Origin of the sequence: Citrobacter sp. JGM124, assembly GCF_018257795.1 — a bacterium.
GTDB lineage: Bacteria > Pseudomonadota > Gammaproteobacteria > Enterobacterales > Enterobacteriaceae > JGM124.
The window spans coordinates 230,687-288,357 of sequence record NZ_JAERJD010000006.1 but is presented as its reverse complement, the minus strand read 5'-3'; the positions used below and the strand labels follow the sequence as shown (position 1 = coordinate 288,357).

The following is a 57,671-nucleotide window of genomic DNA, read 5'->3' as shown; positions in this document are numbered from 1 at the left end:
TACGGTTCCTCACTGGTATCGCATGATTAATCGTCTGTTATGGATTTGGCGAGGTGTCGATCCCCGGGATATTTTGGATGTTCAGGCACGTATAGCTTGCGCTGATACGGAACGCACCAATGATGATCTACTGGATACTGTGATTGGTTACCGGGGGGGGAACTGGATCTATGAGTGGTCAAAGCAAGCGATGCTCTGGCAACAAAGAGCCAATAATGCACAGGATGAGGGAAGCATGGGCCAGTACTGGCTGAATGCTGCCAATCTTTACAGCATTGCCGCCTATCCTCATTTGAAAGGTGATGTTTTAGCGGAACAGGCTCAGGTTCTGGCTAGCAGGGCCTATGAAGAGGCCGCCCCGCGCCTGTCTGGTGGTTTGCGCCAGCTCTCATTTCCTGTTGCTGATGGGGGCAGTGTAACCGGTTTTCTGCACATTCCCCAGCAAGGGGATGGTCCTTTCCCAACGGTACTCATGTGTGGGGGACTGGATACCTTACAAAGCGATTACTACAATTTTTTTGCACATTATTTGGCTCCGCAAGGTATTGCCATGCTGACACTGGACATGCCATCGGTCGGATTTTCGGCTAAATGGAAATTAACCCAGGATTCCAGTCAGCTGCATCAGCAGGTGCTTAATGCCCTGCCTGATATTCCGTGGATTGACCATACCCGTGTGGCAGCATTTGGCTTCCGCTTTGGCGCCAATGTGGCAGTACGACTTGCCTATCTTGAGTCACAACGCCTTAAAGCCGTGGCTTGTCTCGGCCCAATTGTGCATACCTTGCTGACTGATCCCCAGTGCCAGGCACGGGTACCGGATATGCTGATCGACGTTTTTGCCAGTCGATTAGGGATGAACAACGTATCCGATGCGAACCTTGGTATTGAACTTAATCGTTACTCCTTAAAGACCCAAGGACTGCTAGGCCGTCGTTGTCCTACCCCGATGCTTTCGGGATATTGGGCAAATGATTTTTTCAGCCCGGAAGAAGAGTCACGCTTAATTACTTCCTCGTCTGTTGACGGTAAACTATTGGCAATACCTGCCAGCCCGGTATATAAAAATTTCGATAAGACATTACTGAATATCGTCGAGTGGTTAAAAAATCGACTGTGAAAATAAGCGCAATTCCAGGTTAAAACGAAACCGTTGCAGCATAACAGGAGAGTGTAATGACATTAGTGAGCGGGCATACGAGAAGCAAGTTAATCAAAAAGTTTATCGGTCTAGGTCCGTACATTCGAGAATCCCAGTGTGAAGGCGATAGCTTTTTCTTTGACTGCCTTGCTGTCTGCGTTAATGCTAAACCTGCCCCCGAAAAACGTGAGTTTTGGGGATGGTGGTTGACACTGGATACACAAGACGATCAGTTGATTTACGCTTACCAATTTGGACTATTTGACAAGGAAGGGCAATGGCAGGTGACCCCTTTATGTGATCCAGAGACGGATGCAAAGGTACAAAAAACACTGCATGATTTTCACAAGCGCCTGAAAGATCTCCTTGCCAGTTTAGAGGTAGCATTAGTGCCCTCTGAAGCGTTATCGGAAGAGATAAAAGTTCTGACTGTTTAGTTGAGCTGCTCTGACAGATTGTTGTTGGTACTGCGATAACCGTGGCAGGAAGGAGAGAGAACGTTCTGTAGCCTCCCTTGCGCAAAAATAAAAAGGGCTCAGTATGAGCCCTTTTTTTATGGTTCGCGACTGAAAGTCGATGAATTGCGCTTTCAGACTTTGGAAACTTAGAACTGATAAACCAGACCCAGGGCAACGATGTTGTCGTTGTTGATACCCAGCTTGTTGTCGCTTTTCAGTCTGTTAATTTTGTAATCAACATAGGTCGACATATTTTTGTTGAAATAATAAGTAGCAGCAACATCAATATATTTAACCAAGTCAACGTCGCCTAACCCATTAATATCTTTGCCTTTTGACTGGATATATGCCAGGGATGGACGCAGGCCGAAGTCAAACTGATATTGAGCAACAAGTTCAACAACCTGGTTTTTATTCGCAGAACCTTCAACTTTGGTTGCCACGTTATTAATGTTCAACGTCGTTGATACTGGGGTCATGTGACGCGCTTCAGCATACAAGGCAGCCAGATAGATATTATTCTGGTTGTATTTCAGGCCGGTTGTCCAGGCCTCTGCTTTACCATCACCCTGGCCAAAGTAGGCTTTTTTCTGCCCAGCAGTACGGTTGGAGTTGGCGTAAGCGAAAGCAGCAGTGAAGCCACTGTCACCGAAGTCATAGGACAGTGAAGTACCAAAACCGTCGCCATTTTGTTTACCAATCGCAGAACGGTTGTCGGTATCATTTTTGCCCTGGTATTGCAGGCCAAAGTTCAGGCCATCAACCAGACCGAAGAAATTGTTATTACGGTAAGTGGCGACACCTGTAGTACGGCCAGTCATGAAGTTGTCAGTTTTAACCAAACCATCACCGCCAAACTCTGGCAGTACGTCGGTATAGCCAGCAACGTTATACAGGATACCGTAGTTACGACCATAATCGAATGAGCCGTAATCTCCCGCTTTTAAACCAGCAAATGCCAGACGGGTTTTCGCTGTGTCAGTATCACCTTCAACTTTGTTGGCGGCTATTTGGTATTCCCATTGGCCAAAACCAGTAAGCTGATCGTTGATCTGCGTTTCACCTTTAAAGCCAAGACGAGCGTAAGATTTATCGCCGTCTTCTTTCTTATTATCGGTGATGTAACGTAACGCTTTCACGCGTCCATAGAGGTCAAGTTTGTTGCCATTTTTATTGTAAACTTCTGCTGCCTGAGAAGCTTGTGATGCAACTAAACCCAGTACCAGAATTGCCAGTGTGCTTTTTTTCATTTTGTATCCCAAGATGGTTAAAACCTACAATTGAACTTAAATTGAGGTGTGCCAGTAAAATGCATGGGAGTTTTAGCCTGCTGAGATTAAAGATTTATGACAAGTTACAATAAAATCGGAAATGGTAAGTTTTTTTTCAAAAAACATAAAAATGTCATAAAAAAAGCACAGTATTGCTGATCTTCTTCTTTTTCTTTCTCTTTTATCTTCCCGCCTGTTGGCAAGTTATGCCAGTCCTGTTAAAACGTGGGAGAGTTTTTAACTATTCCTATTTTGTTGAGACGGCAGAGAATCATGAGTGACAGCCAGACGCTAGTGGTTAAACTGGGCACTAGTGTATTAACCGGTGGCTCGCGCCGCCTGAATCGAGCACATATTGTTGAGCTAGTACGCCAGTGTGCGCAATTACATGCCAACGGGCATCGCATTGTTATAGTGACCTCGGGCGCGATTGCTGCCGGACGGGAGCATCTGAATTACCCCGAGCTCCCTGCAACGATTGCCTCAAAGCAACTACTGGCGGCGGTGGGACAAAGCCGGCTGATTCAGCTCTGGGAGCAGCTATTTTCGATTTACGGAATCCATGTGGGGCAAATGTTATTGACTCGTGCGGATATGGAAGATCGTGAACGTTTTCTCAATGCACAAGATACCCTGCATGCCCTGCTGAATAACAGTATCGTCCCGGTCATTAATGAGAATGATGCTGTTGCCACGACAGAAATAAAAGTAGGTGATAACGATAACCTTTCTGCGCTGGTGGCGATTCTGGCGGACGCAGATAAACTCCTTCTACTGACTGACCAGCAAGGGCTGTATACCGCCGATCCCCGTAGCAATCCTGATGCTGAACTGATAACCGATGTGCATGTTATTGATGATGCGTTACGGGCCATTGCGGGTGACAGCGTCTCTGGACTGGGTACTGGCGGTATGGGCACTAAGTTACAGGCAGCCAATGTTGCTTGCCGTGCCGGGATTGATGTCGTTATTGCCGCAGGTTCAAAGCCTGGTGTTATTAGTGATGTTGCCCAGGGTATCCCTGTTGGTACATGTTTCCATGCTGAATCTTCACCGCTGGAAAATCGTAAACGCTGGATTTTTGGAGCACCTCCTGCGGGAGAAATTACGATTGATGACGGCGCGCTCATCGCGCTCCTTGAGCGAGGCAGTTCACTGTTGCCGAAAGGGATCAAAACTATCGAAGGGGACTTTTCCCGTGGTGAAGTCATTCGGATCCGTAGCCTGCGGGGGGATGATATTGCACATGGGGTAAGTCGCTATAACAGTGATGCACTGCGACGTATCGCCGGGCAGCATTCCCAACACATTGCTGACATTCTTGGCTATGAATATGGCCCGGTTGCTGTTCATCGCGATGACATGATTGTTAAATAAGGAGCAGATTATGCTGGAAGAAATGGGCAAAGCGGCGAAAGAGGCTTCCTACCAGTTAGCCTTACTCTCCACACGAGAAAAAAATCGTGTGCTGGAAAAAATTGCCGATGCGCTTGAGGCTCAGAGCGATGCTATTTTGGCAGCGAATCAACTGGATGTAGATGAAGCGCGGAAAAACGGGCTGAGTGAAGCATTACTTGATCGTCTGCAACTTACCCCAGCTCGTTTAAAAAATATTGCTGACGACGTGCGTCAGGTTTGTAATCTGGCTGATCCTATCGGTCAGGTTATAGATGGCGGGGTGCTTGATAGTGGTTTGCGTATTGAACGGCGTCGTGTGCCATTGGGCGTGATTGGGGTGATTTACGAAGCACGTCCGAATGTTACCCTGGATGTGGCTTCTCTGTGCCTTAAAACCGGTAACGCGGCGATTTTGCGTGGGGGTAAAGAGACATGGCGTACCAATAACGCGACGGTCAGCGTGATCCAGCAGGCATTAGAGGCCTGCGGTTTACCAAAAGCCGCGATTCAGGCGATTGAAAATCCTGACCGCCAGCTTGTCTCGGAGATGCTACGCCTTGACCGCTATATTGATATGTTGATCCCCCGTGGCGGCGCTGGCCTCCATAAACTGTGTCGCGAACAGTCGACAATTCCCGTTATCACGGGGGGGATTGGTGTCTGTCATATCGTGGTTGACGAGAGTGCCGAATTTGAGCCTGCGCTGGATATCATCGTTAACGCTAAAACACAGCGTCCCAGCACGTGTAATACCGTTGAGACTCTGCTGGTGCTTGAAAAGATAGCAGATCGTTTTTTGCCGCTATTAAGCCAGCGTATGGCAACCTGTGGTGTAACCTTACACGGGGATGAAAAATCGCTCCCGGTGCTCCAAAAGGGACCTGCACAAGCTGAGGCGGTGAAAGAGGCTGATTATCACGATGAGTGGCTGTCACTGCATCTGAATGTAAAAGTGGTTGCCAATCTGGATGAGGCTATCCGCCATATTCGTGACTATGGAACCCAGCATTCTGACGCGATCTTGACTCGCTCCCTGCACAATGCCAACCGGTTTGTGAATGAGGTCGACTCTTCTGCCGTTTACGTCAATGCCTCCACACGTTTTACCGATGGTGCTCAGTTTGGCCTTGGTGCGGAAGTTGCTGTCAGTACACAAAAATTGCATGCCCGTGGCCCAATGGGGCTGGAAGCACTGACAACCTACAAGTGGATTGGTTTTGGTGACGATACTGTACGCCAGTAACTGATGCCCAGCGACGTAGCCACAGTCACGTTAACACTGTGGTTGCGCCATTGGTGAATCTCTTAAATTTATTCTTATCTATTAATATTAAATTTATTGTCCTCAAGCGTATCACTATGGGGATAATATTCAATAAGTTATGGCTGCAGAACATCAGGCAATACTACTTTATTGCGTCAGGCAGGTAATACGGTGATCAAGGATGATATATATTAAAAAAATCATATTCAGCCTGATTATTATCTGGCCAGAGTCTTCAGCGATTTTTTCTGATCCTCGCTCGGAATTGCTTCATGTTTCGCTCAATTAATTGAAGTGCATATAATTACTGCTTCAGTGTGACGGGGCTTTAACGTATAACATTATGACCCATCATGGTTTATATGTTACATCTTATATGAATAATATATTGAGTGTTGAACAGCTTCATCGCCGTCGCGCAGGTGAGCATTTAATACTGTTACAGCAGCGACAGATTAGCCAGAAATTATATCAAAAACATTGTGATAATATTTCCTCCAGGCCAGGAAGACATAGCGGGAATATAAACAGACAGGATATATCATATGCAGCACTGTCATTACTGACGATGCTAACATTAGTCAGGAATAACAATGCTACAATAACGAAAAATACTGAACTGCTGAAATTTGATGGATATATTTATGCTGCTAATGGATTTTATCGTAAAAATATCTCAGATTTCGTTGCATTACCATCAAAAGAAAATCTGACACCCGTGCAGGCCGGTACCAAAACCCGAAAAATTATGTCGATGGTCCATTCTGTTTCCAAAGGAACCTATGATAATAACCATAGAGTAAATACAGTGAAGAGTACCATGATGATGGCTGAACCATCCGATACTCTTATGACAACCGATTTACCGACCACAGAAAAAAAAGATCAGGCAATAGACCGGGCTCTCCGTCATGTGCATCAATCAATAAAAAGAACAACACCAGTCCCGGTAATTGATAATGTAACAGTTATCCGATTGTATGATTTCTCTTGCATAAATAGTGATGACAAAGATAACTTTGCAAATATCCTGAGGAAAATAAGCTTGTCTTTAAGTAAGCCAGTCACGCAATTAACAATAGAATCTATGAATGTTGATAGCTGGCGTAAGGGGCATGGTTGTCCTGATGAAAATGATATTAAGAAAGTTTCAAAAATCACTGAGATAATTGATGAGATTATCTCACAAATAATTGGTATTCTACCTTATGGCAAGTCGCTGGTTGTCACTCAGGAAATTATTGCTCCTTTACTGGAAAGAGCTTCAGATGATTTACAGCAACGTGCTGTCTTACCTGAAAAAGAGCTCAGTTTACTGCAGGAAATTATTCAACAAGCAAGGGTAAGCATTGTAAGTACTGGTTATATATCACAATATGATCTTGGCCCTAAGTCTACCCATCAGGGGAAAAAACCTCAATTAACACTGCCTGATTTTCATATTAAAAATGGAATTAATCATATAGATATAGAAAGTAAAGGGCATGCACATCGTGTACCCGTCCTCTATGAGAAAGGCAATATTTATGTCACCATGCCGAAAGGTTATAAAGGTGCGACACAGCGCTATCAAGTCTATTTTAACTATTTGTCTCATAAGTGGAAAATGACAGGTAATGGGCGATTTAATCGCTTCAGTAAAAAAGAACGGCAATTGGTTTATCGTTTTTCGATCAGCCCTTATTATTCCACTCCGTTGCAGGGCAGGCATAATACAGGAATATACAGTGTGGATAATCCATACACGGCTCACCCCGGGAAATTAACGGCCGTTGAAATGTTCGGGCAGTTTGTGCCATTTACCCATCACCCGGGAACGAATCAATTCGTTATCTATGATGCGGCACGGGGGCGTGCTTCACATCATGAAATTATCCTGGCCCGTAATGAATGGCATCTGAAACTACCTGCAGATAAAAAAGTTAAATTTTCCATGCTATATAGCCCTGAATATAGCAGAACGTTGAAGGTTGACATGATTCGTGAAAGAAAAGGGAAAAAAATGTATGCCCAAATTAATACAGAAGCAGGTTTTCTATGGGGTGAGATTTTTTTTCTTAATCAGCATGGTCATCTTGAATTATTAAATCCAAAAGGTATTTCTGACAGATATTATAAAAATACCATTGGTAACTCATTATTCTCAGGGGGACGTAAAACCACCAAAAATGGGAAGCAACATGACAATGATGATTTCATTTATTATCAGCGTGAAAGTGGATGTTTTAGAATAAAAAGAGGGTCTTCACACAGTCATATGTGCAAGGGTGGGGATAGAAAGGGAAATATAGATCTCAGTAAATACCCAATTATTGCTGAAGGCAGCATAGGTGTTATTTATGATTATCAGCATGACAGGGTTATCAAAAGATACAAAGGAAAGTTTGATGAGCGACACAAATCTCGTCTTCTGTCAGCAAAAAACAATGCTAAGGGGTTTAATCGATTATATGGTGCTGAATCAGCAAGTATTTATATTAACACCAATAAAGATGGGTCAGGGGCTGTTTTTGTAAAATTAAAAAAAATCAAAGGCAATTCGTTGGACAGCATCGGAACGATCAGTGATAAAGACAGCCTTCATCACTTGATGGATGTGATTGATAATACTAATCCTGCAGATCTTCTTTCAGCAAAACTGCAGCGACTTGGTATTATTCATAATGATATTAATAAAGGGAATATTATTTATGATGTGGAGACTGGATTCAATATCATAGATTTTGATTCGGCAAATTATCTTCCAGATGGAGACGTTGTCAGCGCTTCAAAAACGGATTCTATGCGGAATAAATTTGCCTATGTTTTTAATGAGGTACGCAGGGATATCGTACATCATCTTGATAAACTCAATCAGTCATCCTGAGATACAGGCTACTCAGTGATGGTTATCGACAGTGTTATCCTGCTAATACATGAAATAATTTTTAACTCAGTAATTTTAATTTACGCGCCTGATTAACTGCCTGGGTACGGTTATTTGCCTGCAGCTTTTCATACAAATGCTTCAAGTGCCATTTTACTGTTTCGGTCGAAATCCCCAGAGAACGGGCAATACTTTTATTCGGATGGCCTTCTGCTATCAGATGTAACGTCTGGTGTTCACGTTCTGTTAATTTTAATTGTGGGGCTTCAATAGGCTTTGGCGGGATATTCATTTCAGTTGCAGCAAGCAGCGACCTGATCTGATGAATGACATAAGTAAACGTATCTTGTGGTGTTTGCTGATCGTGCAGATGATTGAGCAGTAAAAAGAGTTCTGGGCCCATATCAAGCAGGCTGCGTAACAAGTTTTGCTGTACTGCCCATTGCAGTGCTGGCTTGCAGACTGACGCTGCCAGATCTTTCTGATCAGCACGCCACAGCGCAATGGACAGCAAAAGTCTTGAATAGACGGCTGAGAGCCATTCACCACAATGTTCCTGCGCATTGACCAGGGGATAAAGTCGTTCAGCGGCGGCAAAGTCGTCGTGCATGGCCAGCATAAAACGGCTTTGACTTAAGACCCAATAGCCATCAATGAAGCTGTTTTGGTCGGCATGACTCTGTTGGGCGAGTTGTTGCAACTGGTGTAGTAAATTCTCGGCTCGACTCTTGTTGCCTGTCTTAAGAGCCAGAGTCAGACGTTCAGCGAGCAGAGGTGCCAAAGCCCGTGTCCATCCGCGCTGTGCTGCTAATTGTTCGGCATGAATTAACAATGACTCTGAATCATCGTATTCACCCCTGAGCAGTGCTTGCCTGGCAAGAACTATATAGCAACGGCTTAACCCCTCAGGTGGTGAAAAATCGTCAATCATCTTAAGGCGAGGTCTGAGTAGATCATCTATACGTTCGACTTCTCCATGCTCCCACGCAATAGCCGCTAAGATGGGAGCCAGCGTCGCACCACTGCTGGTATTCGCATCACTATAAGGTTCGGCATAATGCAGTGTCTGGCTTGTCAGATACTGGGCTTCTTGTAAATTTCCCTGCCGGAGATGCCCCTGTGCCAGGACAAAAGCACGGTAGACGTTGACGAACATATTGCGGCTTTCTTCATGGTTTCCCGCAACATATAGCTGAACGTCCAACGCCTGTTGAGGGCGTAATGCCGCCAGATGGCAGAAACTGAGGATATTACACACCAGCCCATCTACCCAAACATCTCCACAGGGGATCTCTTGTAGTAGAGGCTCAACGATCTTGATACTGCCAGATATATTGTCAGCAAAGGCTTCGCAAATCCCCCGCACTACGCGTAACTTAACCCATGTACTGTGGGGGAGCGGTTTGTCATTTTTAGTCACCCAGACTTCAATGGTATCCAGCAGCTGATGCGCATCATTAAAACGAAAACGGTGTGCCAGCGCCCATGCAAGATTGAGTTGTAATTCAATTTGTGACGTCCCCAAATGTACAGGAAAATGGTGGCGCCAGCGCACCATGGTTTCTATATCACCTTCTTCTGCAAGATACTGGGCACTGACTTCAGCATGGTGGGCTATGGGTTTACCCGCCGCCAGAGCATGGCGCACTGCCTCTGGCCATTGTTGTTCTGCAGCAAACCAGTGACTTGCTCTTTCATGTAGCTGGTTAATATAAAGCCGGGGACTCTGTTGCAGACGGCTGAACAGGGCGTCACGGATTAAGGGATGATAACGGAACCAAAAATTACTCTCATCCACGGCGGTGATAAACAGGTTATTCCGCGCTATCCAGCCCAGCATTTCTGCACCATTATTCTGTCCGGTGACCGCGTTACACAGGCCGGGTGTCAGACGATTCAGTATCGACGTTTGCATCAGAAATGAGAAAACTTCCGCAGGGAGTGGCGAGAACACGACCTCTTCCAGATAGCGGGTGAGCGTCTGAGAGCGCACATTTAATTCTTTGGCAAGGTATTGAGTATCGGGACGGCGCTCTGTTGCTAAGGCTGCTATTTTCATCCCTGCAATCCAGCCTTCAGTCATTGTGACAAGGTGCTGAATATCCCATTTATGCACAGGTATTGTCATGGCATGGGTAATATAGTTCTGGGCTTCTGCAAGACTGAAGCGTAGTTCGCCATCACCAATCTCGATTAACTGCTCCTGCATCTGCAAACGGCTCAATTCAAATTTCGGGCGACAACGACTACCGATAATGATGTGCAGGGAAGGGGGGGCATGGTTTAACAAATAGCTCATGCCATTATTAATCTCAGAATGGTAGATATTCTGATAGTCATCAATCACAAGGTATATCGGGTGCGGGCAGTAATGTAGCTGATTGATTAATTCAATCAGAAACAAGGACAGGGCATCGGGCTGTTCACGGATGTCAGCGTCGGAAAAGGTTGAACTCCAGCCCTGATATAACGGACGTAATACGTCAAGGAGATAATAAGCAAATAACCGGGGGGCATTGTCACTTTTTTCCAGACTCAGCCAGCCAATGGCATCACCTTGTTGCTGGCGTTGCTGGTACCACTGCGTTAAAAGTGTGGTTTTACCAAAACCAGCGGCTGCACAGATCAGGGTCAGGCTTGCTGTTTCGGCACGGTTCAGGCACTGCAATAGCCGACCGCGTTCGTACAACACTTCAGGTAAACGAGGTGGGATGCCTTTACTTAGCAGAAGCTGTGAACCTGGTGTCATGCTTGCACGTTCGTCCTGCACGTGGGTGACAGAAGAACCCTTTATCATCGGCAAAGAAAACATCCCGCTACTCCTTTCAATACTACTGGTTTTTGGAGCAGTCAAAATCAATAAAGTGACAGCCTGTTTTACCCAATTCGTGCTCTACCAGACAGTATACCCCCCATAAGGGGGGTAGGCTATCTGGAGCGACACTTATAGAGTAATACCCATATAAAGCCGAAGCTTAATACCAAATATTTAATCAGAATGAGGTGAATACAGATTATGGCTATCGAAAATAAAGTTGCTTTAGTTACAGGTGCCGGGCAGGGAATCGGACGCGGTATTGCATTACGTCTGGCTAAAGACGGTGCCTCTCTGATGCTGGTTGATATGAATGCGGAAGCACTGGAATCTGTGGCACAAGAAGTCAGGGCTCTGGGACGCAAGGCGGCGACTTTTGTTGCTAATATCGCAGATCGGGCACAAGTTTATGAGGCCATCGAACAGGCTGAAAAACAGTTAGGTGGGTTTGATATCATCGTTAATAACGCCGGTATTGCTCAGGTTAATGCTCTGGCTGATGTAACCCCTGAAGAAGTGGATCGCATTATGCGTATCAACGTTCAGGGTACGCTTTGGGGTATTCAGGCAGCGGCAAAAAAATTCATCGAACGGGAACAAAAAGGCAAAATTATCAATGCCTGTTCCATCGCCGGACACGATGGTTTCGCGATGCTGGGTATCTACTCAGCCACTAAATTTGCAGTACGTGCCCTGACACAAGCCGCCGCAAAAGAGTACGCGAGCCGTGGCATTACCGTGAATGCTTATTGTCCAGGTATCGTCGGTACCGGTATGTGGACTGAAATTGACAAACGATTCTCCGAAGTTACTGGTGCACCAATCGGTGAAACCTATAAGAAATTTGTTGAAGGTATTGCACTGGGCCGTCCTGAAACACCTGACGATGTGGCTGGTCTGGTCTCTTATCTGGCAGGCCCGGATTCAGACTATGTTACCGGCCAGGCGATCCTGATTGATGGTGGTCTGGTGTATCGTTAATCGATTACTGGATCTGTTCCACAGGTAACATGTGTTTTGAGCCGCCCTGATATAAGGCGGCTTATTTCTTTCAGCTGTTTTGCTTTTTCTGTATTAATTCCCTTTCTTTTTTACGATGGTATAACTGAACGTTCTGCTGACGGGGTTATCCATTCACATCTTGTTTGGGGAACATTGATCCGTCATGCTTCAAGGAAGCATCACCCTGAACGGGTTATTGGCGGCAGGGAAAATACCAACATTTAAACAACTGGATGATAAGAAGGCGATATCTATGAGTGAGCAGCAGTCTGTTTTACCCTTTGGTTATTCTGACCTTGCCCCTGGTTTTATCGCCACCGTCGTCACGCATCTTGAGATGTATGATAAGCCCACGACAGAACCAGTCAAATTCCCGGAAGGGATAACCATTGAACCCTTAACTTCCCCAACACCGGCTGATTATCGAAAATTGTACCGTGCGGTGGGTGCTGAATGGTTATGGTCTTCACGGCTCCTGATGCCAGACACTGAGCTACTCACCATTCTTAACCGAAAGAGTGTCGATATTTACGTGGTATGTGACAAAGGGGAGGATATTGGTTTACTGGAACTTGATTTTAGTGAGTCAGAAGAGTGTGAACTGGTATATTTTGGGCTGGTGGGTAGAGCGACGGGCAAAGGATTAGGCAAAGCGCTGATGTCTGAGGCCATTGAACGGGCCTGGGCGCGGCCCATCAAACGTTTTTGGGTTCATACCTGTACTTTTGATAGCCCGGGTGCATTACGATTTTATATTCGTACGGGGTTTAAACCCTATGCTTTTCAGGTTGAGGTTCAGGCTGATCCACGATTGGCTGGTATTTTACCTGCAGATGTTGCCCCTCATGTTCCCTTAATAAACGCTTCCAGATAGGCAAGTCTTTACATTCCCCCCCTGAAATCATGGTGGAAGGGCTGATGCGAGCACCTCTGAAACCCATATTTATAGTCAGGCAACCGCATGACTATCTGGGGAATCATATTAGCCATCTAATAAATAAAAGTTGTCACCAGTTACCTGTGCGAGGAGTAGGTAACTGGTCGTATAAGACTATATCTAATAGAGATTATTGAGATCATAAAAACCAGAAGGTTAATACCTCGGCAATAACCTCTTTAGTTAAGGTCTTAGTCAGCTAAATACTCATTAATAACTTCACCATTATAAAGTAGCTGTACTTTTATTAATTTTGAGAATACAGCAGTCAATGGGATTCTGTTACTTACACCATCGTTCCCTACATAATTAGAACTATTGGCTTCCATGAAGTATTTTACACTTAATTTCTTACTTTCCTTATCATCGGAAACATATTTCGAGATTTTTCTGGCGATTGACTCATCTGTGACAGGCATGAAAATCAGGCTTTCATAACCACCCGGAATACCTACCTCACAGTTACTTGTCTCACCGTATCCATTTCTTGAATCGAAAGAATATCTTTTATATTCACCGGAGCCACCACTCGGGGAGAATAGTAAGATCTGAAAGCCGGGTTTCCCTTCATTTTTTGCACTGCCGCGAGAAACATGCGGCTCATTTGCGTCAATGTATTGGGTGAGCATAACGTGGGTAAGTTTTCTATCGTCATTAGGAATGGTGACACTGAAGAGTTTATTAACCTTTTCCGATGACTGGAGATTAGCAATTTCGCCGCTTAAACTCTTTATATAATCAGCACGTTCAAAATGATCTTTTTTCTGGGAAAGCTCTTGAGGTTTTATCAAGAAGGCATAGCTTTCATCCGGAGATTTTTCTGCAACTTCCGTATATAAGTTCAGGCATTTTAACCCACTATCAAGCTGTGTAAAATCTGAATCTTTGTACGTGCGAGGCGCGACTTCAGCTGCTTTTTTTGTTACTTCAGCCTGAGAGGCCTGATCGTTTTTTGCACTGCTGGCGTTGTTGTTGCTATCATTATTATCACAACCAGACATAATTAATGATGCCGTTACTACTGCAATTAACGAGAGCTTTTTATTTTTCAAAATGAATACCTTTCCATATAGATTGCATTGCGATGCATCATTAATAATACGTGGTTTTCATTTGATACGGAAGGTATGAAGCGTTATAACCTCCTGATACGAAATTATTATTGGTATTAACCTCTGGAATCGGTCTACTCAAGATGAAAAATATCGATTTTGCCCGAGATGATGGTGATCTTTATCCATTATTACTGCAAGCCACAGAAGAAGAAAAAGCCTTTCTGGCGGAAATACTCTCGGGTAAACATTCCTCCTCTATTCGTTGCACTGAACGCTGCCCGTTAAAGTTAACTATGGAACTCCAGAGTATGGGGGGAGACAGTGTCATGAACCTGTTACGCAGGCGTGGTGTTCGGTATCGACAAATTGTCACCGATGTCGCCAATAAAGTGGCGGTAAAATATACTCCAGACGATCTTTTGATGAAAACGGAAGAGAAAATCGCCGAAAAGGTCATTGCCGATTATAAAAATAAGCTCTCTGAGACTGAACGTAGTGAATTTGAAAAAATTCTTCGGGAGACTCTGGCTGACCAAAAACGTCGTATGGGGGTTAATCATGTGGCAGCGCGAGGTGTGGGTGGCATGGCCCCGGCCTTGTTGGCTGTTGGCGGTTTTATTCTTCAGAGAGGGGCTATTGCAGCTATTCCTGTGGTAGGGCAATTTTTAGGGGTATTGGCGGGGGTTATTGGCATCATTTTCGCTTTTACTGGAACAGCCTATAGCGTTACGGTACCCGCGGTTCTGGTGGTTGGCAGTATTCGCGCCCGATTGATGGCAGAACAATTTTCTTCGGAGATCAATTTATGAGCCTCTCTCCATTACTGGAACGAGCATTACCCCTTGATCCTGAAATTATTGATGGTATTGCATCTGGGGCATTACGCATTTTTGGCGGAACACTGCGCGATGCCGGGGGGCGTATTGTCAAACATCTGGTCTTTCCTGGTAATGGGGGCGTGGGGATGTCAGAAGTGATTAAGCAGGAGCTCAGTCGTTCCGTTAACCAGGTGCAACAAGATGTGATAGGGCAGTTAGCCCAGCAGGCGATGTTACTCTCGGCTGTGAATCTTCTCTCGACACGGCAGACGAATGACACGCTTGGGAAGCAGCTTGAGGCATTAGGAGGGCAAATCGATACCCTTGACCAAAAAACGACGTCTATTTTGGAAGCCGTAAGATTCAGTCAGTTAATGCAGTTCAGTGACATCAAGAGCAAAGCGTTGGCCAGTATTGAAGAGGCCATCTATGCTTGCCAGCAGCAAACCGACCCTCGTTTTATTCGCCTGCATATTGTCCCTCTACGGCGGGTTGTCAGTGATCTGGATACATTGTTAACCAGCTTGCTATCAGACCTCAGTAATAGACAGCTTATTGAGAATATTCACTTCACGATGCTGACGGCTGACTTGAAAAATAAGGCTGTTTTTGTTCTTGGACAAACCCATATTCGCCTGGCTGAGGATGATATCGCCAGGGGGTATTTTGTTCGTAACGAGGCTTCTAACGCACGGCTGCGTCAGCGACTGGTGACGCTGAAAACAACCGGGGCATTTAGTCCGCATATTCTGAGCCGGGAGTCGCTGGAGCGGCTGAAAGCGGACGTGGAAAATTTTAAACAGCTGGAGTCCCAGTCCGGGTTACTGATGACACAGAATCAGCTGGCGATGGTGCTAAACATGCCAAGTCGCTCTTTACTGGATAACGAATTATTGCAGATAAAAATGCTTGAACCCGTCCCGGGTTATACCGATGACTGAAATGGCTCTGGCCTTGATGAAAGATCAATAGCCACGGGGCCAGCGTCTGCCCACTAATGGCTATCAGGCGGAATGTTAAAAACCCAATGCTTGCCCATCCCGGCGACTGTCGCTGGCGGCAATATAGCCATGATTGGTATTGTCTGAAAGCCGCCAGATAAATTGCCCGGCACCAAAGTCCATATAGGGATCATTGACTGTTTTCAGCTGGTGCCCACGCTGTTGTAGCTGGTGGGCGACTTCCGGGCTAAAGCGGCTTTCCAGATCGAGAGTAAAATCACGGTTAACCTTCCAGCGTGGGGCATCGCAAGCGGCTTGTGGCTGCTGATGAAAATCGAGCATGCGCACCAGTGTTTGAACATGCCCCTGGGGCTGCATATCTCCTCCCATTACCCCAAAACTCATTTGTGGCTGACCTCCTTTCGTCAGGAAGGCAGGAATAATGGTATGGAAAGGACGCTTGCCAGGGGAAACAACATTGGCAGATTTGGGATCACCAGAGAAACCCGCCCCACGGTTTTGTAAACTGATACCATAGCCAGGTACCACGATACCGGAGCCGAATCCCATGTAGTTAGACTGGATAAACGACACCATCATGCCATGTTCATCAGCCGTGGTGAGATAAACTGTCCCACCACTACGGGGCATGCCTGCACTGGGCAGACGAGCCCGGGTAAAATCAATTTTTGCTGCTCGCTGTTGTAAATAGTGTTTATCCAGCATCTGTTCTGGGGTGATGTCCATGGCGCCCGGGTCAGCCACATATTGATAAACATCAGCAAAAGCCAGTTTCATGGCTTCAATTTGCAAGTGCTGAACATCAATTCCGTCCAGCGCCATACTGGCAACATCAAACTGCTCCAGAATACCCAAGGCAATGAGTGCCGCAATGCCCTGGCCGTTAGGTGGGATTTCATGTACCTCATAACCACGGTATTGCTGGCTAATAGGCTTCACCCATTCAGGCCGCCAGGCACGCAGATCCTCAAGAGTCAAAGCCCCCCCCGTTTTCTGTGCCCACTGAATAATGGCTTCTGCTATCTCTCCTTCATAAAACGCTCTGGCTCCCTGGTCCGCTAACAGGCGCAAGGTTCTGGCCGCAGCAGAGAAGTGGAACAGCTCCCCGGTTTGTGGTGCCCGTCCATCAGGCATAAAAGCTTCCGCAAAGCCCGGTTGTTCCGCCAGGATGGGTACGGCGGCTTGCCATTTTTTTGCCACCATAGGGGCGAGCGTCACACCCCGTTCAGCAATGTCAATCGCACTGTGCAGTAAACGTGAGAAGGGCAGTTTCCCAAAACGAGTATGCAGTGCTTCCCATCCTGCGACCGCCCCTGGAATGGTGACACTATCCCACCCGCGTTCGGGACGTTTCACCCTGCCTTGTGCATCCTCCCCATAACGACGACGGAAATAGCTAAGATCCCAGGCATTCGGCGCAGGACCTGAGGCATTCAGGCCGTGCAGCTCCCCGTCAGCCCACACCAGCGCAAAAGCATCGCTCCCCAATCCATTGGATACCGGCTCAACAATCGTGAGCGTTGCGGCACTGGCTATTGCGGCATCAACGGCATTTCCCCCTTCAAGCAGGATGCGGTTACCGGCTTGTGCTGCCAGTGGATGGGAGGTTGCGACCAGGTTACGCGCGAACACTGGAGTACGGGGAGTAAGATAAGGGTTATGCCAGTTAAAGGTCATGATGGCTCTCTTTGTTGAAGACGTTGTTCAGCCCGATGTCGTAATTCCCGGCGATCAACCTTGTTGGTCCCGGCCAGGGGGAAGCTGTCTGTAAACCAGATATGGCGTGGGTGGAGATAAGCCGGGCCATATTCCAGAGCCCATTGTTTCAGGCCTTGAGTGCTGATTTTTTCCCCTGATTTGGGAATAATCCAGGCGACGGGCTTATGCCCTTTAATAGCATCTTCAACCCCAATCACGCAGGCTTGTTGCACTTGTGGGTGGCGCTCCAGGAGCTTTTCCACCTCTCCCGGCCAGATATTTTCCCCACCGCAGACAAACATGTCATCGTGACGTCCGATGAACCAGAAGAAGCCCTGGGCATCACGTCGAAAAACATCGCCCGTGATATACCAGCCATCATCGGTAAACGGGGGACGTACATCTGGTCTTTGATGATAGCCTTGCATCAATGCGGGGCTTTTCAGTTCCAGTACCCCTTCGTCCCCCAGTAAACCATGCGAATTGCGCAGGCGAACACTGACCCCAGGGTGGGGATACCCTTGGGCGCCCTCCGGTGTTGTCAGGTCTTGTGGATGCCCGGCAAATACCACAGGTCCCCCTTCGGTTGTGCCATAGGCATTGATGATCCGTACCTGTGGCAACCATTGATGAAGTAACTGGTACAGACTATTACTGACAGGAGCAGAACCCATGCGAATGACCCGAACTGAAGAGAGGTCATGTTTTTCCAGCAGCGCCTTATCTTGTAAAATCATGGCCAGCATGGGGGGAACCGCGGTGAGCCAGGAACAGCGATGACGACTGATGGCCGCCACATACGCTTCTGCTTCAAACTGTGGCAGCAAAATGGTTGTCACCTGACTTGCGAGTGTTAACAGGGCTAAAGCCAGTGCATTCATATGGTAGAATGGGGCCGCAATCAACACCCTTTCATGGTGCAGTTCCTGGGCTGATCGTCGGGTTTCTACGACCCAACGATGGCTACTATGAGTAAGACGTACCCCTTTTGGTATCCCCGTTGATCCAGACGTGTAGAGCAGCAAAGCGAGATCTTGTGGATCGGGATCGAAGCAGGAAAAGGATCCCGTTTGTGGTGGATGGATAAATTCACGACCAAAAGAGATCTGTGGGCATGTGGTATGAACACGGGAAAGTTGATCCTCATCACCCAGTAGTAGTTGGCTGTCGCTGTCCGCAAGAATGTGTTCAATGGTTGCTGCCGGAAAGCGAAAATTTATCGGGACGGCGACCAGTCCGGCACGCATGATACCCAACAGGCTGACAATATAATCAATGGAGTTGCGTGCCAGAATAGCGACTCGTGAGCCTATGGGCCAGGCAAACTGCTGTAAACTTAAGCCAAACGCATCTGCTCGTTGGTTGAGTTGTTCAAAGGTGATGGCCTGTTCTTGCCCGTCCGGCTGCGGGGTAATAAAAGCCACTTGTTGACTGTGATGCAGGGCCGTGCGAAATGCCCCGAGATTACCGGATTGGATAGTGGATAAGAGATCAGACATGATTAAACTCCAGCACCAGTGTAAGCGCAGGAATCGCAACCCGTAGCGTTCCTGCTTTATAGTCCAGGGGCAAGCCAAGGCGGTTTGCTGCCGCCATAACGGGGACAACATCCCGACCTGCAACAGTCACCGAAGCGAAACGGCTATCCCGATCATCTGCCAGTGGCAGTAAAGCGCCATACTTGTCTTGCCACTCTGAATAGCTGATGACATGCAGTAAATCCAGCGTCCCCAGACGGGCATAGGCAGATTGGGTTGTCGCCACGTCACGGGCAACGATGGTCAGTGCTTGAATGCTACCAGGTTGCAACCATTCATCCCGCCACACCCATTCGGGGGTGTGATGCTGGCAAAAATAGATCCGTCCAGCACTGAAGCTCCCTGGCGCCAGGCGCAAGGTCGTGAAACGTGCCTCACCTTTTTGCGTGCCGCTGATCACTTCACGTGAAAAATGTTGTACGGGCTGCAGGTTAAATCCGGCAAGGGTAAGCGCTTGCTCAGTCTCTTCAGGGTGGTTACTGGCTAACACCAGCCCGTCTATGCCGGGGGGGCTATCCAGTAACTCTCGGCGTAATGGCTCTCCCTGGTCTGGTAAACCAATAAGTTCCAGATAGTGATCAGAAAACATGATCAGATGGTTAACGGAACCCAGGCTGTGGTATCCCTTAGGGGTTAAGGTAAAGCCGAGCGTCCGGAACAGATTTGCGCTGTCATCCAGCGCAAAGTGACTGTTGATAACCACATGATCCAACGAGAGGATCATGCCGCCCCCTGATCTGCTGGTGTGGCGTACAGGCCACGGCCACTGGCAATTAAGCGATCTTCACCGTCATAGATCCAGGCTTCAGCACTGGATGCCAGTTTGCCGCGCTTAATAACCTTCGCTTTTATGGTTAACTCCCCGCGAGCCGGGCGATGATAGTCGACATGCAGGTTGAGTGTGGGCACACCTTTGCCGGTCCAGGCCACTAATGCCCAGTCTGCCGCAAGGTCTATCAGTGTTGCCAAAATCCCACCATGAATGTAGCCCCCAGCCGGATTGACCACAAACTCCTCCCTAAAAGGAACAACTAAGGTTAGCTCTCCCTCACTGGCGTGCTGAACCTTCAGGCCTAACCAACGATGGTAAGGGCCTTGTAATAGTTTTTGTTCAATATCCTGGGCGTTCATATTCTGCTCCTGTATTAGGGGGTGACCACGACTTTGCCAAGCACTTCTCGATCCTGAATCAGGCGTAAACCATCAACAGCCTGTTCAAGGGGGAGTACACGGTCAATCAGGGGGGTAATTTGTCCTTCAGCAACCATGGCAATCAGGGCGGTCAGATCGTCCTCATAGAAACTATTGGATCCTTTGATATTCAGTTCAAAGCTCCAGATATAACGCAGATCTTCTTTGGGGTCATAGCCTGCGGTTGCACCGCAGACCAATAATGTGCCGCCACGCTTCAGACATTTGAGTGAGGGACGCCAAGTCTCCCCGCCGGTAAAGTTGATAATCACGTCCACACCGCCTTCATACGTTCGGCGTTGTGGCTTACCATATTTTCCGATAGCCCAGCGGGCAAAATCCTGCTCGCGGTAGTTGACCACATGGTCCGCCCCTAGCTTCAGAAGTGCGGCCGCTTTTTCATCACTGCCAGCACAGGCAATCACTTCTGCGCCCAAGTGTTTGGCAAGGACGACACAAGCGGTGCCAACCCCACCACTGGCCCCCAGTATCAGCACGCGATCTCCAGCCTTGATGGTGTTATGGGTAATCAGCATGCGGTGTGCAGTGCCATAAGCCACCGGCAGTGCCGCAGCCTGTTCCAGAGTTACCGTATCGGGTAGGGCAATAAGCTGGCGGGCATCCACCAGGGCATACTCTGCCATACCACCATCAGCCATTTCTCCCATCAGGCCGACACCAGGCTTCAGTGGGTTAACCAGCACACGATCGCCCACATTCCAGCCGCTGACATCCTCCCCGATATTTTCAATCGTACCCGCGAGATCCAGCCCTGGAACCACTGGCAGAGGGATGGTGATGCCGGGCATCCCCTGGACGGTGAACACATCGTGATAGTTAAATGCAGAGGCACCAACACGGATGACAACATGGCCCGGTTGTACTGATGGTTTGGTTTTTTCGTTATCAAGGATGAGTTGTTCAAGCCCACCATGTTGCGGTAACACCAGTGCTTTCATTATTCATATCTCCAGGTTATTTCAGGTTTTTTGAGGCAATCCAGGGACGGGTATCGAACAGGTTGTTGTTTAATTCACCTTTAATCGTACCGCTACTTAATAGCACGGCATGTTCACGCTTTAAGGAGTCGATATCTGCAGGTTCAAATGACATTTGGTTCATTTTGTCCCAGAGGCCCACATAGGCCCGGGCTTGATCTTCAGGGAGGTTAGCTTTCGCTTTAAGGATATCGACAACTTGATCAGGGTGGGCGCGTCCCCAGTCGAGGGTATCCCCCAATGCGGCAACCACTTTGCCGACGGTTTCAGGATGTTTATCAACCAGTTCACTACGCACTGTTCCGACCCCGATATAGGGCACGGCATCACTGTGGGTCAGTTTTTTCCACTCATCGGCATAAGTACCAATAATGCGCAGTTTCAGCTCGGGTAACTGCTTAATCGTCAGTGTGCGTAAGGCTGCTGCATCCACTTGTTTTTGTGCCAGGAACTGTGACAGTCGTGACTCATTACCACCGATCAATGAGAATTCATTCGGGGCAATACCGGCATTTTCTTGTAGTAAAGTGGTGCCAATGACCGCAACAGAGGAACCGGCAGGGGACATGCCCACTTTTTTTCCTTTCAGCTGGGACAGAGTGGTAATTGGGGAGTCTTCAGGAACCACAAAAGAGACATCAGCAGGTTGTGTTGCTGAGAATATTTTTACCGGAACGCCTTCTGCGGCGATACTGAACACGCCAGCCACTGGTGCACCAAAAGCAAGATCAATGGAGCCAGCCGCCAGGGCTTTTAGCGGAGCATTAACGTCTGGGAAGTGAACAAATTCCGCATCGACGCCCCGTTTTTTAAGAAAGTCCTGGCTCTCGAGTACAGCGCCGTAACCCAGGCTTACGCCCGAGGTCCAGTAGCCAATACGTACTTTATCCTGTGCCATACTGAGCTGTGGCAACAGACCTGCCAGCAGTGCTAAAACAACAAGTCGTTTTTTCATGAGATTATCCTGGGTCAATGGGAGGTTAAGAGCGTTTTTTCCAGCGAAATAAATGGCGTTCCAGTGGCTTGAGTAAACAGCCTTCCAGCAGCAACATCAGTGAGACCAGCAACAGTGTCCAGGCAAAGACTTGGCTGGTTTGTACCAGGTCTCCCGCCTGGCGTAGGCGGTAGCCAATGCCGTCGGATGATCCCAGTGTTTCTGCCACCAGAGAGACTCGCCAGCCAAAACCAAACGCCAGGCGAGCCCCGGAAAAAAAATAGGGAAGAATAGTGGGGAGATAAATTTTGCGCAGCGTTTGCCAGCGGCTCATACGGAAACTGCGTGCTAGCTCAACATACTGGGCATCAACATTCTGCGCCCCCTGCCAGACGTTAGTCAGAATCAGTGGCATGGCGGTCATGAACACCACAAAAATGGTAGTAGCGTCAGAGATACCAAACCAGATAATGGCAAAGATGGCCCAAATAGCGGATGACACGGTGTTGAAGACCGCCAGTAAGGGTTCACAGAAACGGGCGATGGTTTGACTGGCGCCGAGTATCAGGCCAGACAGGGTGCCCACCAATGCAGCCAGCACAAAACCAGACAGTACCCTGCTAAAGGTGATGCCGACGTCGTGCAATAAGTTTCCCCCCTGCCAGAGGGCGACCAGTGCCTGCCAGGTACTGACCGGGCCGGGCAATATAAAGGCAGGTAAATGCTGTGATGCTTGCCACCAGGCCACAAAAAAAATAACCAATAGGGTAATTCTTTGTAGAATCAAACTGATAGGGCGTGAAATGTGTTTCATCCTAAATCTCCAGACGCAACAGGCGGATATGCTCATTCACCTCAGGTATCGTAGGGATACGTGGTCGTGGCAGCATGAGTTCACTCTCGAGATGGATGCGACCAGGGTGGGGTTTTAGGATCACGACTTTATTTGCGAGGATTACGGCTTCTTCCACATCATGGGTTACCAGCACAATAGTCATATTCGTCAGTGCCTGAATGCGCAGGAGTTCATCATGCATCGTGCTGCGAGTTTGTGGATCAAGTCGTGAAAAGGGTTCATCCATCAGTAAGATTTGTGGCCGAACTACAAGACTGCGAGCCAGGGCAACACGGCTGCGCATTCCCCCTGATAACTGATGTGGCCAGTGGTGAGAAAAAGGGGATAACCCCACCAGAGCCAGCGCATCTGCAACCCTCTCATTGCGTTCCTTGCTGTTCAGCGCGAGGTTTTCAAGACCAAAATGTACATTCTGTTCCACGGTACGCCAGGGGAGCAGGCGATCCTCTTGAAACAGGTAGGCAATGCGTTGCCAGTGTTGAAACTGACTGGCGGGGATACCCTGAATTTTAATCAGGCCACTATCAACTGGCAGTAATCCTGATATCAGGTTCAATATTGTACTCTTGCCCCCACCAGAGGCCCCCAACAGGGCGACGATATCGCCATCATTAATGGTCAGTGAAATATCACGTAATACTTGTTGGTTGGCGAAAGACTTACTGACATTATCTAATGCAATAGCAATATTCATTCGAATATTCCTCCCGGCAACACTGGCAATAATGTGCCTTCACGACTTAAAGTTGCGTATATTTTTTCCAGAGTCATGGTCTGAAAAGTTTCAATATGCCGTCGGGCAATAAGTTCCACACGCTTAGTATCGCCTTCAATAAAAGCATCAATCATGGCGTTATGGTCATGTTTAATTTCAGGCTTTATTCGCTGAACATTAAAGCCCAATGCGACCAGCCGAGCCATTTCATCCATTAGTCCTGATAATGTACGAATTAAATGTTCATTACCGGTTGCCTCAGCAATTGTTAAATGGAAGCGTTTATTTGCATTCATAAAAATATCAATACGGGTAGAGAGGGGGGCGACCACTTCATCCCGGCAGCGTGCTTCGAGCTCTTTCAGGAGTTCGATATTGACCTTTCCCACCGCAAGTCTTGCGGCTAAAGGCTCGAGTGCTGCTCGTAGCGTAAAAATTTCTTCCACATCCTGAATCGTTATGGGGGAAATTCGGTAGCCCTTGCGCGGCCGGGAAATAACCAGTCTGTCATGAATCAGGCGCATTAATGCCAGACGAATAGTACTTTTCCCTGACTGATAACGAGCCATGAGTTCAGACTCGGTGACCAGTGAACCTGGCAACAGCCGGCACGTCAAAATATCACGCCGAATCGTGTGATAAGCCTGGTCATTTAATGAAGAGTAATCAGTCACGGGAGCCTCTTTAATTATGTCTGTGAGCTGCTCACAGACATTTTTTGAATATCCTAGTGGGGCCATTCTTAAACAAGAATGTGGCGTTATCTAATAATTAAATCGGCAATCTAATTCGATAATTCGCATGAACTGAGCAGCTCAGATATATATTGTGATCACTTCAGAGGTAAACGACGGACGCACAGAAATAATAAAGTGCTCTGTTTTATAAATGGTTACTGAAAGGGTTTTGAATGCCCCTTATGCCCTGGCAGGAAAAACGTTAACGGACCGTGACGTCTTGTCAGTACGTATCTCAGGGACTATTAACTGAATGATGTGCCTTCACCATGAAAAATAGCGGGGGTATCAGGGTACAAACGGAACAGGCAAACAGCTAAGATTACACTCCCATAGAGACATTTCTGAAACACGAAACGGATACCTAATCAGATGCGCTACTCATCACTGGCTTTCATTCCCCTTATCGCCATGCTATCTGCCTGCAGCAGCAAACCTGTGGCGGAAGTGACGCCACAAACTGGCGGTTTTTTGTTACAACCGGAGCATGATGTTTTTATGGCAACAGGTGATTTTGCTTATAATCCTGAGGCAGAAAAATTTATCAATAAAATGGTCAAGGAACACGGCTTCGACAGGCAACAATTGCACGAGATTCTTTCCCAGACGAAAAAGCTTGATTATGTACTGCGCCTGATGGATCAGCAGGCACCGACCACCGCGCCAGCTCCCGGGCCTAATGGGGCGTGGTTAAGGTATCGGGGCAAATTTATTACCCCGGATAATATCCAGAATGGCGTAAAATTCTGGAATCAGTACGAAGAGGCTCTCAATCGTGCCCACCGAATTTACGGTGTACCACCGGAAATCATTGTCGGTATTATTGGCGTAGAAACCCGTTGGGGGCGAGTCATGGGTAAAACCCGTATTATCGACGCGCTGGCCACACTTTCCTTTGCTTATCCCCGTCGTGCGGCGTACTTTTCCGGTGAGCTCGAAACCTTCCTGGTGATGTCGCGGAAAGAGCAAATCGACCCCTTATCACTGAAAGGTTCCTTTGCCGGGGCGATGGGATACGGCCAATTTATGCCTTCCTCTTACAAAGAGTATGCGGTTGACTTTAATAATGATGGACATGCAAATCTGTGGGATCCGGAAGATGCCATTGGTAGCGTGGCTAACTATTTTAAATCTCATGGCTGGAAGAAAGAGGAATTAGTCGCCGTCCCGGCGAATGGACAGGTGCCAGGACTGGCTAATGGTTTTAACACCAAATACAGCGTGGCGGCTTTAGCGCAGTCAGGCCTTAGCCCACAAAGTTCTTTAGGTCCTCATAAAGAAGCCAGTTTACTGCGTTTTGATATGGGGAATCGCTACCAGTACTGGTATGGTTTACCGAATTTCTACACGATTACCCGTTATAACCATAGTACCCATTATGCGATGGCTGTCTGGCAGCTGGGGCAGGCGGTTGCCCAGGCAAGATAAGTCAGAAAGGGGACAATAGAGCAGATGTTATTAAGTCGCACATTCTGTTGTTGGAGATTCTGGAATCCGTATCGAACAGCTGAATGTAATCCTGAGTGGGGTAAGTAAAATGCTATCCTGCCCGTCGCTGATGTGCCTAAAATTGGAGTCAACATGACAGATAACGAGTTGTTTGAGCTAAGTAAGCAGGTAGGGCAGGCTTTAGCAAAGCGTGGGGCAACAGTCACTACGGCGGAGTCTTGTACTGGGGGCTGGATAGCCAAAGTCATTACTGATGTTGCGGGCAGTTCTGCATGGTTTGAACGTGGTTTTGTCACCTACAGCAATCAGGCAAAACAGCAGTTGATAGGTGTGATGCCCCAGACGCTGGAAACCCATGGCGCTGTAAGCGAGCCCGTCGTACGCGAAATGTCCGCAGGTGCATTACAAGCGGCAGAAGCTGACTATGCGGTGTCTGTCAGTGGTATTGCCGGGCCTGATGGCGGGAGCCCAGAGAAACCTGTGGGTACGGTATGGTTCGGGTTTGCCAGTAATCAAGGTCAGCATAGTGCCAAAAAAGCCTTGTTTGCAGGTGACCGTAACGCGGTTCGTCGCCAGGCTACGGAATTTGCTTTGCAAACACTCTGGAATGATTTTCTAAAAAAATAAGCTTGATACTGTATGATTGTACAGTATAATTAAACCAACAATATCGTATTGAGAACGCAGAATAGCGAACCCCGCTTTATGCTGCATGACAGGAGTAGAAATGGCTATCGACGAAAACAAACAGAAGGCGTTAGCGGCAGCACTTGGCCAAATTGAAAAGCAATTTGGTAAAGGCTCCATCATGCGTCTGGGTGAAGACCGCTCTATGGACGTAGAAACTATTTCTACTGGTTCTCTTTCATTAGACATCGCCCTGGGAGCAGGTGGTTTACCAATGGGGCGTATCGTCGAGATCTACGGTCCGGAATCTTCTGGTAAAACAACGCTGACTCTGCAGGTTATTGCCGCAGCACAACGCGAAGGTAAAACCTGTGCGTTTATCGATGCAGAGCACGCGCTGGACCCTGTGTATGCCAAAAAATTGGGTGTTGATATTGATAACCTGCTTTGTTCCCAGCCTGACACCGGTGAACAAGCTTTAGAAATTTGTGATGCGCTGGCACGTTCCGGTGCTGTGGACGTTATCATCGTTGACTCCGTGGCGGCATTGACACCTAAAGCTGAAATTGAAGGGGAAATCGGCGACTCCCATATGGGGCTGGCTGCTCGTATGATGAGCCAGGCAATGCGTAAGCTGGCGGGTAACCTGAAGCAGTCCAATACTCTGCTTATTTTTATTAACCAGATTCGTATGAAAATCGGTGTCATGTTTGGTAACCCAGAAACAACCACCGGGGGGAATGCTCTGAAATTCTACGCGTCGGTACGCCTTGATATTCGCCGTATTGGTGCGGTGAAAGAGGGCGATAATGTGATTGGTAGTGAAACCCGCGTTAAAGTAGTGAAAAATAAAATTGCTGCTCCTTTCAAACAGGCTGAGTTCCAAATTCTCTACGGGGAAGGGATTAACTTCTACGGTGAGCTGGTGGATCTGGGTGTTAAGCATAAAATTATCGAAAAAGCAGGTGCATGGTATAGTTACAACGGTGAAAAAATTGGTCAGGGTAAAGCCAATGCCAGTAATTTCCTGAAAGAAAACAAGCCAATGGCTGCTGAAATCGAAAAAACACTACGTGACACACTATTGAATAACCAGGATTCGACGCCAGATTTCACCCTGGATGAAAATGACAGTAATGCGGTTGAAACATCAGAAGATTTTTAAGATCTTTTAAACATTGATGAAGGGGCATTTATGCCCCTTTGTTGTATGAGCACGACAATGAAACCCACGGTTTATCGTGCAGGCTAAATTTCAGGCAGAATTACCTCCCTGAATTATGGCAGGAATGCCGTGACTTATTTAGCCTGTGATATTATCTGCAATCATTACATATCGCGATTTATCCTATTATGCCTGAACCACTCATCTCATCTCTCCGTACTGTTTTCGCCCGTTTATGTGACCGTGCTGTGCGTATTCTTGCCATGCGTGATCACAGTGAGCAAGAGCTCAGACGTAAGCTCACGATGCCCGTGCGTTTCACCTCTTCTGGCCAGCAGCAAGAGAAAACGGAATATTCACAGGAAGAGATAGAAAAGGTTATCGACTGGTGCTATCAGCAGAACTGGCTGGATGATCGACAATTTGCTACGCGATTTATCGCCAGTAGAAGCCGCAAGGGTTATGGGCCGCAATCCATTCGTCAGGCGTTACAACAGAAAGGGATCGACAGAGAAAACCGGGAAGCCGCAATGTGTGCTTGTGAAATTGACTGGAGTAATCTGGCCCTGGAGACCGCAGAACGTAAGTTCGGGGCACCGTTGCCCCAGGAGTGGCAAAAACGGATTAAAGTACAGCGTTTTCTGCTTTATCGTGGCTTCTTTATGGAAGATATTCAGAATATCTACTGAATTTTTGTTGATTAAGCGCAGACGGTATTTTACTTCCCTCGCTAGAAAACTTATCTTATTCCCACTTTTTTCCAGGTAAACGAGTTCTGAGCCGGGTAGTTATTCCTGCCAGCGCTGGTTTATGACTCTTCTTTAGCTTGATTTCAGGATATTTATGAGCAAGAGCACCGCTGAGATCCGTCAGGCGTTTCTCGATTTTTTCCAAAGTAAAGGACATCAGGTTGTAGCGAGTAGCTCCCTGGTTCCGCACAACGATCCGACTTTGCTATTCACTAACGCCGGGATGAACCAGTTTAAAGATGTATTTCTGGGGCTGGACAAGCGTAATTATTCCCGGGCGACCACGTCACAGCGTTGCGTGCGGGCGGGTGGTAAGCATAACGATTTGGAAAATGTCGGCTACACTGCGCGTCATCATACCTTCTTTGAAATGTTGGGGAACTTCAGTTTTGGCGATTATTTTAAAAATGATGCCATTAACTTCGCATGGGAGTTACTGACAGGGGAACAATGGTTTAATCTGCCAAAAGATCGCCTGTGGGTAACCGTCTATGAAACCGATGATGAAGCCTACGATATTTGGGAAAAAGAGGTAGGTGTACCGCGTGAACGTATTATTCGTATTGGGGATAATAAAGGCGCACCTTTTGCTTCTGATAACTTCTGGCAGATGGGTGACACCGGCCCTTGTGGCCCCTGTACTGAGATCTTCTTCGATCACGGTGACCATATTTGGGGAGGCCCACCGGGCAGCCCTGAAGAAGACGGTGACCGTTATATTGAGATCTGGAATATCGTCTTTATGCAGTTCAATCGTCAGGCTGATGGTGCCATGCTGCCGTTGCCTAAACCATCGGTCGATACCGGTATGGGATTAGAGCGTATTGCTGCAGTGCTGCAACATGTGAACTCTAACTACGATATTGATCTGTTTAAGAAACTGATTCAAGCCGTTGCCGAGGTAACGGGAGCAACCGATTTATCGAATAAATCATTGCGCGTCATTGCCGACCATATTCGTTCTTGTGCTTTCCTGATTGCGGATGGAGTTACGCCATCGAATGAAAACCGTGGCTATGTGCTGCGTCGTATCATTCGCCGCGCTATTCGTCACGGTAATATGCTGGGTGCCAAAGAGACTTTCTTCTATAAACTGGTTGGCCCACTGATTAAGGTCATGGGAAATGCCGGTCTGGAGCTGGCAGAACAGCAAGCCCGTGTAGAGCAAGTACTGAAAACAGAAGAAGAGCAGTTTGCCCGAACGCTCGAGCGTGGTTTGACACTATTGGATGACGAACTGGCTAACCTGAAAGGTAATGTGCTTGATGGTGAGACAGCCTTCCGTCTCTATGACACTTATGGTTTCCCGTTAGATTTAACTGCTGACGTGTGCCGTGAGCGGAATATTACAGTGGATGAGGCTGGTTTTGAAGCGGCTATGGAAGAGCAGCGTCGTCGTGCTCGTGACGCCAGCGGTTTTGGCGCTGACTATAACGCCATGATTCGTGTGGATGGGGCTTCTGAGTTTAACGGCTATGACCACCACGCCTTTAATGCGACGGTTCGTGCTCTCTTTGTTGATGGTAAGCCCGTTGAGCAGATTCATCAGGGCGATGAAGCGGTTGTTATCCTGGATAAGACGCCGTTCTACGGTGAGTCTGGCGGGCAGGTGGGTGATACCGGTACTCTGGATGCCAACGGCACGCAATTTGTGGTCAGTGACACTCAAAAGTATGGGCAGGCGATTGGGCATCAAGGCAAATTAGTGATTGGTAGCCTGGCGGTAGGCCAAGTGTTGTTGGCTGAGGTTGATGAAGCTCGTCGTAACCGTATTCGACTGAACCACTCTGCAACTCACCTGTTGCATGCCGCGCTACGTCAGGTTCTTGGCACCCATGTTGCTCAGAAGGGCTCACTGGTAAACGATAAAGGCCTGCGTTTCGACTTCTCTCACTCTGAAGCAATGAAGCCTGCTGAAATCCGTGCGGTAGAAGATATTGTCAATGCACAGATCCGTCAGAATTTGTCGATTGAGACACAGATTATGGATCTGGATGCAGCGAAGTCAAAAGGGGCTATGGCTCTGTTTGGCGAGAAATATGAGGACCACGTGAGAGTCCTGAGCATGGGGGACTTCTCCACAGAACTGTGTGGCGGGACGCATGCTTCCCGCACCGGGGATATTGGTCTGTTCCGTATCGTTGCCGAATCAGGTACCGCGGCAGGTGTCCGCCGTATTGAAGCCGTAACCGGTGAAGGTGCGCTGGAAAGCTTGCATGAGCAGAGCGACAGACTACATGATATTGCTTTATTGCTGAAAGGCGACACCCAGAGTCTGGGTGATAAAGTCCGGGCGATGATGGAACGTAATCGTCAGCTGGAAAAAGAGTTACAGCAGCTCAAAGAGCAGCAAGCATCACAAGAGAGTGCCAGTCTTTCCAGCAAGGCCAAAGAGGTCAAAGGGGTTAAGCTGCTGGTGAGCACACTCAGTAATGTTGAACCGAAAATGCTACGTACCATGGTTGATGACCTGAAAAACCAACTGGGTACTGCGGTGATTGTGCTGGCCACCGTTGTCGATGGCAAAGTTTCTTTGATTGCTGGTGTGTCTCAAGATGTTACCAATAAAGTCAAAGCCGGTGAACTGGTGGGCATGATAGCCCAGCAGGTAGGCGGAAAAGGTGGTGGTCGTCCTGATATGGCCCAGGCCGGAGGCACTGATAGTCAGGCGCTTCCTGGTGCTTTAGCAGGGGTCGAAAGTTGGGTAGCAGCAAAACTATGATCATCATTACTGTGTAAAGATATGCCACAACTGACTCAGATTGTGGCATATTCGTAATAAATACACAGTATTAATAACAATAAAGTCAGGTTGTCATAGAATATATCGGCTAAACTACTTATAGCGGAATGTAACGCAGTGACGAGATTCCCGTCACTGCTTACTTTTTGGTGTTATATGATGGATATATGCCGGGATTTATTAAAGACCCGACTCTTTTAATCTTTCAAGGAGCAAAGAATGTTAATTCTGACTCGTCGAGTTGGTGAGACCCTTATGATTGGGGATGAGGTGACTGTGACAGTACTTGGGGTGAAGGGAAACCAAGTTCGTATCGGTGTGAATGCTCCGAAAGAAGTTTCCGTCCACCGCGAAGAAATCTACCAGCGTATCCAGGCTGAAAAGTCTCAGCAAACGAACTTCTAAACACACAGCGTCTCGCCTTATAATATTGCGAGGCGCGTCTCCTCTGCTGTGATTGCCCCCCTCGTACTAACTTTTCAGTTTTTTTCTGACTTCAGCTTTTATGCCCCCCCCTTTTTTATCGCGATCTTTGCGTATCGTTACGGTTTTTATTACCGGGGGTAATTGGGCGGATACAAACTTGTCTGTTGATAAAATACTCTTTTTGCCGTCTTAACGCGCTAATTGACTTGAAATTGTGCAATTGAACAATAGTCTGGAAAAATTGTTTGACTTATAAATCGGGGAAAGTAATATGTGCGCCACACAACGACGAAGCGCAGAAACAAGTTCTTCGAAGTACTCGTAAGAGGTGTGTCTCGCAAGAGGCGTGTGGTGAGGTGGCCGAGAGGCTGAAGGCGCTCCCCTGCTAAGGGAGTATGCGGTTAATAGCTGCATCCGGGGTTCGAATCCCCGCCTCACCGCCATTTTGCATCCGTAGCTCAGCTGGATAGAGTACTCGGCTACGAACCGAGCGGTCGGAGGTTCGAATCCTCCCGGATGCACCATTACTTTCCCTTCTAAGTTTGCTCCTTTCGCGTTATCTGTTTAATCAGTCATCTTCTTAAAAAATCTTTTTTATCAATCATTGCTCAATTTATTTTCTGCCATCAAGTTTTAGCGTTTATACCGTTTTTGGGTATTAATCACGATGAGAGCATAAATAATCCGTCAGATGATGAAGAATCATCTTGTTACAAGAAGCGACAATATTCGTCGTTTACGATAAAGTAGCATCCCTGCATTTTAAATATGAGAGCTAAGATGTACGAACGCTATGATGGGTTGATCTTCGACATGGACGGCACACTTCTTGACACGGAACCGGCACACTACAAAGCCTGGAATATCACTCTTGCTCGTTACGGTATGGAGTATGATGAAAGTGCAATGGCTGCCCTGAACGGTTCACCAGCATGGCGTATTGCTCAAGATATTATTGACCGTCACGATAGCAGGCTCGATCCTTATCACCTTGCTGACGAAAAAGATCGTGTGCTGCGAACTATTGTACTGGACTCCGTGAAGCCATTACCCCAGATTGAAGTCGTCAAAGCGTGGTATGGTCGCCGTCCGATGTCCGTTGGTACCGGCAGTAGTCGCTGTCTTGCTTTATCCTTACTCGATAGTCTTAACTTACGAAAGTATTTTGTCGCAGTGGTTACTGCTGATGATGTTGAGCATCATAAACCTGCACCGGATACTTTCTTACGTTGTGCTGCATTGATGGGTATTGCACCAGAGAAATGTCTGGTTTTTGAGGACGCCGATTTTGGTATTCAGGCAGCCCATCGAGCAGGTATGGATGCAGTGGATGTGCGTGTACTGTGAGTGACATGCTGTCATTTTCTTCACTGTTTACCAGCAGTTTTCTGAGTGCCACATTACTACCCGGTAGCTCAGAAGCAGTATTAGTAGCATTGTTGATTACAGGTTCCGGGCCTGTATGGGCTTTGATCTTAATAGCAACAATCGGTAATAGCCTTGGGGGTATAACTAACGTTATTCTGGGGCGGTTTTTCCCTGAGCGTATACAATCACGCTGGCAGGGAAAAGCGAAAGATTGGTTGACCCGCTTTGGCCCGGCAACCCTTTTGTTTAGCTGGGTGCCGCTTATTGGCGATCTACTTTGCCTTTTGGCAGGGTGGTTACGCTTGAACATTGGGTCCGTGGTTTTTTTCTTGTGTCTGGGTAAAGCACTGCGCTATATCGTAGTCGCGATGGTCACGGTCCAGGGCGCTGCCTGGTGGCACTGATGGCGTGGTATCTACATTCATAACCGGCAAAAAATATGCTTATTACAATGAATTTGACAGGCTGGAGGTCAATTTGATCCCGGATGTATCACAGGCACTGGCCTGGCTGGAAAAAAATCCTCATGCGGTAGCAGGTATTGGTCGTGGCCTGGAGCGTGAAACACTGCGCGTGACGCCCGATGGTAAACTGGCAACAACCAGACACCCAGACAGTCTGGGTTCTGCACTATCGCATAAGTGGATCACCACCGATTTTGCAGAAGCACTTCTGGAATTTATTACACCGGTCGATAACAATATTGATCATATGCTGACGTTCCTGCGTGATATCCACCGTTACACTGCCCGCGAGCTCGGGGATGAACGGATGTGGCCACTCAGCATGCCTTGCTACATTGACAACGGACAGAATATTGAACTGGCACAATATGGCCGCTCAAATATAGGACGTCTTAAAACACTTTATCGTGAAGGTTTAAAGAATCGCTATGGTGCGTTGATGCAGACCATCTCTGGTGTGCATTATAACTTTTCACTACCGCTTTCATTCTGGCAAGCCAGATGTGGTGTTAAAGATGTTCAGAGTGGTAAAGAGGCTATCTCTGATGGCTACTTCCGCTTGATCCGTAATTATTACCGCTTTGGTTGGGTCATCCCTTATCTGTTCGGTGCTTCCCCTGCAATTTGTTCTTCTTTCTTACAAGGCAAACCCAGTTCGCTGCCATTTGAAAAAAATAAGTGCGGTATGTATTACCTGCCTTATGCGACCTCTCTGCGTCTGAGTGACCTTGGTTACACCAATAAATCCCAAAGTGCACTTGGTATTACCTTCAATAATCTCGAGACCTATGTCAAAGGTTTGAAGGCTGCAATCCGAACACCATCTGAGGATTATGCCAAAATTGGCCTGACCCATGAAGGCCGGCATTTGCAGATCAATACTAATGTACTGCAGATAGAAAATGAGCTCTATGCTCCGATTCGCCCTAAACGTGTTACTCGTGATGATGAATCGCCTTCCGACGCATTGTTACGCGGTGGAATCGAATACATTGAAGTGCGATCTCTGGATATTAACCCATTCTCAGCTATAGGGGTTGATGAGCAACAGATTCGTTTTCTTGATCTGTTTATGATTTGGTGTGCCCTGGCGGATGCGCCAGAAATGAGCAGTGAAGAACTGCTTTGTACCCGGGTCAACTGGAATCGTGTGATCCTTGAAGGTCGTAAACCGGGTCTGACACTTGGTATTGGCTGTGAAACGGCCCAGCACCCTCTTTCGGAAGTCGGGCATGGATTATTTGCTGATTTAGCCCGGGTGGCGGAAGTGCTGGATGGTATTGCCGGAAATCAGGATTATCAGCAGGTTTGTAGCCAGCTGGTAAACTGTTTTGATGATCCATCACTGACCTATTCTGCACGTATACTACAATCAATGATTGAAAAAGGTATCGATGGCACAGGAAGGGAACTCTCAGCGAAATATCGACAGGAGCTGATTTCAGAGCCACTGGAGATTCTGACACCCGAAATGCTGCAGAATGAACGTGATGCCTCCTGGGAACGTCAGCAGGCGATTGAGGCCAGTGATAAAGAGCCGTTTGAAACCTGGCTTGCAAAACATGCCTGATTCAAAAAGAAAAAGGCCACATACTTGTGGCCAAAATTCATCACTGAATACAGGGATGATGATAATAAATGCGCGTCTTTCACATATTCAGACTCGCACCGGAAAGAATAGTTTCATTTATTTTTAAAAAAATCATTCATTGGAGGTCATGATATGCCATTGTTGGATAGCTTCACCGTTGATCATACTCGTATGGGGGCTCCAGCCGTTCGTGTCGCCAAAACGATGCATACGCCTCACGGCGACACCATTACTGTCTTTGACCTGCGTTTCTGTATCCCGAACAAAGAAGTGATGCCAGAAAAAGGGATCCATACACTGGAGCACCTGTTTGCAGGCTTTATGCGCAATCATCTCAATGGTAATGGCGTAGAAATTATCGATATCTCGCCAATGGGATGCCGTACGGGTTTCTATATGAGCCTGATTGGTGTGCCTGAAGAGCAACGTGTTGCTGACGCCTGGGTTGCGGCCATGCAGGATGTCCTGAAGGTGAAAGATCAGAAACAAATCCCTGAGCTGAATGTTTATCAGTGCGGAACCTGGCATATGCACTCCCTGGAAGAGGCGCAGGATATCGCTCGTCATATCATTGAGCACGGCGTGAGTATCAATAGCAACGAAGCACTGGCATTGCCAAAAGAGACACTGAAAGAGCTGCATATCTAGTCATAAATCGTCTTTCGTGCCGTAGTTTATAAGGCTCATGTTATCCACATGAGCCTTTTTTACTGTTTATGAAAGTGGATCTTCAGGATCGGCTTTTTGTTATTACTCAGGTACTTTTTAACCCTCAGCCATTGCTATACTGAAGTCCTCCACCACTCAGCCTGATAACTATGTCCACTTCGCTTCAGTTTGATTTTTCGACGCGTCCTTTAGTGCCTTTTGCCTGCGATTACCCTCATGGTGCTCAGGAGCCCTGGCATAGCCATGACTGTGCCCAGCTCCTCCATACATTAAGTGGTGTGGTGCGTGTGGAGACAGGGCATGGGCATTGGGTCGTGCCGCCGAGTCGAGGGGTTTGGTTACCCGCCGGAACGCGTCATCGTTTACAAATGACAGGAAATGTGGCGGCCAGAACGTTATTTATTGACCCCTTAGCCCGGGCTGATTTGCCTTCAGTCTGTCAGGTTGTACAGGTTTCAGCCTTGTTGCGAGAGTTGATCATCAATGCCCTGATCCTGCCAGAGCGTTATCAAGCAGGAAGCCGAGAAGAACGGATCTATGAATTAATACTTGATGAAATCCGTGTGATGGGGGTTTTGCCTTTCAATTTACCGGAACCTCAGTCAGCAGGATTACTCGCCCTGTGTCGACAGATCCAGGCCCATCCGGGGCGCATATGGACCACCGCACAAGCCGCGGAGCAAATCTGTGTGAGTGAAAGAACATTGCTACGGCATTTTCGTCAGCAGACTGGCCTGGCTTTCAGTGAATGGGTAAGGCGGGCTCGTCTGATGGAAGCCCTTAGTCTGCTTGCCCAAGGGCAGTCGGTGATCCGGGTTGCCCTTGAGTTAGGTTACGAAAATCCTGGTGCATTCAGTGCGATGTTTCGCCGTACCCTGGGGGTCTCACCCAGTGATTACTTTGCTCCCAATAATGGGGAGCAGGGTATTGAGTAAGGCTTGCAGTGATGCCCGGGAAATATCGTTGTCAACGGCGACTCCCCAGTGGCTTTCTCCATTAGCAAAGATACAGCGAATATAGGCTGCCGAACGGCTCTCACTATGGCGCCCCAGTGTATGCTCATGGTAATGATCTATCCCAACCGTAATAGCAAAGTGGCTTTTTAGCCCATCAGTCATGGCTGACAGCAACCCGTTACCTTTACCCTGCAACGTGATGATTCCCTCTGGAGTTTGCGTTTTTGCTACCAGCTGCAAAGCGCCATCAGCGTAACTTTCACTGCGATAATCCAGTAACTGATACTCAGCCAGCGGGTGAGGGCCGTATAATTCGCGGAATAGTTGCCATAAGGCGGTTAGCGTCATCTCATGCCCGTGACGATCCGTCTGGCGCTGGACATGATGGCTGAAGTCTTGCTGCAAACCCCGTGGCAATACCAGTCCATGATTCTGTTCGAGCATCCAGGCCGCGCCACTTTTACCTGACTGACTATTCACACGAATGACGGCCTCATAAGTACAGCCTATATCTTTGGGATCAACGGGCAAATAAGGCATCTCCCAGCGCGGGGAGGGGGATGACTCGCGGGCATTGAATCCTTTTTTAATCGCATCCTGATGGGAGCCAGAGAAGGCGGTAAAAGCCAGTTTACCGGCATAGGGGTGACGAGGGTGAACAGGTAACTGGTTGCACTGTTCGACACACTCCACCACGCTTTTGATATCACTAAAATCAAGCTCCGGATCAATACCCTGGCTATAGAGGTTCATTGCCAGCGTGACCAGACAGACGTTTCCGGTACGCTCACCATTGCCAAACAAGCAGCCTTCGACTCTGTCGGCCCCGGCAAGGATAGCCAGCTCTGCTGCGGCAATACCACAACCCCTGTCATTATGAGGATGCACGCTGATACAAACATCAGAACGTCGGGAGAAATGGCGGCAAAAATATTCAATCTGATCCGCGTACACATTGGGCGTGTTGACTTCAACGGTGGCAGGAAGGTTGAGGATCATCGGTCTTTCGCGCGATGGTTCCCAGACATCGGTAACAGCTTCACAAACTTGCAGCGCAAAATCGGGTTCAGTAAAACAGAATGTTTCCGGCGAGTATTCGTAGTTCCATTGTGTCCCGGGCTTCTCTTCACACAAGGTTCTTATCTGGCGTGAGGCATTGACGGCCAACTGGATTATCTCTTCTTTACTCTGGCGAAATACCAGTGTGCGAAAGAGCGGGGCTGTCGCATTATAGAGATGCACAGTGGCACGTTTGGCGCCTTCCAGTGAGGCGAATGTACGCTCAATCAAGTCACTGCGTGCCTGGGTTAACACCTGAATTGTCACATCTTCTGGAATGCGATTTTCTTCAATTAATCGCCGTACAAACTGAAAATCGGTCTCAGATGCCGCCGGGAAAGCCACCTCAATTTCCTTAAAACCACAGGCGATTAATTGCTCCCAGAAGCGTAACTTACGCGCACTATCCATAGGTTCCGCCAGCGCCTGATTACCATCACGGAGATCGGTGGAGAGCCAGCGTGGTGCCTTGGTGAGAACCCTGTCTGGCCATTGACGATCGGGCAAGGAAATGGGCGGATGTGATTGATACTTTTGTGAGGGATTTTGCAGCATACAGGCTCTCCTTGGTTGGATATATCTATCCTGGCTGAGGAAGCCTCCGGATACTCACGCAAAACTGCCAACATAGCCTGAGAAATCGCCATCCTGAGTGTCTGCGTGAACGTCATTGAGAGGGGGGGATTGGGGGGCAGATCGAAGATATGGATAAAATGAAACGGGAAAGCAAAAGCTTTCCCGTTGAAGTGATAACTAACATAATGTTATTTCTGGTAAAATAGCCTGAATGCTAGTGAGCGCCGCCACCTTTACCAGCACCAAATGGAGGTCTGGCAAACCAGACCAGGCCAATCAGTAAAATAAATATGCCACCAGAAATCCAGAAAATCTCATTGGCAGAGATAATCAACCCTTGCTCGGTTATCTGCCGCGCAATATAGACAGAAGCCTGTTGATGGCTCATGCCTAAGTTTTCCAGCTGTTGGTAGGCTTCAATCGAGTTTGGGTTATATGGTGTAATCGACTCAGTCAGGTGCGAATGGTGCAATGACTCCCGATTACTCCACATGGTTGTGGTAATTGAGGTGCCAATAGACCCTGCCAATGTACGCAGGAAGTTTGACAGGCTTGATGCTGCGGCCAGCCTTTCAGGCGGTAAGCCAGACAGAATTATTGCCGTCAGTGGCATAAAGAAACATGCCACAGCAAACCCCTGAACAAACTGCGGCCAGGCAGCGGCAGCAAAGTCCATTTCTGGTTCAAAACTGTAGGCACGCCAGTAGAAGCACAAGGCATAGACAATAAAGCTGAATGTCACCAGAAGACGCATATCAATCTTATGGGAAAAACGACCAATAATCGGCGACAGTAGCACGGGTAACAGTCCTACCGGCGCAGAGGCCAAACCTGCCCAGGTGGCGGTATAGCCATACACCTCTTGTAATAACAGGGGAAGTAAAACAATGGCACCGAAGTAAATCAGGTAGGCGAGACTGATACAAATACAACCCACAGTGAAGTTACGCGACTTAAACAGGGATAAATCGACAATCGGTTCTTTATCTGTCAGTTCCCACACCACTAAAAACGTCAACGTGACCACCGCAACAGCGGCAAGGATAACAATCTCGGAAGACTCAAACCAGCTGAGTTCCTTACCTCGATCCAGCATGACCTGAAGGCTGCCAACCCCGATCACCAATAACCCAAGGCCAATAGCATCAATACGCCGCTGCTCAGTACGTGTTTCACGATCTCGCAGTGTTTTCAGCGCCAGGGCAACCACAATGGCACCGATAGGGATGTTAATAAAGAAGATCCAACCCCAGTGATAATTATCACTAATATAGCCCCCCAGAATAGGGCCACAAATGGGGGCCACTACCACGGTCATAGACCACAATGCCAGAGCCAGGCTGCGCTTTGCCGGGGGATAGTTGTTCAGTAATAAACTTTGCGACAAGGGGATTAATGGCCCGGCAACCAGCCCCTGAATAACACGGAAGAAAATAAGCATCTCAAGGCTGCTTGACATCCCACAAGCCCATGAGGCGATAACAAACAGAGTGGTGGACCAGAGAAACAGTTTTACTTCACCAATTCTTTTTGCGAGCCAGCCTGTAATCGGGATGGAAATAGCGTTTGCGACACCAAAAGAGGTAATAACCCAAGTCCCCTGGTTCAGTGATGAACCAAGGTTACCTGCAATAGTTGGAATTGCCACGTTCGCAATCGTGGAGTCCAGCACCTGCATAAAGGTCGCCAATGAGAGTGCGATGGTCATAATGACCAGGGATGCACCCTCTAGCGGCTTTTGTTGTGCCATACAGCCTCCGATTGATTAACCCGCATTGGCCTGAATAATCTGGTCGATGAGCGTATTGACCGGGGTCATATCAAGCACGCGAGCATTACTTTCGTATACCGGAGTCGTGCGGATTTGTGATGACAATACCGCCCCATTTCTGTCAGAAGTATTGACACTCACTAAGGCTGACAGACCGATGCGCAGTGGATGCTCAGTGATCTGTTTTTCATCTAACGCTATACGTACCGGAAGTCGCTGAACAACCTTAATCCAGTTACCGGTGGCATTTTGTGCTGGGAGTAAAGAGAATGCGCTCCCGGTTCCCATATCCAGACCCACAACTGTACCGGTGAATACGACATCATCACCGTACATGTCAGTCACTACGGTTGCTGGCTGACCAATACGGATATTCGCCAGCTGAGTCTCTTTAAAGTTTGCATCAACCCACATGCCTTGAGCAGGAACAACGGCCATTAACGGCGTGGCAGGGGTAATTTGTGAACCTACCTGCACCGCACGCTGAGAGACATAGCCTGTCATTGGACTAATGATGGTTGTCCGTTGTAGCGCCATCCAGGCATCTCGGACTTGGGCTGCCGCCTGCTTAATCACCGGTTGATCTTCAAGGCGTGAGCCTAAGATCATCGCTTGATTCGCATTGTATTGCTGAACGGCGACATCCAGCTCTGCCTGGGCACTGGCCACCGCATCACGGGCGTGTTGAAGCTCCTCACGGCCAATCAGATTGGCATCCCCCAGTGGAATACGACGGTTTAAATCATGCTGGGCTTTGGCGAGTGCTGTTTTTTGTAGCTCAATATTCGCCTGGTACTGTTTGCTGTTGATCATCAACTGGTGTGTCTGGCGTACACTGGACGCCAGCTGAGTTTGTGCTTTTTCAAAGGCTTGTTCAGCATCAGCAGGATCAAGACTGACCAGGGTATCGCCCTGTTTAACGAAATCCGTATCTTCCGCCCAGACTTTCGTTACGCTACCGGATACCTGTGCCATGATCTGCACCTGATTTCCCGATACATACGAGTCATCAGTCTCCTGGTAGTGTCTTAATACTAAAAACCAATAGACGCCATATGCCACGGCAATAGCAACAAACATGAAGGTTAAAACGAGAAGAATACTCTTACGTTTTTTTTTCCTGCTCGGTTGCTGCGGGGTCGTCGTCTCCGCATTTGCACTCATGTTTATCTCCACTTATTGATGATTTTTCATTGAACTATCTGGCAAGACAGTTCAATCGGTCTTATCAGACCTGTCAGTTTCAGAGAAATTAAGGATAGGTGTACTTTAAGGTAATAAATACCATTCAACAGGCTTCATTAACCTGGCTGTGACTCTTTATCCATTTGGTCAAGGCGAGTAAGTAGCTTGCGAGTAATGGTTTCGAGCTGATTTTTTTCATCTTCATTAAGCGATGACCAAATTTGGTGCAGGCAACGATGTTGGGGGGGCAGTAACTGATTTAAGAATGCGTATCCCTCCTCCGTCAGCTGTAAATGTAAACAGCGGCGGTCGTTATCACTTTCCCGGCGCTCAATCCAGCCCCGCTTTTCCAGCTCATCAGCAACGCGAGTGGCATTAGTACGTGATGAACCTAAAGCGCTGCTTAACTCTGAAGGTTGAATACTCTGGTTTTCCTGAGCTTCTAAAGTGATTAACGCCATGAAGAGTGTTTCGTTTATCCCCTGTGCCTTCAACATCTTATTACGATTTTCCAGCAACTTACTTTGCATATGCATACACAAACGTGTCAGGAGAATTTCCTGGTAAGGAAAATCTTTGCAACGTTCAGCACGGTTGGCAAGCATCTGTTCAATAGGAGAAAACGAACTATCCATTAGGGTATTACCTCATTAGTTTCGTTCGGTATAGTAACGATAGTTACAAATAAAGTAAATGTCTGGGTTATACAAAAACATACGTTTATATACGTTTGAATACGGTTTTTCTGGGCTTTATTCTGGATGAAACAACCATTGCACTTTCAACGGTAGATAAATCATTGTGGCTTGATTTTCCCCATTATTATGCATTGTACTGTAAGTACGTGTTATTCAGCGCCATCGCAGAATGATGGGGGGCAGAATAGCCATCCGGCAACCTTAACTGAGGGTGCAATCGGGTATTCTGACCCGTGCCCCTACTTATATCGGTTGTTTATGGTATCCCTGCCACCAGACCAGCAGACTGAGTAAAGAGAGGGTCCCCCCAGCAATACAGACTCCTGTCCAGCCCGCATGCTGATAAGCCGCTGCAGAAATCAGCGACCCTGCCGCACCACCAATAAAGTAGCTGGTCATATAACCTGCCGTCAGGCGACTACGGGCTTCTGGCATCACATGGTAAATCACACTTTGGTTAGTGATATGCACTCCCTGTACCGTAAGGTCAAGGATCAGGATACCGATAATCAGAGCGATCACGGAGAACTGGCCTGAGGCTGTAATACCCCATGAAAGAAAGAGTAGCAGCAAACCAAAGCTCGTTGTGAGGTGTGACTTGCCTTTATCTGACAAACTGCCAGCCGGGCGAGCACCCAGAGCGCCTGCCGCACCGACCAGGCCAAACAACCCAATAGTTGCATCAGAATAATTAAAGGGAGGCGCTGAGAGCAGGAAAGCCATTGATGTCCAGAGAACACTGAAATTAGCGAAGGTCAGGCAACCCAATAACGCCCGGGTTCTTAACAGCGAATTCTGTGTGAAAAGAGTGAAAACAGATAACAGAAGTTGTTGGTAGCTTAAATGATTTTCGTGTTTAACCCGAGGTAAACCGCGCCATAAGGCCACTGCCATCAGAATCATTAAGACACTGGCAACCCAGTATACGGTACGCCAGCCCCCGATACTGGCGAGTACCCCAGCCACAGTACGGGCCAGTAAAATACCCAGCAGTAACCCACTCATGATGGTGCCGACCACTTTTCCTCGTTTTGCTGGTTCAGACAGGGTTGCAGCCAGAGGAACAAGGATCTGGGCAACGACGGAGAAAAGCCCCGTCAGAGCCGTGCCGAGGATCATCACCCACAATGACTGACTACTGGCAGTAATCAACATTCCTCCAGCAGCCAGCAGGGTCATGGTGACAATCAAACCACGGCGTTCAAACATATCCCCGAGTGGCACCAGGAAGAGTAACCCGGCGGCATAGCCCAGTTGTGCCGCCGTTACAATAAACCCCGCCTGATTGATTGAAAGCGAGAAAGCATTGGCAATGGTATCAAGCAGAGGTTGTGCATAATAATTGCTGGCTACAGCCAGCCCGGTAGCCACAGACATCAGGACGATAAGTGTGCTGCTGAGTTCCGGTTGAGGTGTTTTCATTGTTGTTTTCATTGATTTTCGCTTGCCATAAAGGAGACGAATAATAACCAATAAATCGGTCAGGCAAAGATAATATGGGTGTTAGTTTGTGCGGTTATGATGACAATTTTTGCATCGCACTTAACTAACTAATTGTTATTGTGGTTATCTAAAAATTAAAGACAGACAGAGCATGCTTGCCCTGTCTGTCCGATTTCAGCGTATCGTTCAGTGCTTACTGTGCTGATTATTTAGCAGCTAATGCTTCTTTAATCCAACCATCGAACTGAGCCTGGTGCGCCTTAATCCAGCCATTAACGTGATTATTGATATCTGCTTCTGAAGATTTCCCTTCATGCATCATGGCATTCTGTGCATTGATATCAGCCAGTGGCAGTTTCATCACAGAGAACAGTTTTGCCGCTTGTGGATTCTTTTCAGCCCACTGTTTGTTGGCCACGATATGCATCGTGTTCACTGGGAAGCCGTAATTGGCACCGTTCGGTAGTTTGGTATCAATGTCTTTTTGTTCCCCTGGCAGGGAGGAGAATGGAACTTGTAACCAAACCACTTCTTTACCCGGTTTCAGGACATCACTGATCCAGTAAGGTGTCCAAGTATAGTACAGGATGGACTTGCCTTCTTTGAACCGAGAAATGGTATCCGCCATCATGGCAGAATAGTTACCGTGGTTTACATTCACCGTTTTTTCCAGACCATAAGCGGTGTTCTGGTGATTGATGACTGCCTCACAACCCCAGCCAGGTGAACAACCTGTAAGTTCTGCTTTACCTTCACCATTTCGGGAAAACAGCTTGGCAATATTCGGATCCTTCAGTTGTTCAATATTGGTAATTTTATATTGATCAGCGGTCTTTTTATCAATCAGATAGCCTTGTGCTGCACCTGTGACGTAGGTACCTTCACGATAAAACTTTTTGTCGCCACCAGCGGCTGCGTACATGTCATCATGCAGCGGCTGCCAGTTAACGGCGGTGAACGTTGCATCGCCGGAGGCAATAGAAGTATAGCCGACGTTATAGTCCACTTCGCTAGGTTTGCTGACAGTATAACCCAGTTTCTCCAGGGCTCTGCTCACGAGAAGGGTCTGGAAGGTTTCTTCAGCAATGGTACTTTGTACTGGCTGTACGGTGATACCTTTGCCCGGCAAGTCGGCTGCAAAGGTCAGGGGGCTAGTGGTAACGAGTGTCGCAAAAGCCGTGGCTAGAATCGCGGTATGTCGCATCGTTATTCCTTTTTATGTTGTGATATGGGCGGGAATGGCGGTTTATCACCGCCACTCAGGCTTATTTAATGAAGGGACGGGTAACTAAACCCAGTGGGCCGGTGGTATACCAGCGACGGTTGCCTTTGGCGCGTGCATCACGACCAATAGACTGGGTTAAACGGTCAAGGATGATGGCAAGGATAACAATCCCGACACCGCCAACGGTAGCCAGCCCCATATCCAGGCGGCCGATACCGCGCAGTACCATCTGACCTAAACCACCAACCGCAATCATTGATGCGATGACGACCATGGACAGGGCAAGCATGAGTGTCTGGTTAACGCCAGCCATAATCGTTGGCATCGCCAGTGGTAGCTGAACCTTAAATAACATTTGGCGTGGACTGGCACCAAATGAGCGTGCTGCCTCGATTAAATCTTCAGGGACTTGTTTTATCCCCAGGATGGTTAAACGCACAATAGGGGGTAGGGCAAAGATAATGGTAACCACCACCCCCGGGACATTACCGATACCAAACAGCATAACGATAGGTACCAAGTAAACGAAGGCCGGTGTGGTCTGCATAGCATCCAGCAACGGTCGGATTATTTTTGCGGCTCTGTCACTGCGTGCCAGCCAGATCCCCATCGGCAAACCTATTATTGCGCAGAAGAAGAGCGCTGTAAGCACCAGTGCCAGCGTGACCATTGCTTGTGACCAGGCCCCGATTGCACCAATGGCTATCAGTGATATGAGTGTTGCCACCCCCATACCAAGGCTTGACATCTGCCAGGCGATAAGCGCAAACAGAATAATGGCGACAGCGGAAGGCATCCCCAGCAAGGCTTGTTGAAAGCCACTCAGAATATAATCAACCGGGACACGTATTCCCTGAAACAACGGACGAAAATGTGTTACAACCCAGTCGATTCCTTGAGTGACCCATGAATCAAGCGGGATCAGTGTCTTATGAAAAGGATCAAGGATATTAAAATGTTCTACGGGTGTATCAGCGGTTGACGTCAGCCAGTCATTTGCACTGCTGGCGGCATTTGTTGCTGTCGTATGGGCGGCATCAGCACCTGCGCTGCCCCATGCATCTTCTGAAGCGGCAGTGTTCTGTACTGCTTCACTACCGGTATCCCACGGATTCGCTGCATCACTCATTATTGGCTCCCCTCACGGTCTAATGCTTGCAATAACACCCCTTTCGAGATGACACCGATATACTGTTGATTCTCTCCGATAACTGGAACTGAGCAGGCTGACTGGCCTACATGAGAGAGCAACTCACTGAGGGGCGTTTCTGCTGAGACCGGTGCGGGATCTTCCAGAAAAGCGGCATCAAGTCCCTGGCCTGCGGCAAGAGCAGCTTTTATTGAATCAGTGGAAACAATGCCAAGGAACTTTTGGTCGCGCTCAATAACATAGCCATACTCGCGATCTTCATCTTGCAATAATTTCAGTGCAGAACGGGGACCAAAACCGGCGGTTTTACGTAACAATCCTGCTGGGTTACGACGGGCAATATCTTTGGCGCTAAAGACCTGACTAATATCCACGCCCCTGAAAAAGGTGCGTACGTAATCATTAGCAGGATTATTCAGAATTTCATCAGGTGTGCCCACCTGTATCACTTCACCACCTTGCATGATGGCAATTCTGTCACCAATGCGCATTGCTTCATCGAGATCATGAGAGATAAAAACAATGGTACGTTGATGTCTGGATTGTAGGTTAATTAGCTCATCTTGCATTTCAGTACGAATTAATGGATCGAGTGCTGAGAATGCTTCATCCATTAATAATATGTCTGGATTAATAGCCAGAGCCCGAGCCAGACCAACACGTTGTCGCATACCGCCGGAAAGTTCATCGGGATAAGCATGAGCATAATTATCGAGTCCTACCTGGCGCAGTGCATCTAATGCTTTTTCCTGACGTTCAGCAACAGGAATACCAGCCAGCTCCATACCGAAAGCGGCATTATTCAGGACTGTCATATGAGGCATAAGAGCAAATGACTGGAAGACCATTGCTATCTTATTTTTACGGACCTCACGAAGTTCCGCATCCGATATTTTTGCAATATCAACACCATCAATCATTACCTGGCCACGGGTCGGTTCAATCAGGCGATTGAGAAGGCGAACCATGGTGGATTTTCCTGAACCGGATAGCCCCATGATGACGAATATCTCGCCTTCTTCAATGGTCAGACTGGCGTCTTTAACGCCAAGCGACAGCCCTGTTTTTTCCAGTAATTCGCTTTTTGATATGCCTTTTTCAATATACTTAAACGCACGCTGTGGGTGCTCGCCAAATATTTTATATAAATTTTTTACTTCTAATTTAATTGCCATGCAATAAACAGCTTCCTGTATTTTGATTTATATATGGATATTCCTGATGAGAAATAGTGGTCGCTATATACCCTAACATATCGAAAATCTGAGGCAACCCTCAATTTGCCGATAAACAAATATCCTTGTCTTCCGTATGGGAAGGCATTTCCCAGTATCAAAGGGCTGAGGTGGTATAACAGCAAGCGAATATTTTTTTCATATCAATGAATATCCGTTGTGATATTTGCTAATACATAAGGGGGGTGAGGTCACATTTTCCACAATAATTAAGCCATATCGATGGGGGGAGTTCACAATAATAAGGAGGTATTTTTTGACGGATATTTCATAAGGTATGGCATGGTATCACCATAATAACCGTAATCATTGATGACAAATATTATATAAATATTACAACGAAAAAAATGCCGTATTATCAGTATGATTTCCCTGTTGAGTGAACCCATTCAGGTGCCGGAAAGAGGGGGATTAATCATGACGGTCAGGTGATGGCCGCAGCATTTCCAGTGTTCTGGCAACATTTGTTTTCGCGGTGATGATTCAGTGGTAACGCCAGGTTTTATGCTCCTGGGCTCCAGACGGCCATCTGAATCTCCGGATAAACCTGTTAACTGATGACTAAATTTGCTGAAGGTTCCAGGCTATTCTGGCGTTATATTTGCGCTCAGTTCACCATTGAATAACAGGAGCAGTATGAAACTTATCCTGGCTCGACACGGGGAAAGCGCCTGGAACCGCCAGGGGATTATTCAGGGGCAATTAGACAGCCCGTTAACGTCATTAGGAGTACGGCAAGTGGTTGCCCTTCGTCAGGCACTAGCACACAGGGATATTGTACATATTTATAGTTCTCCTGCTATTCGTGCAACAGCCAGTGCCGAACTGTTGATGCAGCAGTTTGAGTGCGAGATCACTCTTGATATTCGTTTGCATGAGCGACATTACGGTACCTTTCAGGGGAAAGAGTACACCGTGTTAAAAGAGAAAGAGCAGGAATGGGGGGAATACCTATGGTTCATTCCGCCAGGGGGGGAAAGTATTGAGGATGTTTGTGAGCGCTTACTTGAATTTATTCATGATCTTGATGCCAGGTATTCACAAGAGACAGTGCTCGTTGTGACTCATGGAGATGTCCTAACCGCGCTGATCTGGCACCTTAAAGGATGCCTGAAAGGTGAAGACTTGCGGCGCTATACCCATCACAATGCCAGCTTCGCCATACTGGAGTTAACCAAAAATGGAATCCAGCTGGAAAACTGGGGGGTAGGTACACACTTACTTAATCTGAAAGAGTAGATTGTTCTCTGGGTTCTTTGCAGGAACAACCGTAATATTTCAGCGTTGAATAGTACGTTTTGATGCCGGGTTGTATTTCAGTCAGCAACCGGGACAGGTGTCAGATAAAGCGTCAATGTCAGACTTAGTTTTATGCACACTGCCCATTCACGTGATGCACGCAATCAAGGCAAACCTGGCGGGCCTGGTTTTTGGTTTTTTCGTCACCGAAATCGGGCAGGCTCAAATCCTGGTATATGCGGGTAAGTCGGACTCTCTGAATGAGCCCGACGAAGCGGGTGTTAATTATTCTGAAATTCTTTTTTGTAGTTTTTCTGCGCTTTCTTTAGTTTTATCCCAACCCTTTTCTGCGCCTTCTTTGGTTTTGTCCCAACCCTTTTCTGCGCCTTCTTTAGTTTTATCCCAACCTTTTTCGGTACCTTCTTTGGTTTTATCCCAACCTTTTTCGGTGCCTTCTTTGGTTTTATCCCAACCCTTTTTGGTGCCTTCTTTGGTTTTATCCCAGCCTTTTTCGGTGCTTTCTTTGGTTTTATCCCAGCCTTTTGCCGCATCGTCTTTAGTCGTGCTGGCATCTCTTCTGGTTGCTTTTTTCGTTTTATCCCAGCCTTTTTCAGTGGCTTCTTTGGTTTTGCTCCAGTCTTTCTCCGCGCCTGCTTTGGCTTTGTCCCAATCGCTTTTCGCACCTTGCTCGACTTTATTTAATGTGGATTGAGAACTTTCAGCTCCCTGGCTGGCTGATGATGTCGTGGTGCTTTCGGCCGCGAAAGCGGGAACCGTCATCAGCAATGCGGATAGAGCGATCAGTGCTTTTTTCATAAAACCCTCTTTAAATATCAGTTTACTGAACAGTATTTCTTTGTTTTAAAACATGTTTCTACTCCTGTTTAAAGGGTAGACCATAAATGAAATTTAGGTAGTGAGTAGCCCATCAGAATTGTTATATTTGTTTTCTACAGGATAAAAATAGGGGGAGCATGGCCTGGCAGGAGTATAAAGCAGCCCGTATTTTAGTGGTGAGCGTGGGATAATTCACGCTCACCACGATGGGGTAAAGATAACCTTAAATGCTGATAATACCTTTTGCCAGTAAAGCAATGATAATAATATCCAGTAATAAAAGAATAGCTAAATAAATATATTCAGTGGCATTAAATAATGTTTTGTTATCATGCTTTTCTTTACGTGACCACACAAATACCGGTAAGCCACACGTTAATAACAGAGGGACCAGAGCAACATACTGAATCTCACTGGCATAAAGAATAAACAGGCAGAAAAGTGCGCCCAGAATACCGCTGGTCAATGCCAGCACACGCCCTTTTTTCGCGTAGGCATCATATTCCCGGTTCAGGCAAATTTTGGCCATGTAGAGTGTGGTGGTGATATAAGCGGGGACCACCATTAAGGCGCTAATATTATACATGGTGGTCCAGGCATTATTTGAGAAGTACACCAGTAACATCGCTGCCTGCATGACAAAACTACTGACCCACAATGAGACATTTGCCGCCTGTTTACTGTTAGTGCGGGCAAAAGCACGCGGGAACGCGCCTTTTTGGCCCGCCACCATAGGGATTTCTGCACACAGCATTGTCCAGGCTAACCAACCGGCTAACACGGAGATAATCAAGCCGATATTCATTAACCAGCTGCCCCAGGAGCCTACTACTTTTGCCAGTACACCCGCTGTTGATGGATTGCTGACCAGGGCCAGTTCAGGTTGAGATAAGACACCAAAAGGTAAAATGGACATCAGAATATAGATAACCAGTGCAATGATGAACCCCAGCAATGTGGCTTTACCAACGTCTTTCTTATTCCTGGCTCGACCCGATAAGACTACCGCCCCTTCAACACCAATAAATGCCCAGAGAGTCACGGTCATTGGCGCCAGGATTTGTGACATCAATGATACCGATTCCGCATGATGATTAACGGTGGTGGTAATTTGTGGCGCATTCCCCCAGAAGTTAGTCAGTAGTTGTGAATAGTTAATTAAAAAACCAAGTAATATAACAAACAGTATTAATGGGACTAATTTAGCAATGGTACCAATAGTATTAATAAACCCGGCGACTTTCGTACCTGATAAGACCAGAAAGTTATATCCCCATATTAAGACTGAACCACAAATAATTGAGTTCAGATTGTTGCCATCAGTAAATACTCCGGGGAAGAACTCATTCAGTGCGTCCATTAAAATCACGGCGAAAGCAACGTTACCAAATGCGGTCATTAACCAGTAGCCCCAGGCCACGTTGAAACCAATGAAAGATCCAAACCCCTCTTGTGCATACATATATACACCGGCTTGCAGATCCGGACGCAAGTCAGATAAAACTCGAAATGAGTTAGCAATAAAATAAATACCGATCCCGGCAATGATCCACGCAATGATAACCGGGCCTATAGCCGATGTAACGGCAGTATTCTGTGGAAGGCTAAATACGCCACCGCCCAACATAGAACCAACAACGATAGCGATCAATGCAATCAGGCCGAGTTTATGTCCATCTGCTGATGGGGCTGTGTTATCTGCCATACATGGAGTCCTCTGAGTGTGGCCAATTTGCTGTCCGGCATTGCGTGCCGGACTTCCTTATTACAAACGATTATTGGCGACCTTTCTTAATCGTCGATGATACCCGACGTCTGAATGTAGTCTGTTCTGGCACTGCCACTGCTTGCCTGTCATCTTCGATGATGGCCCTGACCCAGAAGTCCCCCTTATCATCAACGTTGACACCTTGAATTTCATGTTCAAAGCCAGGAAAACGCTTGTCAAATGCTTGTAGTGCCCGGAGATAGCCAATAATCCCGGTGTCGTTGTCAGGCATACGCTCCCCGGGCATCAGAACCGGAATACCTGGGGGATAGGGCACCAGCATGCTGGCGGCAACGCGACCACTGAAATCATTAAGGCGGATATGTTCGGCCTTATAGCGCAGTACCTTCTGGTAAGCCGCGGCAGGTGTCATCACCGGTTCTGGATCCGTATTTACCGCATCATTAATATGCTTCATGAGATCAAGATGCCGCATTTCTTCGTGCATTGACTGACAGAGTTGCTTAAGTGTCAGATGGTCATAATGCGGTGACTGTTCTTTTAAGGATGGAATAGCATCAACGGCTAGCACATCAGTGTCATAAAGCTTTTTAAATGCTAACAAGCTTTCGATCAGCGTCCCCCATTTGCCTTTAGTGATCCCGACAGAGAACAAAATCAGCACCGTATAGTCCCCTGTTCGGGCTATTTCGATACGTCGATCATCCAGAAATTTCGTGAGCAAATAGCCTGGAATACCTTGTTCTTCATATTGCCCTTCTGTGTTGATCCCTGGGCAGGTAATGGTCACTTTCACTGGATCCAACATGCTGTCGGTATCGGTCAGGTCGTCAGCGTTGAAGCCGTGCCATGATTCACCCGCTCGTAGCGTCCAGCATGCTGGGTCATGGCTGAGTAATGACGATGGTGCCGTTTCAAAGTTATAGCGCTCACCGCTATGGTCATCCCGGACTTCTGTTGGCTGTAATACATCAAAAAACCAGGCGGCCCCCCCTTCCTGTTCATGAATCTGACGTTTGACCGAAACGACGGCTTTACGGAATGCGATGGCCTCTTCAATGGACTCTTGAACTAGAGAGTAACCAGATTCCCCTTGCATCATACTGACGGCAACGTCGATAGAGGCAATGATGGGATAGTAAGGTGAGGTGGTGCCATGCATCATAAAGGCATCGTTAAAGTCGTCAAAATTCAGTGGTGCACGATCGCTTTTTTTTACATGGATCATGGATGCCATTGACAGGGATGGCAGCATTTTATGTGTGGACTGGACGGCAAAAATAGTCGGGCGTTCGGGGATGTCCTCTGCATCCATGGCAAAACGCCCCCTGTATAGTGGATGGAAGCGCGCATAAGCATACCAGGCCTCATCGAAGTGAATTCGTGGCACACTGGCACCCAGATGTTTGACAATGTCATTGACGTTGTAACAGAAACCATCATAAGTGCAGTTGGTGACCACCGCATAGGTCGGTGCGGGGCTGATCGCATCAGCGGCCAGTTTGCTTTTGCTGATCAAAGTTTCAATACTGGTTTTTTTTAAGCGTTGAGTGGGGATCGGGCCAATCAAACCATAAGCATTACGCGTCGGTTTTAGATAAACCGGGCGTGCCTGAGAAAGGGTTAAACCATGATTCAGTGATTTATGGCAGTTTCTGTCAACAATTGCGATTTCATCTGCAGCAACGGCCCCTTGTGCAACAATTCGGTTAGAGCCTGAGGAGCCTGAAACACCGTAAAAGGTCCAGTCAGCACCGAACAGCTCTGCAGCCACATCCTCAGACTTTTTCGATGGGCCGGCATGGATAAGGTAGTCCCCCATCTCTGCGGTAGCGACACCAATGTCAGCCCGCATCATGTTTTCACCGAAGAAATTGATAAACTCAATACCGACCGGGTGTTTTTGGTAGGCCATGCCCCCCATATGCCCGGGACAGTCCCAGTAATAGTCGCCATCTTCGGTAAAGTTTTTCAGGGTTTTAAAATAAGGTGGCAGTAAATTATCAGCATAGCGACGTATCAGTGTATAGATACGATTAGCAGTAAATTCCGGGGTTTCAGAGAATAAATAGATATACTCACTGACTTCTTTTAATATCCCGAGGGGAACGTTGTCAGTAATATTTTTTTCAGAGAGTAGCAACAATGGTGTTGAGGCATTTCTTTGTCGAAAAATTTCAATAAAGGAGAGCGTGTCAGTACCAATAAGAGGGTTTCTTTCATCCCAGTAAATACCAATCGCACTGTATTTTGGACTCTCTTTGATTAACTTCAGGCCATCACTTATCTGATGGACGATATGAGCATGAAAACCTCGCGCATTAATCGCCGTTTGTAGATTTTCCAGTGCCTGAGTCGCCGGGCTGTCAATGTGTTGCCCTGCTGATGATATAAATAATACGTTATGATTAAATTTCATCATACCTCTCCATAATATTTTCAAGGCGTTAAGATAATGACAGAGATCAATACTGACGATGACATCCATTTTAAATTAAAAGTTATGTACGGGTTAAAATTTAATGATTCCTTCTAGATAGAGAACTAAAACGAGTAGATCTGTCGCGATCAGAAAAATAAAAAAAGCACGCTCAATATGGGTGAATATCTTACTGGCACCATCATTTTTAATTCTTGCCCAGGCGAAGAGTGGTAAACCGATGGTTAATAATAGAGGAACCATCGCCAGATATTTCATTTCACTGGCATAAAACATAAACAGACAAAATATCATGCCAATCAGGCTACAAATAAGAGCAGATGTACGACTATGCTCTGATGGGTATTGATTATATTCCCCGGTCAGGCAGAGTTTGAACAGATAAGCTGTTGACATCAAGTAGGCCGGGAGAACGGTTAAAGCAGATATAGCCAGCATGGCGAGCCAGGCATGATTTGAAAAATAAACCATGAATATCACTGCCTGCATAAACGCGCTGCTGATCCACAAAGAGACCGATGCTGAACCGTTCCTGTTCTTTTGAGCAAAAGGTTTCGGGAATGTGCCATTTTGTGCTGCTACCATTGGAATTTCAGCACAAATCATCGTCCATGCAAGCCAGCTGGTGAGTACCGAAACCAGCACACCAACGGTGATCATTATCTCGCCCCAGTCACCCACGATGACTTTAAGTATCCCTGCAGTGGAAGGGGTCGCAATGACACTAAGTTCATTTTGTGGCATGACACCAAAAGGGAGAACAGAGATCAGGATACAAATAATCAGTGAAATCAGAAAACCAATAAAAGTCGCTTTACCAATATCTTTTTTATTTCTGGCTCTGCCAGACAGGGCAACAGCCCCCTCAACGCCGATAAAGCACCACAGGGCAACATTGAGTGGTGAGGTCACTTGTGAAAATACTGATCCTAACTGGGGCTCTGAAACGACAGGATTATGCCCCCAGGGATCACTGACTAAACGGGAGAACGTCATAAAATAGATTAACAGGAATACAAACACCACCAGGGGAATCATCTTGGCGAATGTTCCTATTATGTTGATTGTCCCGGCCACCTTGGTGCCAGACAGCACCAGGAAGTTGAATCCCCAGACTAACAGTGAAGCACCAATCACCGATGGTATGTTATTGCCACCTTTAAAATCGCCGGGTAGAAAATAATTTAAGGTATCCATGACCATGATAGCAAAGGCGACATTACTGAAGATGGTCATCAGCCAGTAACCCCAGGCGACAATAAAAGCAGTAAATGCACCAAACCCTTCCCGGGAGTACATATAAATACCCGACTGCAAATCAGGCCTGAGATTTGATAATATAATGAATGCCCGCGAGATAAAAAACATACCAAATCCGCACACTATCCATGCGATAACAATCGGACCAACGGCAGAACTTGCTGCCATATTTTGTGGTAATCCATCGACACCACTGCCGATCATAGAACTGATAACTATGGATATCAGCGCAACTAACCCCAGTTTTTGCGCATTACCTTTTTCTGTGTTCTGCTTGGGCATAGTGAATTAACCCTATTTATACGATGGTGCGATTTAATTGAAGATTAATAATTACATTGTGTTTAAATGTATAGATTAAGATTTTTCTCATGTAAAGATGCCATGGGCATGTTTTCAGCTTAATATGCTGGAGCAGCATCCAATGGTATGATTTTATTATTTTTTATATTTTATTTATTTCCTGAGTCATTGGGTGTGTGTATGTGTGTTTAATAAGTTAAATAGCCATGTGTGATGGTTGTTCATGTTATTATTATTTCATGATGGGGCTGGTTTTTACCTTCGTTTTCACCTGTCGAGTCTGACAGGTTTTTTATGTTTTAATATATGGTTTAGAAAGCAGGCTGTTTTTTCCTGAAAGTGAATTCAGGTGAATGTAAAACAGTATGGTATTACTTGTTAAAGAGTATTTCCGGATTGATCATTGATGATAATTTATTCTGGTTTTGTTGTGATAATGCCCTGTTTTTATATGGGTCAGGTGGGGTTGTATATAATATGATATATCTTCCCTGATGTATTTCACTGGCCGGTGGCTGATGGCGGACTACATTCCTCTGTTCCTTATCTGTGTTTGTAATTGCATTTATATAATTACCAGTAATTGTCGATAATGGTATTTATGTTGTCATGGCATTCCTCTCGTATTTAATAAAATTCGTCTTGTGGGGGCATGAACCATGCCTTTCATCGTAACGTCATTTTTCACAAAATGTGATTTTCATAACACAGAAATGCTTTGTCATATCCCTGTCAAATTTCCTTGTTCTGATAAACGCAACAAAACCTGAAGGCGATTGAATGATGACGAAGAAAAATGCGTTTGCAACATTGATGCTGGTAATAATGAGTGCATCGGCTGCGGCCAAATCCACACTGAATCTCTATACCAGCCAGCTTAATGATGATGCACAGATGACAGTGAACGCATTTGAAAAAGCACATCCGGATATCGAGGTTAAGTGGATCCGCGACGGAACCACCAAGCTCACGGCTCGCTTACAGGCTGAATTAGCAGCCGGTGCCGCGACGCCTGATGTCCTGCTACTGGCAGACAATGTGACGATGGAGTCACTGAAACAGCAGCATTTACTGGCACCTTATAAGTCACCACAGACCGCCCGTTTTGATAGCGCGTTATATGATAAAGACGGTTTTTACTCGGGTACTAAGCTTATTACTACCGGAATTGCTTACCATACGAAAGCGCCAGTAAAACCCGTGTCATGGAATGATCTACTCAAGCCTGAAGTTAAAAATATGACGACGCTACCAAGCCCGTTGTACTCCGGTGCGGCTCAAATTCATCAAGCCGCGGTGATGAACGATCCGGCTCTGGGCTGGGCCTATTACGAAAAATTGAAAGAAAATGGAGCCATGCCCCAAAGCGGTAATGGTGCGGTTATGAGTGCTATCGCTTCTGGTAGCAAGGCTTACGGTGTCCTGGTGGACTACATGGCTATCCGTGAAAAAGCAAAAGGCGCACCCATTGAATTCGTGTTTCCAAAAGAGGGCGTCAGTATCGTGACTGAGCCGGTTGCTATTATGAGCAATAGCAAAAATCCAGAAGCGGCAAAAGCATTTGTTGATTTTGTACTGTCACCTGAAGGGCAGAAATTGGTGCTTGAACAAGGTTTCCTGCCAGCTGATGCCAGCCTGCCAGTTCCTCAGGGGTTTCCACCACGGGATACGATTAAGCTGATGCCTCTGGATGCGGCTAAAGCTTTGGCAGATACCGATGCCAATAAGAAACGCTTTGCTGAATTATTTGGTAACCGTTAAACGTCTGTCGGTTTCACTGCCAATCAGATAAGCAGTAGCGGCACATTACCTGCGGTTACTGGTTTTTATAGGTGTGTTTGTATGACAAGTATGACCCTGCATCAGAATGCTGGTAATCGCTCAATGAAAGGGGTGATCTGGTTATTATTATGCTTCGTTGCGTTACTGAGTCTATTACCCTGCCTGCGGTTACTGATATCTGCGCTGGTGGACTGGCGTCAAGGTAGTGACAGTAGCCTGTGGCGAGTATTAAGTCATCAGGCAACGTGGGTGGCTCTTTATCACAGTATATACACCAGTGGTTTAGGGACATTGATCTCTTTATTGTTAGGTAGCTTGTTCGCGTTCTGTCTGGCACTGACCAATATCCGTATGAAGCAAATATGGGTATTCCTGTTTATGCTGCCGATGATGATCCCCCCTCAGGTCACGGCATTGAGCTGGCTACAGCTGTTTGGGCCAAACAGTATTTTGCTTAACAGCATTGGCCTTGCACCTGAATTTGGTAGTGTGAACCCACTTTACTCTGCCGAAGGCATTGCTTTACTACTGGGTATCCAGCATGCCCCTTTGGTGTTTCTTGCTCTACGCACCCAATTACAGTGCCTGCCAAAAGAACATATTGAAGCCGCGCGTTTAAGCGGTGCTTCTTTGTGGCAGGTATTTATCGATATTGTATTACCCCTCTGCCGAACGGCACTTTGGGGCGGAGCAACGATAGCTTTTGTCTCCGCGCTGGGCAATTTTGGAATTCCAGCGATGCTTGGCATCCCCATCTCTTATTTTGTTTTGCCAATCTATATCTATCAGGCGCTCTCAAGTTTCGGTCCGGCAATGATTAATGAGGTTGCTGCCCTGTCAGTGCTGATGGGGGTTCTGGCCATTGCCATTGTCACTAT

The 57,671-nt window shown here is 47.2% G+C and carries 47 protein-coding genes and 2 tRNA genes (2 of these 49 running past the window's edge); 25 read left to right on the top strand and 24 right to left on the bottom strand.

The window, feature by feature from the left end; genetic code table 11:
• Together frsA and crl are read left to right on the top strand one after the other, a co-directional pair.
• Positions 1 to 1,120: the 3' portion of an esterase FrsA gene (frsA, locus tag JK154_RS10645; RefSeq protein ID WP_211992518.1), read on the top strand. The gene continues 125 nt to the left of window position 1, outside the view; only the last 1,120 of its 1,245 coding nucleotides appear in the window; the start codon falls outside the window, past its left edge; it ends in the stop codon at positions 1,118 to 1,120.
• Between the two features lie 56 nt (positions 1,121 to 1,176).
• The gene (crl, locus tag JK154_RS10640; protein ID WP_211992517.1) at positions 1,177 to 1,578 is read left to right on the top strand and encodes a sigma factor-binding protein Crl; all 402 of its coding nucleotides are present in this window, start codon (positions 1,177 to 1,179) and stop codon (positions 1,576 to 1,578) included.
• 167 nt (positions 1,579 to 1,745) lie between these two features.
• On the opposite strand, the gene JK154_RS10635 is transcribed toward crl, so the two are convergent.
• On the bottom strand, positions 1,746 to 2,849 hold the full coding sequence (locus tag JK154_RS10635) for a porin (protein ID WP_211992516.1): 1,104 nt from the start codon (positions 2,847 to 2,849) through the stop codon (positions 1,746 to 1,748).
• A 294-nt stretch (positions 2,850 to 3,143) separates the two neighbouring features.
• Here JK154_RS10635 and proB point away from each other — a divergent pair, with 294 nt between their 5' ends.
• The 3 genes from proB (at position 3,144) to JK154_RS10620 (ending at position 8,398) form a co-directional block, all read left to right on the top strand.
• Positions 3,144 to 4,247, top strand: a complete 1,104-nt coding sequence (proB, locus tag JK154_RS10630; RefSeq protein WP_211992515.1) for a glutamate 5-kinase — start codon at positions 3,144 to 3,146, stop codon at positions 4,245 to 4,247.
• Between the two features lie 10 nt (positions 4,248 to 4,257).
• Positions 4,258 to 5,511, top strand: coding sequence for a glutamate-5-semialdehyde dehydrogenase (proA, locus tag JK154_RS10625; RefSeq protein WP_211992514.1), 1,254 nt, complete (start codon positions 4,258 to 4,260; stop codon positions 5,509 to 5,511).
• A gap of 409 nt (positions 5,512 to 5,920) precedes the next feature.
• A complete protein-coding gene (locus tag JK154_RS10620) occupies positions 5,921 to 8,398 on the top strand; it encodes a hypothetical protein (RefSeq protein ID WP_211992513.1) in 2,478 nt (825 codons plus the stop codon).
• A gap of 61 nt (positions 8,399 to 8,459) precedes the next feature.
• On the opposite strand, the gene JK154_RS10615 is transcribed toward JK154_RS10620, so the two are convergent.
• Positions 8,460 to 11,210 (bottom strand): LuxR C-terminal-related transcriptional regulator, encoded by a 2,751-nt coding sequence (locus tag JK154_RS10615; protein WP_249215860.1) that lies wholly within the window; start codon positions 11,208 to 11,210, stop codon positions 8,460 to 8,462.
• Between the two features lie 204 nt (positions 11,211 to 11,414).
• Here JK154_RS10615 and JK154_RS10610 point away from each other — a divergent pair, with 204 nt between their 5' ends.
• On the top strand, positions 11,415 to 12,194 hold the full coding sequence (locus tag JK154_RS10610) for an acetoin reductase (RefSeq protein WP_211992512.1): 780 nt from the start codon (positions 11,415 to 11,417) through the stop codon (positions 12,192 to 12,194).
• Between the two features lie 184 nt (positions 12,195 to 12,378).
• Positions 12,379 to 13,089 carry a GNAT family N-acetyltransferase gene (locus JK154_RS10605; RefSeq protein WP_211992511.1) on the top strand — a complete coding sequence of 237 codons (711 nt, stop codon included), beginning with the start codon at positions 12,379 to 12,381 and terminating at the stop codon, positions 13,087 to 13,089.
• Between the two features lie 254 nt (positions 13,090 to 13,343).
• On the opposite strand, the gene JK154_RS10600 is transcribed toward JK154_RS10605, so the two are convergent.
• Positions 13,344 to 14,204, bottom strand: coding sequence for a hypothetical protein (locus JK154_RS10600; protein WP_211992510.1), 861 nt, complete (start codon positions 14,202 to 14,204; stop codon positions 13,344 to 13,346).
• A 143-nt stretch (positions 14,205 to 14,347) separates the two neighbouring features.
• On the opposite strand from JK154_RS10600, the gene JK154_RS10595 reads away from it, so the two are divergent.
• Both JK154_RS10595 and JK154_RS10590 read left to right on the top strand, forming a co-directional pair.
• Complete coding sequence (locus tag JK154_RS10595; protein ID WP_211992509.1) at positions 14,348 to 15,016, top strand: hypothetical protein; 669 nt, start codon at positions 14,348 to 14,350, stop codon at positions 15,014 to 15,016.
• Entirely contained in the window at positions 15,013 to 15,966 is a 954-nt protein-coding gene (locus JK154_RS10590) for a hypothetical protein (protein WP_211992508.1), read from the top strand. Before JK154_RS10595 ends, JK154_RS10590 begins: the two co-directional genes overlap by 4 nt.
• A gap of 75 nt (positions 15,967 to 16,041) precedes the next feature.
• Here JK154_RS10590 and ggt read toward each other — a convergent pair whose 3' ends face one another.
• Genes ggt through JK154_RS10545 form a run of 9 tightly spaced genes read right to left on the bottom strand, consistent with a single transcriptional unit; the run spans position 16,042 to position 24,591 of the window.
• Positions 16,042 to 17,664 carry a gamma-glutamyltransferase gene (ggt, locus tag JK154_RS10585; RefSeq protein ID WP_211992507.1) on the bottom strand — a complete coding sequence of 541 codons (1,623 nt, stop codon included), beginning with the start codon at positions 17,662 to 17,664 and terminating at the stop codon, positions 16,042 to 16,044.
• Positions 17,661 to 19,184: a class I adenylate-forming enzyme family protein gene (locus JK154_RS10580; protein ID WP_211992506.1), complete on the bottom strand. Its 1,524-nt coding sequence runs from the start codon at positions 19,182 to 19,184 to the stop codon at positions 17,661 to 17,663. The genes ggt and JK154_RS10580 overlap by 4 nt, the downstream gene beginning before the upstream one ends.
• Entirely contained in the window at positions 19,177 to 19,947 is a 771-nt protein-coding gene (locus tag JK154_RS10575; protein WP_211992505.1) for a VOC family protein, read from the bottom strand. Before JK154_RS10575 ends, JK154_RS10580 begins: the two co-directional genes overlap by 8 nt.
• Positions 19,944 to 20,354, bottom strand: a complete 411-nt coding sequence (locus JK154_RS10570; protein WP_211992504.1) for a PaaI family thioesterase — start codon at positions 20,352 to 20,354, stop codon at positions 19,944 to 19,946. Before JK154_RS10570 ends, JK154_RS10575 begins: the two co-directional genes overlap by 4 nt.
• 14 nt (positions 20,355 to 20,368) lie before the next feature.
• Positions 20,369 to 21,373, bottom strand: coding sequence for a zinc-binding dehydrogenase (locus JK154_RS10565; protein WP_211992503.1), 1,005 nt, complete (start codon positions 21,371 to 21,373; stop codon positions 20,369 to 20,371).
• A 16-nt stretch (positions 21,374 to 21,389) separates the two neighbouring features.
• The gene (locus JK154_RS10560) at positions 21,390 to 22,367 is read right to left on the bottom strand and encodes an ABC transporter substrate-binding protein (RefSeq protein ID WP_211992502.1); all 978 of its coding nucleotides are present in this window, start codon (positions 22,365 to 22,367) and stop codon (positions 21,390 to 21,392) included.
• A 25-nt stretch (positions 22,368 to 22,392) separates the two neighbouring features.
• Positions 22,393 to 23,160: an ABC transporter permease gene (locus JK154_RS10555; RefSeq protein WP_211992501.1), complete on the bottom strand. Its 768-nt coding sequence runs from the start codon at positions 23,158 to 23,160 to the stop codon at positions 22,393 to 22,395.
• A gap of 1 nt (position 23,161) precedes the next feature.
• Positions 23,162 to 23,896, bottom strand: a complete 735-nt coding sequence (locus tag JK154_RS10550; RefSeq protein WP_211992500.1) for an ABC transporter ATP-binding protein — start codon at positions 23,894 to 23,896, stop codon at positions 23,162 to 23,164.
• Entirely contained in the window at positions 23,893 to 24,591 is a 699-nt protein-coding gene (locus JK154_RS10545) for a GntR family transcriptional regulator (RefSeq protein ID WP_349291103.1), read from the bottom strand. Before JK154_RS10545 ends, JK154_RS10550 begins: the two co-directional genes overlap by 4 nt.
• Before the next feature lie 435 nt (positions 24,592 to 25,026).
• Between JK154_RS10545 and mltB the strand changes: the two genes are divergently transcribed.
• The 13 genes from mltB to JK154_RS10480 all read left to right on the top strand — a co-directional run bounded on the left by mltB (position 25,027) and on the right by JK154_RS10480 (position 36,840).
• Positions 25,027 to 26,082, top strand: a complete 1,056-nt coding sequence (gene mltB, locus JK154_RS10540; RefSeq protein WP_211992498.1) for a lytic murein transglycosylase B — start codon at positions 25,027 to 25,029, stop codon at positions 26,080 to 26,082.
• A 153-nt stretch (positions 26,083 to 26,235) separates the two neighbouring features.
• Positions 26,236 to 26,730: a nicotinamide-nucleotide amidase gene (pncC, locus tag JK154_RS10535; RefSeq protein ID WP_211992497.1), complete on the top strand. Its 495-nt coding sequence runs from the start codon at positions 26,236 to 26,238 to the stop codon at positions 26,728 to 26,730.
• Between the two features lie 100 nt (positions 26,731 to 26,830).
• Positions 26,831 to 27,895 (top strand): recombinase RecA, encoded by a 1,065-nt coding sequence (gene recA / locus JK154_RS10530; RefSeq protein ID WP_211992496.1) that lies wholly within the window; start codon positions 26,831 to 26,833, stop codon positions 27,893 to 27,895.
• A 188-nt stretch (positions 27,896 to 28,083) separates the two neighbouring features.
• Positions 28,084 to 28,584, top strand: coding sequence for a regulatory protein RecX (locus JK154_RS10525; RefSeq protein WP_211992495.1), 501 nt, complete (start codon positions 28,084 to 28,086; stop codon positions 28,582 to 28,584).
• 154 nt (positions 28,585 to 28,738) lie between these two features.
• Positions 28,739 to 31,366, top strand: coding sequence for an alanine--tRNA ligase (gene alaS / locus JK154_RS10520; RefSeq protein WP_211992494.1), 2,628 nt, complete (start codon positions 28,739 to 28,741; stop codon positions 31,364 to 31,366).
• A 240-nt stretch (positions 31,367 to 31,606) separates the two neighbouring features.
• Positions 31,607 to 31,792 (top strand): carbon storage regulator CsrA, encoded by a 186-nt coding sequence (csrA, locus tag JK154_RS10515; RefSeq protein WP_008458257.1) that lies wholly within the window; start codon positions 31,607 to 31,609, stop codon positions 31,790 to 31,792.
• Between the two features lie 371 nt (positions 31,793 to 32,163).
• Positions 32,164 to 32,256: transfer RNA gene (locus JK154_RS10510), tRNA-Ser, on the top strand.
• A gap of 4 nt (positions 32,257 to 32,260) precedes the next feature.
• A tRNA-Arg gene (locus JK154_RS10505) sits at positions 32,261 to 32,337 on the top strand.
• A 256-nt stretch (positions 32,338 to 32,593) separates the two neighbouring features.
• Complete coding sequence (gene yqaB / locus JK154_RS10500; protein ID WP_211992493.1) at positions 32,594 to 33,160, top strand: fructose-1-phosphate/6-phosphogluconate phosphatase; 567 nt, start codon at positions 32,594 to 32,596, stop codon at positions 33,158 to 33,160.
• Complete coding sequence (locus tag JK154_RS10495; RefSeq protein ID WP_211992492.1) at positions 33,157 to 33,585, top strand: YqaA family protein; 429 nt, start codon at positions 33,157 to 33,159, stop codon at positions 33,583 to 33,585. The genes yqaB and JK154_RS10495 overlap by 4 nt, the downstream gene beginning before the upstream one ends.
• Before the next feature lie 73 nt (positions 33,586 to 33,658).
• Positions 33,659 to 35,215 (top strand): glutamate--cysteine ligase, encoded by a 1,557-nt coding sequence (gshA, locus tag JK154_RS10490; RefSeq protein WP_211992542.1) that lies wholly within the window; start codon positions 33,659 to 33,661, stop codon positions 35,213 to 35,215.
• 153 nt (positions 35,216 to 35,368) lie between these two features.
• The gene (gene luxS, locus JK154_RS10485; protein WP_211992491.1) at positions 35,369 to 35,884 is read left to right on the top strand and encodes an S-ribosylhomocysteine lyase; all 516 of its coding nucleotides are present in this window, start codon (positions 35,369 to 35,371) and stop codon (positions 35,882 to 35,884) included.
• A gap of 170 nt (positions 35,885 to 36,054) precedes the next feature.
• The gene (locus JK154_RS10480) at positions 36,055 to 36,840 is read left to right on the top strand and encodes a helix-turn-helix transcriptional regulator (RefSeq protein ID WP_211992490.1); all 786 of its coding nucleotides are present in this window, start codon (positions 36,055 to 36,057) and stop codon (positions 36,838 to 36,840) included.
• On the opposite strand, the gene leuA is transcribed toward JK154_RS10480, so the two are convergent.
• The 8 genes from leuA to proV all read right to left on the bottom strand — a co-directional run bounded on the left by leuA (position 36,790) and on the right by proV (position 47,143).
• Entirely contained in the window at positions 36,790 to 38,475 is a 1,686-nt protein-coding gene (leuA, locus tag JK154_RS10475) for a 2-isopropylmalate synthase (RefSeq protein WP_211992489.1), read from the bottom strand. The two genes, JK154_RS10480 and leuA, sit on opposite strands and share 51 nt — an antisense overlap.
• A gap of 235 nt (positions 38,476 to 38,710) precedes the next feature.
• The gene (gene emrB / locus JK154_RS10470; protein WP_211992488.1) at positions 38,711 to 40,246 is read right to left on the bottom strand and encodes a multidrug efflux MFS transporter permease subunit EmrB; all 1,536 of its coding nucleotides are present in this window, start codon (positions 40,244 to 40,246) and stop codon (positions 38,711 to 38,713) included.
• A gap of 15 nt (positions 40,247 to 40,261) precedes the next feature.
• Positions 40,262 to 41,431 (bottom strand): multidrug efflux MFS transporter periplasmic adaptor subunit EmrA, encoded by a 1,170-nt coding sequence (gene emrA / locus JK154_RS10465; RefSeq protein ID WP_211992487.1) that lies wholly within the window; start codon positions 41,429 to 41,431, stop codon positions 40,262 to 40,264.
• A gap of 137 nt (positions 41,432 to 41,568) precedes the next feature.
• A complete protein-coding gene (gene mprA, locus JK154_RS10460; protein ID WP_211992486.1) occupies positions 41,569 to 42,087 on the bottom strand; it encodes a transcriptional repressor MprA in 519 nt (172 codons plus the stop codon).
• 306 nt (positions 42,088 to 42,393) lie between these two features.
• Positions 42,394 to 43,572 carry an MFS transporter gene (locus JK154_RS10455; protein WP_211992485.1) on the bottom strand — a complete coding sequence of 393 codons (1,179 nt, stop codon included), beginning with the start codon at positions 43,570 to 43,572 and terminating at the stop codon, positions 42,394 to 42,396.
• Positions 43,573 to 43,798: 226 nt separating this feature from the next.
• Entirely contained in the window at positions 43,799 to 44,797 is a 999-nt protein-coding gene (proX, locus tag JK154_RS10450) for a glycine betaine/L-proline ABC transporter substrate-binding protein ProX (protein ID WP_211992484.1), read from the bottom strand.
• Positions 44,798 to 44,858: 61 nt separating this feature from the next.
• Positions 44,859 to 45,947, bottom strand: coding sequence for a glycine betaine/L-proline ABC transporter permease ProW (proW, locus tag JK154_RS10445; protein WP_211992483.1), 1,089 nt, complete (start codon positions 45,945 to 45,947; stop codon positions 44,859 to 44,861).
• On the bottom strand, positions 45,947 to 47,143 hold the full coding sequence (gene proV, locus JK154_RS10440; protein ID WP_211992482.1) for a glycine betaine/L-proline ABC transporter ATP-binding protein ProV: 1,197 nt from the start codon (positions 47,141 to 47,143) through the stop codon (positions 45,947 to 45,949). Before proV ends, proW begins: the two co-directional genes overlap by 1 nt.
• 696 nt (positions 47,144 to 47,839) lie before the next feature.
• Between proV and JK154_RS10435 the strand changes: the two genes are divergently transcribed.
• Positions 47,840 to 48,442: a histidine phosphatase family protein gene (locus tag JK154_RS10435; protein ID WP_211992481.1), complete on the top strand. Its 603-nt coding sequence runs from the start codon at positions 47,840 to 47,842 to the stop codon at positions 48,440 to 48,442.
• A 285-nt stretch (positions 48,443 to 48,727) separates the two neighbouring features.
• Here the strand turns inward: JK154_RS10435 and JK154_RS10430 are convergent, their stop codons facing one another.
• From JK154_RS10430 to JK154_RS10415, 4 genes are all read right to left on the bottom strand, one after another.
• A complete protein-coding gene (locus JK154_RS10430) occupies positions 48,728 to 49,258 on the bottom strand; it encodes a hypothetical protein (RefSeq protein WP_211992480.1) in 531 nt (176 codons plus the stop codon).
• Positions 49,259 to 49,502: 244 nt separating this feature from the next.
• Positions 49,503 to 50,984, bottom strand: coding sequence for a basic amino acid/polyamine antiporter (locus JK154_RS10425; RefSeq protein WP_211992479.1), 1,482 nt, complete (start codon positions 50,982 to 50,984; stop codon positions 49,503 to 49,505).
• A 70-nt stretch (positions 50,985 to 51,054) separates the two neighbouring features.
• Complete coding sequence (locus JK154_RS10420) at positions 51,055 to 53,430, bottom strand: Orn/Lys/Arg decarboxylase N-terminal domain-containing protein (RefSeq protein ID WP_249215859.1); 2,376 nt, start codon at positions 53,428 to 53,430, stop codon at positions 51,055 to 51,057.
• A 90-nt stretch (positions 53,431 to 53,520) separates the two neighbouring features.
• Positions 53,521 to 54,990 carry a basic amino acid/polyamine antiporter gene (locus JK154_RS10415; RefSeq protein ID WP_211992478.1) on the bottom strand — a complete coding sequence of 490 codons (1,470 nt, stop codon included), beginning with the start codon at positions 54,988 to 54,990 and terminating at the stop codon, positions 53,521 to 53,523.
• A gap of 801 nt (positions 54,991 to 55,791) precedes the next feature.
• On the opposite strand from JK154_RS10415, the gene JK154_RS10410 reads away from it, so the two are divergent.
• Together JK154_RS10410 and JK154_RS10405 are read left to right on the top strand one after the other, a co-directional pair.
• Positions 55,792 to 56,772, top strand: coding sequence for an ABC transporter substrate-binding protein (locus JK154_RS10410; protein ID WP_249215858.1), 981 nt, complete (start codon positions 55,792 to 55,794; stop codon positions 56,770 to 56,772).
• 81 nt (positions 56,773 to 56,853) lie between these two features.
• Positions 56,854 to 57,671, top strand: the beginning of a protein-coding gene (locus tag JK154_RS10405) for an iron ABC transporter permease (protein ID WP_249215857.1). It continues 895 nt past the right edge of the window; 818 of the gene's 1,713 nt are visible here — the first part of the coding sequence; it begins with the start codon at positions 56,854 to 56,856; the stop codon falls past the right edge of the window.

Excerpts from the sequence above, each read along its gene's own strand:
- crl (WP_211992517.1), top strand. The coding sequence starts at position 1,177 with ATGACATTAGTGAGCGGGCATACGAGAAGCAAGTTAATCAAAAAGTTT.
- JK154_RS10635 (WP_211992516.1), bottom strand. The coding sequence starts at position 2,849 with ATGAAAAAAAGCACACTGGCAATTCTGGTACTGGGTTTAGTTGCATCA.
- proB (WP_211992515.1), top strand. The coding sequence starts at position 3,144 with ATGAGTGACAGCCAGACGCTAGTGGTTAAACTGGGCACTAGTGTATTA.
- proA (WP_211992514.1), top strand. The coding sequence starts at position 4,258 with ATGCTGGAAGAAATGGGCAAAGCGGCGAAAGAGGCTTCCTACCAGTTA.
- JK154_RS10615 (WP_249215860.1), bottom strand. The coding sequence starts at position 11,210 with ATGTTTTCTTTGCCGATGATAAAGGGTTCTTCTGTCACCCACGTGCAG.
- JK154_RS10610 (WP_211992512.1), top strand. The coding sequence starts at position 11,415 with ATGGCTATCGAAAATAAAGTTGCTTTAGTTACAGGTGCCGGGCAGGGA.
- JK154_RS10605 (WP_211992511.1), top strand. The coding sequence starts at position 12,379 with ATGCTTCAAGGAAGCATCACCCTGAACGGGTTATTGGCGGCAGGGAAA.
- JK154_RS10595 (WP_211992509.1), top strand. The coding sequence starts at position 14,348 with ATGAAAAATATCGATTTTGCCCGAGATGATGGTGATCTTTATCCATTA.
- JK154_RS10590 (WP_211992508.1), top strand. The coding sequence starts at position 15,013 with ATGAGCCTCTCTCCATTACTGGAACGAGCATTACCCCTTGATCCTGAA.
- ggt (WP_211992507.1), bottom strand. The coding sequence starts at position 17,664 with ATGACCTTTAACTGGCATAACCCTTATCTTACTCCCCGTACTCCAGTG.
- JK154_RS10580 (WP_211992506.1), bottom strand. The coding sequence starts at position 19,184 with ATGTCTGATCTCTTATCCACTATCCAATCCGGTAATCTCGGGGCATTT.
- JK154_RS10575 (WP_211992505.1), bottom strand. The coding sequence starts at position 19,947 with ATGATCCTCTCGTTGGATCATGTGGTTATCAACAGTCACTTTGCGCTG.
- JK154_RS10570 (WP_211992504.1), bottom strand. The coding sequence starts at position 20,354 with ATGAACGCCCAGGATATTGAACAAAAACTATTACAAGGCCCTTACCAT.
- JK154_RS10565 (WP_211992503.1), bottom strand. The coding sequence starts at position 21,373 with ATGAAAGCACTGGTGTTACCGCAACATGGTGGGCTTGAACAACTCATC.
- JK154_RS10560 (WP_211992502.1), bottom strand. The coding sequence starts at position 22,367 with ATGAAAAAACGACTTGTTGTTTTAGCACTGCTGGCAGGTCTGTTGCCA.
- JK154_RS10555 (WP_211992501.1), bottom strand. The coding sequence starts at position 23,160 with ATGAAACACATTTCACGCCCTATCAGTTTGATTCTACAAAGAATTACC.
- JK154_RS10550 (WP_211992500.1), bottom strand. The coding sequence starts at position 23,896 with ATGAATATTGCTATTGCATTAGATAATGTCAGTAAGTCTTTCGCCAAC.
- mltB (WP_211992498.1), top strand. The coding sequence starts at position 25,027 with ATGCGCTACTCATCACTGGCTTTCATTCCCCTTATCGCCATGCTATCT.
- pncC (WP_211992497.1), top strand. The coding sequence starts at position 26,236 with ATGACAGATAACGAGTTGTTTGAGCTAAGTAAGCAGGTAGGGCAGGCT.
- recA (WP_211992496.1), top strand. The coding sequence starts at position 26,831 with ATGGCTATCGACGAAAACAAACAGAAGGCGTTAGCGGCAGCACTTGGC.
- JK154_RS10525 (WP_211992495.1), top strand. The coding sequence starts at position 28,084 with ATGCCTGAACCACTCATCTCATCTCTCCGTACTGTTTTCGCCCGTTTA.
- alaS (WP_211992494.1), top strand. The coding sequence starts at position 28,739 with ATGAGCAAGAGCACCGCTGAGATCCGTCAGGCGTTTCTCGATTTTTTC.
- csrA (WP_008458257.1), top strand. The coding sequence starts at position 31,607 with ATGTTAATTCTGACTCGTCGAGTTGGTGAGACCCTTATGATTGGGGAT.
- yqaB (WP_211992493.1), top strand. The coding sequence starts at position 32,594 with ATGTACGAACGCTATGATGGGTTGATCTTCGACATGGACGGCACACTT.
- luxS (WP_211992491.1), top strand. The coding sequence starts at position 35,369 with ATGCCATTGTTGGATAGCTTCACCGTTGATCATACTCGTATGGGGGCT.
- JK154_RS10480 (WP_211992490.1), top strand. The coding sequence starts at position 36,055 with ATGTCCACTTCGCTTCAGTTTGATTTTTCGACGCGTCCTTTAGTGCCT.
- leuA (WP_211992489.1), bottom strand. The coding sequence starts at position 38,475 with ATGCTGCAAAATCCCTCACAAAAGTATCAATCACATCCGCCCATTTCC.
- emrB (WP_211992488.1), bottom strand. The coding sequence starts at position 40,246 with ATGGCACAACAAAAGCCGCTAGAGGGTGCATCCCTGGTCATTATGACC.
- emrA (WP_211992487.1), bottom strand. The coding sequence starts at position 41,431 with ATGAGTGCAAATGCGGAGACGACGACCCCGCAGCAACCGAGCAGGAAA.
- mprA (WP_211992486.1), bottom strand. The coding sequence starts at position 42,087 with ATGGATAGTTCGTTTTCTCCTATTGAACAGATGCTTGCCAACCGTGCT.
- JK154_RS10455 (WP_211992485.1), bottom strand. The coding sequence starts at position 43,572 with ATGAAAACACCTCAACCGGAACTCAGCAGCACACTTATCGTCCTGATG.
- proX (WP_211992484.1), bottom strand. The coding sequence starts at position 44,797 with ATGCGACATACCGCGATTCTAGCCACGGCTTTTGCGACACTCGTTACC.
- proW (WP_211992483.1), bottom strand. The coding sequence starts at position 45,947 with ATGAGTGATGCAGCGAATCCGTGGGATACCGGTAGTGAAGCAGTACAG.
- proV (WP_211992482.1), bottom strand. The coding sequence starts at position 47,143 with ATGGCAATTAAATTAGAAGTAAAAAATTTATATAAAATATTTGGCGAG.
- JK154_RS10435 (WP_211992481.1), top strand. The coding sequence starts at position 47,840 with ATGAAACTTATCCTGGCTCGACACGGGGAAAGCGCCTGGAACCGCCAG.
- JK154_RS10430 (WP_211992480.1), bottom strand. The coding sequence starts at position 49,258 with ATGAAAAAAGCACTGATCGCTCTATCCGCATTGCTGATGACGGTTCCC.
- JK154_RS10425 (WP_211992479.1), bottom strand. The coding sequence starts at position 50,984 with ATGGCAGATAACACAGCCCCATCAGCAGATGGACATAAACTCGGCCTG.
- JK154_RS10420 (WP_249215859.1), bottom strand. The coding sequence starts at position 53,430 with ATGATGAAATTTAATCATAACGTATTATTTATATCATCAGCAGGGCAA.
- JK154_RS10415 (WP_211992478.1), bottom strand. The coding sequence starts at position 54,990 with ATGCCCAAGCAGAACACAGAAAAAGGTAATGCGCAAAAACTGGGGTTA.
- JK154_RS10410 (WP_249215858.1), top strand. The coding sequence starts at position 55,792 with ATGATGACGAAGAAAAATGCGTTTGCAACATTGATGCTGGTAATAATG.